Annotated in this window: 58 protein-coding genes and 1 tRNA gene (1 of these 59 running past the window's edge); 41 read left to right on the top strand and 18 right to left on the bottom strand. The window is 51.2% G+C overall.

Annotated features, from left to right (window positions below; genetic code table 11):
• Nucleotides 1-1,073 precede the first annotated feature (1,073 nt).
• The 8 genes from B3007_RS13345 (at nt 1,074) to B3007_RS13380 (ending at nt 10,870) form a co-directional block, all read left to right on the top strand.
• On the top strand, nt 1,074-2,297 hold the full coding sequence (locus tag B3007_RS13345; protein WP_245820098.1) for a hypothetical protein: 1,224 nt from the start codon (nt 1,074-1,076) through the stop codon (nt 2,295-2,297).
• Nucleotides 2,298-2,299: 2 nt separating this feature from the next.
• Nucleotides 2,300-4,042: a hypothetical protein gene (locus B3007_RS13350; protein ID WP_301378265.1), complete on the top strand. Its 1,743-nt coding sequence runs from the start codon at nt 2,300-2,302 to the stop codon at nt 4,040-4,042.
• Nucleotides 4,043-4,057: 15 nt separating this feature from the next.
• The gene (locus tag B3007_RS13355; protein WP_068439146.1) at nt 4,058-4,696 is read left to right on the top strand and encodes a DUF6160 family protein; all 639 of its coding nucleotides are present in this window, start codon (nt 4,058-4,060) and stop codon (nt 4,694-4,696) included.
• Nucleotides 4,697-4,698: 2 nt separating this feature from the next.
• Nucleotides 4,699-7,359, top strand: a complete 2,661-nt coding sequence (locus B3007_RS13360) for a DUF6160 family protein (RefSeq protein WP_301378267.1) — start codon at nt 4,699-4,701, stop codon at nt 7,357-7,359.
• A gap of 71 nt (nt 7,360-7,430) precedes the next feature.
• Nucleotides 7,431-8,981 (top strand): 2-isopropylmalate synthase, encoded by a 1,551-nt coding sequence (locus B3007_RS13365; protein WP_301378269.1) that lies wholly within the window; start codon nt 7,431-7,433, stop codon nt 8,979-8,981.
• A 6-nt stretch (nt 8,982-8,987) separates the two neighbouring features.
• Nucleotides 8,988-9,758, top strand: a complete 771-nt coding sequence (locus B3007_RS13370; protein WP_068443714.1) for a hypothetical protein — start codon at nt 8,988-8,990, stop codon at nt 9,756-9,758.
• Nucleotides 9,759-9,764: 6 nt separating this feature from the next.
• Nucleotides 9,765-10,211: a ribosomal protein S18-alanine N-acetyltransferase gene (rimI, locus tag B3007_RS13375; RefSeq protein WP_068435719.1), complete on the top strand. Its 447-nt coding sequence runs from the start codon at nt 9,765-9,767 to the stop codon at nt 10,209-10,211.
• Nucleotides 10,211-10,870, top strand: coding sequence for an energy-coupling factor ABC transporter permease (locus B3007_RS13380; RefSeq protein WP_301378272.1), 660 nt, complete (start codon nt 10,211-10,213; stop codon nt 10,868-10,870). The genes rimI and B3007_RS13380 overlap by 1 nt, the downstream gene beginning before the upstream one ends.
• A gap of 26 nt (nt 10,871-10,896) precedes the next feature.
• Here the strand turns inward: B3007_RS13380 and B3007_RS13385 are convergent, their stop codons facing one another.
• Both B3007_RS13385 and B3007_RS13390 read right to left on the bottom strand, forming a co-directional pair.
• A complete protein-coding gene (locus B3007_RS13385; RefSeq protein ID WP_297530786.1) occupies nt 10,897-11,409 on the bottom strand; it encodes a response regulator transcription factor in 513 nt (170 codons plus the stop codon).
• Entirely contained in the window at nt 11,406-12,611 is a 1,206-nt protein-coding gene (locus B3007_RS13390; RefSeq protein ID WP_301378275.1) for an ATP-binding protein, read from the bottom strand. The genes B3007_RS13385 and B3007_RS13390 overlap by 4 nt, the downstream gene beginning before the upstream one ends.
• Before the next feature lie 242 nt (nt 12,612-12,853).
• Here B3007_RS13390 and argS point away from each other — a divergent pair, with 242 nt between their 5' ends.
• Nucleotides 12,854-14,539: an arginine--tRNA ligase gene (argS, locus tag B3007_RS13395; protein WP_297530782.1), complete on the top strand. Its 1,686-nt coding sequence runs from the start codon at nt 12,854-12,856 to the stop codon at nt 14,537-14,539.
• Nucleotides 14,540-14,604: 65 nt separating this feature from the next.
• Complete coding sequence (locus tag B3007_RS13400; RefSeq protein ID WP_068435700.1) at nt 14,605-15,147, top strand: SPOR domain-containing protein; 543 nt, start codon at nt 14,605-14,607, stop codon at nt 15,145-15,147.
• Between the two features lie 430 nt (nt 15,148-15,577).
• Here B3007_RS13400 and B3007_RS13405 read toward each other — a convergent pair whose 3' ends face one another.
• The 7 genes from B3007_RS13405 to B3007_RS13435 form a co-directional block, all read right to left on the bottom strand.
• Nucleotides 15,578-16,477, bottom strand: a complete 900-nt coding sequence (locus B3007_RS13405) for a DUF4382 domain-containing protein (protein ID WP_301378277.1) — start codon at nt 16,475-16,477, stop codon at nt 15,578-15,580.
• Nucleotides 16,478-16,728: 251 nt separating this feature from the next.
• Nucleotides 16,729-16,804 (bottom strand) — tRNA-Phe (locus B3007_RS13410).
• 85 nt (nt 16,805-16,889) lie between these two features.
• A complete protein-coding gene (locus tag B3007_RS13415) occupies nt 16,890-17,159 on the bottom strand; it encodes an oxidative damage protection protein (protein WP_068443793.1) in 270 nt (89 codons plus the stop codon).
• 2 nt (nt 17,160-17,161) lie between these two features.
• Nucleotides 17,162-18,211 carry an A/G-specific adenine glycosylase gene (mutY, locus tag B3007_RS13420; protein WP_297530764.1) on the bottom strand — a complete coding sequence of 350 codons (1,050 nt, stop codon included), beginning with the start codon at nt 18,209-18,211 and terminating at the stop codon, nt 17,162-17,164.
• Between the two features lie 46 nt (nt 18,212-18,257).
• Nucleotides 18,258-20,669 (bottom strand): bifunctional diguanylate cyclase/phosphodiesterase, encoded by a 2,412-nt coding sequence (locus tag B3007_RS13425; protein WP_301378280.1) that lies wholly within the window; start codon nt 20,667-20,669, stop codon nt 18,258-18,260.
• Nucleotides 20,670-20,990: 321 nt separating this feature from the next.
• A complete protein-coding gene (locus tag B3007_RS13430) occupies nt 20,991-21,623 on the bottom strand; it encodes an MlaC/ttg2D family ABC transporter substrate-binding protein (RefSeq protein WP_301378282.1) in 633 nt (210 codons plus the stop codon).
• A 100-nt stretch (nt 21,624-21,723) separates the two neighbouring features.
• Nucleotides 21,724-22,131, bottom strand: coding sequence for an acetyl-CoA sensor PanZ family protein (locus tag B3007_RS13435; protein ID WP_301378283.1), 408 nt, complete (start codon nt 22,129-22,131; stop codon nt 21,724-21,726).
• 150 nt (nt 22,132-22,281) lie between these two features.
• Between B3007_RS13435 and hisB the strand changes: the two genes are divergently transcribed.
• The 5 genes from hisB (at nt 22,282) to B3007_RS13460 (ending at nt 26,861) form a co-directional block, all read left to right on the top strand.
• A complete protein-coding gene (gene hisB, locus B3007_RS13440) occupies nt 22,282-22,872 on the top strand; it encodes an imidazoleglycerol-phosphate dehydratase HisB (protein ID WP_068443808.1) in 591 nt (196 codons plus the stop codon).
• Nucleotides 22,873-22,902: 30 nt separating this feature from the next.
• Nucleotides 22,903-23,535: an imidazole glycerol phosphate synthase subunit HisH gene (gene hisH, locus B3007_RS13445; protein ID WP_301378343.1), complete on the top strand. Its 633-nt coding sequence runs from the start codon at nt 22,903-22,905 to the stop codon at nt 23,533-23,535.
• Between the two features lie 55 nt (nt 23,536-23,590).
• Nucleotides 23,591-24,331, top strand: coding sequence for a 1-(5-phosphoribosyl)-5-[(5-phosphoribosylamino)methylideneamino]imidazole-4-carboxamide isomerase (gene hisA, locus B3007_RS13450; protein ID WP_076516341.1), 741 nt, complete (start codon nt 23,591-23,593; stop codon nt 24,329-24,331).
• A gap of 2 nt (nt 24,332-24,333) precedes the next feature.
• Entirely contained in the window at nt 24,334-25,092 is a 759-nt protein-coding gene (gene hisF / locus B3007_RS13455; protein ID WP_068443815.1) for an imidazole glycerol phosphate synthase subunit HisF, read from the top strand.
• Between the two features lie 161 nt (nt 25,093-25,253).
• The gene (locus B3007_RS13460) at nt 25,254-26,861 is read left to right on the top strand and encodes a methyl-accepting chemotaxis protein (RefSeq protein ID WP_301378286.1); all 1,608 of its coding nucleotides are present in this window, start codon (nt 25,254-25,256) and stop codon (nt 26,859-26,861) included.
• Nucleotides 26,862-26,918: 57 nt separating this feature from the next.
• Here B3007_RS13460 and B3007_RS13465 read toward each other — a convergent pair whose 3' ends face one another.
• The 3 genes from B3007_RS13465 to ilvD all read right to left on the bottom strand — a co-directional run bounded on the left by B3007_RS13465 (nt 26,919) and on the right by ilvD (nt 30,558).
• Nucleotides 26,919-28,013, bottom strand: coding sequence for an OmpA family protein (locus B3007_RS13465; protein WP_301378287.1), 1,095 nt, complete (start codon nt 28,011-28,013; stop codon nt 26,919-26,921).
• Between the two features lie 167 nt (nt 28,014-28,180).
• Entirely contained in the window at nt 28,181-28,648 is a 468-nt protein-coding gene (locus tag B3007_RS13470; RefSeq protein WP_297530748.1) for a hypothetical protein, read from the bottom strand.
• A gap of 71 nt (nt 28,649-28,719) precedes the next feature.
• Nucleotides 28,720-30,558, bottom strand: coding sequence for a dihydroxy-acid dehydratase (gene ilvD / locus B3007_RS13475; RefSeq protein ID WP_301378289.1), 1,839 nt, complete (start codon nt 30,556-30,558; stop codon nt 28,720-28,722).
• 62 nt (nt 30,559-30,620) lie between these two features.
• Between ilvD and B3007_RS13480 the strand changes: the two genes are divergently transcribed.
• The 3 genes from B3007_RS13480 (at nt 30,621) to B3007_RS13490 (ending at nt 33,401) form a co-directional block, all read left to right on the top strand.
• On the top strand, nt 30,621-31,043 hold the full coding sequence (locus B3007_RS13480; protein WP_297530744.1) for a thiol-disulfide oxidoreductase DCC family protein: 423 nt from the start codon (nt 30,621-30,623) through the stop codon (nt 31,041-31,043).
• A gap of 64 nt (nt 31,044-31,107) precedes the next feature.
• Entirely contained in the window at nt 31,108-32,022 is a 915-nt protein-coding gene (locus B3007_RS13485; protein WP_301378291.1) for a glycerophosphodiester phosphodiesterase, read from the top strand.
• Nucleotides 32,019-33,401, top strand: coding sequence for a ribonuclease J (locus B3007_RS13490; protein ID WP_068443842.1), 1,383 nt, complete (start codon nt 32,019-32,021; stop codon nt 33,399-33,401). The genes B3007_RS13485 and B3007_RS13490 overlap by 4 nt, the downstream gene beginning before the upstream one ends.
• A gap of 3 nt (nt 33,402-33,404) precedes the next feature.
• Here the strand turns inward: B3007_RS13490 and arsH are convergent, their stop codons facing one another.
• Complete coding sequence (gene arsH, locus B3007_RS13495; RefSeq protein WP_068443846.1) at nt 33,405-34,148, bottom strand: arsenical resistance protein ArsH; 744 nt, start codon at nt 34,146-34,148, stop codon at nt 33,405-33,407.
• Between the two features lie 157 nt (nt 34,149-34,305).
• Between arsH and B3007_RS13500 the strand changes: the two genes are divergently transcribed.
• The 11 genes from B3007_RS13500 to B3007_RS13550 all read left to right on the top strand — a co-directional run bounded on the left by B3007_RS13500 (nt 34,306) and on the right by B3007_RS13550 (nt 43,978).
• A complete protein-coding gene (locus B3007_RS13500) occupies nt 34,306-36,423 on the top strand; it encodes a TRAP transporter large permease subunit (protein WP_273090322.1) in 2,118 nt (705 codons plus the stop codon).
• 124 nt (nt 36,424-36,547) lie between these two features.
• A complete protein-coding gene (locus B3007_RS13505) occupies nt 36,548-38,137 on the top strand; it encodes a peptide chain release factor 3 (RefSeq protein ID WP_301378295.1) in 1,590 nt (529 codons plus the stop codon).
• A gap of 129 nt (nt 38,138-38,266) precedes the next feature.
• Entirely contained in the window at nt 38,267-38,578 is a 312-nt protein-coding gene (locus tag B3007_RS13510; protein ID WP_076516360.1) for a hypothetical protein, read from the top strand.
• Between the two features lie 122 nt (nt 38,579-38,700).
• On the top strand, nt 38,701-39,132 hold the full coding sequence (rplM, locus tag B3007_RS13515; RefSeq protein ID WP_068438803.1) for a 50S ribosomal protein L13: 432 nt from the start codon (nt 38,701-38,703) through the stop codon (nt 39,130-39,132).
• 4 nt (nt 39,133-39,136) lie between these two features.
• Nucleotides 39,137-39,529, top strand: coding sequence for a 30S ribosomal protein S9 (rpsI, locus tag B3007_RS13520; RefSeq protein WP_068443028.1), 393 nt, complete (start codon nt 39,137-39,139; stop codon nt 39,527-39,529).
• A gap of 223 nt (nt 39,530-39,752) precedes the next feature.
• Complete coding sequence (gene petA / locus B3007_RS13525) at nt 39,753-40,349, top strand: ubiquinol-cytochrome c reductase iron-sulfur subunit (RefSeq protein ID WP_297530731.1); 597 nt, start codon at nt 39,753-39,755, stop codon at nt 40,347-40,349.
• Entirely contained in the window at nt 40,349-41,575 is a 1,227-nt protein-coding gene (locus tag B3007_RS13530; RefSeq protein WP_297530729.1) for a cytochrome b, read from the top strand. The genes petA and B3007_RS13530 overlap by 1 nt, the downstream gene beginning before the upstream one ends.
• A 13-nt stretch (nt 41,576-41,588) precedes the next feature.
• Complete coding sequence (locus tag B3007_RS13535; protein ID WP_301378298.1) at nt 41,589-42,344, top strand: cytochrome c1; 756 nt, start codon at nt 41,589-41,591, stop codon at nt 42,342-42,344.
• Between the two features lie 112 nt (nt 42,345-42,456).
• Nucleotides 42,457-43,083, top strand: coding sequence for a stringent starvation protein SspA (gene sspA / locus B3007_RS13540; protein ID WP_068443856.1), 627 nt, complete (start codon nt 42,457-42,459; stop codon nt 43,081-43,083).
• 1 nt (nt 43,084) lies between these two features.
• On the top strand, nt 43,085-43,513 hold the full coding sequence (locus tag B3007_RS13545) for a ClpXP protease specificity-enhancing factor (protein ID WP_068442448.1): 429 nt from the start codon (nt 43,085-43,087) through the stop codon (nt 43,511-43,513).
• Between the two features lie 114 nt (nt 43,514-43,627).
• Nucleotides 43,628-43,978 (top strand): DUF4112 domain-containing protein, encoded by a 351-nt coding sequence (locus B3007_RS13550; protein ID WP_076516366.1) that lies wholly within the window; start codon nt 43,628-43,630, stop codon nt 43,976-43,978.
• A 27-nt stretch (nt 43,979-44,005) separates the two neighbouring features.
• Here B3007_RS13550 and B3007_RS13555 read toward each other — a convergent pair whose 3' ends face one another.
• Nucleotides 44,006-44,443, bottom strand: a complete 438-nt coding sequence (locus B3007_RS13555) for a hypothetical protein (RefSeq protein ID WP_076516368.1) — start codon at nt 44,441-44,443, stop codon at nt 44,006-44,008.
• Nucleotides 44,444-44,677: 234 nt separating this feature from the next.
• Here B3007_RS13555 and B3007_RS13560 point away from each other — a divergent pair, with 234 nt between their 5' ends.
• From B3007_RS13560 to B3007_RS13580, 5 genes are read left to right on the top strand one after another with little or no spacing between them, the layout of a single operon-like run.
• On the top strand, nt 44,678-45,070 hold the full coding sequence (locus B3007_RS13560) for a hypothetical protein (protein WP_301378301.1): 393 nt from the start codon (nt 44,678-44,680) through the stop codon (nt 45,068-45,070).
• Nucleotides 45,067-45,684: a hypothetical protein gene (locus B3007_RS13565; RefSeq protein WP_301378302.1), complete on the top strand. Its 618-nt coding sequence runs from the start codon at nt 45,067-45,069 to the stop codon at nt 45,682-45,684. Before B3007_RS13560 ends, B3007_RS13565 begins: the two co-directional genes overlap by 4 nt.
• On the top strand, nt 45,681-46,043 hold the full coding sequence (locus B3007_RS13570) for a hypothetical protein (RefSeq protein WP_301378303.1): 363 nt from the start codon (nt 45,681-45,683) through the stop codon (nt 46,041-46,043). The genes B3007_RS13565 and B3007_RS13570 overlap by 4 nt, the downstream gene beginning before the upstream one ends.
• A gap of 43 nt (nt 46,044-46,086) precedes the next feature.
• A complete protein-coding gene (locus tag B3007_RS13575) occupies nt 46,087-46,425 on the top strand; it encodes a hypothetical protein (protein WP_301378304.1) in 339 nt (112 codons plus the stop codon).
• Complete coding sequence (locus B3007_RS13580) at nt 46,422-46,775, top strand: hypothetical protein (RefSeq protein ID WP_301378306.1); 354 nt, start codon at nt 46,422-46,424, stop codon at nt 46,773-46,775. Before B3007_RS13575 ends, B3007_RS13580 begins: the two co-directional genes overlap by 4 nt.
• A 10-nt stretch (nt 46,776-46,785) precedes the next feature.
• On the opposite strand, the gene B3007_RS13585 is transcribed toward B3007_RS13580, so the two are convergent.
• On the bottom strand, nt 46,786-47,259 hold the full coding sequence (locus tag B3007_RS13585) for a MaoC family dehydratase (protein WP_301378308.1): 474 nt from the start codon (nt 47,257-47,259) through the stop codon (nt 46,786-46,788).
• Between the two features lie 207 nt (nt 47,260-47,466).
• Between B3007_RS13585 and B3007_RS13590 the strand changes: the two genes are divergently transcribed.
• Both B3007_RS13590 and B3007_RS13595 read left to right on the top strand, forming a co-directional pair.
• Nucleotides 47,467-47,880 (top strand): T6SS immunity protein Tdi1 domain-containing protein, encoded by a 414-nt coding sequence (locus tag B3007_RS13590; protein ID WP_301378309.1) that lies wholly within the window; start codon nt 47,467-47,469, stop codon nt 47,878-47,880.
• Between the two features lie 264 nt (nt 47,881-48,144).
• Nucleotides 48,145-49,932, top strand: a complete 1,788-nt coding sequence (locus tag B3007_RS13595; RefSeq protein WP_301378310.1) for an NACHT domain-containing protein — start codon at nt 48,145-48,147, stop codon at nt 49,930-49,932.
• Nucleotides 49,933-49,978: 46 nt separating this feature from the next.
• Here B3007_RS13595 and gatB read toward each other — a convergent pair whose 3' ends face one another.
• From gatB to gatC, 3 genes are read right to left on the bottom strand one after another with little or no spacing between them, the layout of a single operon-like run.
• On the bottom strand, nt 49,979-51,427 hold the full coding sequence (gatB, locus tag B3007_RS13600; protein WP_301378346.1) for an Asp-tRNA(Asn)/Glu-tRNA(Gln) amidotransferase subunit GatB: 1,449 nt from the start codon (nt 51,425-51,427) through the stop codon (nt 49,979-49,981).
• Nucleotides 51,428-51,439: 12 nt separating this feature from the next.
• Complete coding sequence (gene gatA / locus B3007_RS13605; RefSeq protein WP_076516382.1) at nt 51,440-52,894, bottom strand: Asp-tRNA(Asn)/Glu-tRNA(Gln) amidotransferase subunit GatA; 1,455 nt, start codon at nt 52,892-52,894, stop codon at nt 51,440-51,442.
• Nucleotides 52,895-52,936: 42 nt separating this feature from the next.
• Nucleotides 52,937-53,224: an Asp-tRNA(Asn)/Glu-tRNA(Gln) amidotransferase subunit GatC gene (gene gatC / locus B3007_RS13610; RefSeq protein WP_068435619.1), complete on the bottom strand. Its 288-nt coding sequence runs from the start codon at nt 53,222-53,224 to the stop codon at nt 52,937-52,939.
• 131 nt (nt 53,225-53,355) lie between these two features.
• On the opposite strand from gatC, the gene B3007_RS13615 reads away from it, so the two are divergent.
• From B3007_RS13615 to rng, 5 genes are all read left to right on the top strand, one after another.
• Nucleotides 53,356-54,393 (top strand): rod shape-determining protein, encoded by a 1,038-nt coding sequence (locus B3007_RS13615; RefSeq protein WP_068435621.1) that lies wholly within the window; start codon nt 53,356-53,358, stop codon nt 54,391-54,393.
• 164 nt (nt 54,394-54,557) lie between these two features.
• Nucleotides 54,558-55,403, top strand: coding sequence for a rod shape-determining protein MreC (gene mreC, locus B3007_RS13620; RefSeq protein ID WP_076516385.1), 846 nt, complete (start codon nt 54,558-54,560; stop codon nt 55,401-55,403).
• Nucleotides 55,400-55,879 (top strand): rod shape-determining protein MreD, encoded by a 480-nt coding sequence (gene mreD, locus B3007_RS13625; RefSeq protein WP_287027305.1) that lies wholly within the window; start codon nt 55,400-55,402, stop codon nt 55,877-55,879. The genes mreC and mreD overlap by 4 nt, the downstream gene beginning before the upstream one ends.
• Nucleotides 55,876-56,451 (top strand): Maf family protein, encoded by a 576-nt coding sequence (locus B3007_RS13630; RefSeq protein ID WP_301378314.1) that lies wholly within the window; start codon nt 55,876-55,878, stop codon nt 56,449-56,451. Before mreD ends, B3007_RS13630 begins: the two co-directional genes overlap by 4 nt.
• A 2-nt stretch (nt 56,452-56,453) precedes the next feature.
• On the top strand, nt 56,454-57,671 hold the 5' portion of the coding sequence (rng, locus tag B3007_RS13635) for a ribonuclease G (protein ID WP_068435642.1). Its footprint extends 234 nt past the window's final position; 1,218 of the gene's 1,452 nt are visible here — the first part of the coding sequence; it begins with the start codon at nt 56,454-56,456; its stop codon lies off the right edge, out of view.

Raw genomic sequence — 57,671 nt, forward strand, 5'->3', positions numbered from 1 at the left:
GGGGGATCGTCTGGGATTTGGCAACCCCCTTCTTGCAGTGGGAGCCGATTAGGGCCGAGGTGACGTATCTTAGGTTTATTATGGTCTTTTTTGTTTTGCAAGCTCTTAAGCAAAATACTGTAAACTTCAGACCTCTACTTCAGCTCCGCCCTGAGAAAGTCCTCATCAAATATATTCTTCCTACATCTTAGGTGACATTGTTGCTTATAAAGCGCCAATTGCATAATCAAGCCATGAATCAACCACTTTAATCAGCATTTGAATGTCTTATCACTGTAAAGAGTACGCCCGTACCGCTATTACCCCTTGAAGCNNAGCTTAACGAACACGTCAAGGTCGATCGCGACCCCGGTCTATCCCAAAACCCCAGCAGGGTAACCTGCTGGGGTTTTTTCTTTTCTGGAACTTCAAAAAAGTATCAATGGCGTCGTGGTATCTACCTGCTACTTGGGTATTGGGTAGAATACGATAATCACTTTTACTACCTATCGGGCAGGCCGGTGATTGCATCCTGCATAACCGGCATTTCCGGTACGTCGGACCGCGCCATCTATGGCGGTCACGAGCGTCATGTGGGCAGCTTTGGACTCATTGAGGTGATCGTCAAGAACTAGGCGTCCCCGTCGGATGCGACTTCGATCTATTCAAAACCCCTGATTACTTACGCGGTCAGGGGGGGGCATTGCCCGAGAAAAACAATCCCGCAAGCTTCGCGTTGCGCCTCTATGAACCTGTCCGTGGATAAGCGTTCCAAACGCCTAACTTGGCTATATACTGAGTTTCAGAGGCTGGACCGCTTGCCTTAGCTATTGTGGTTCATAATGAGACAAATGGCGTCTATCTATGAGTTTATGCCGCTGATGCTCGAAATCGACGGCTCGTAAACGTCTTCTCACTGTAAAGAGTACGCTCGTACCGCTATTACCTCTTGAAGCAAAATCCCTAACGAATATCCTATAGGTAACAAGTATTCCAATAATAAAAACAAGCTGTCACCGAGTATCTATCTGTCCTGATATAGACTGGTTCTACAGTCGAAACGGTGTCTCTTGACCGACAAATGAGGTCGTGAAGTGAAAAACGTTCTCCGCCATCCGTTAACAATCGCAATGACAGCACTGTCTTTGCCAGTCTGCTCTTTAGAGGCTATCAGCGACCGGGAAATGGCTGATGTGTCTGGACAGGCATTTATCACTATCGATGCATCATCATACAGTGATGGCACTGGTGAATGGGCAGGGCAGTATGAGTTCACCAAGGTGAATCTAGGCTTAGATATTGAAACCCTGATGACCATTGATACGCTTAAGGTCGGTGAGTTTGAACGGACTGTAGGTGAAGACGGTACCGTGCCAATGACGGATGCTCAGGGGAATCCTGTGACTCAAAATGGGAACCTGGTGGCTCATGATGCTGATCTGATCATTGAGAACTTCGGCCTTGGCCGGGTAACCAACTATAAAGATGCAGTAAATGCCAGTATCGAAGAGTTTAAGATCCGTGATCCCTACATTGAACTTGCGTATAAAGTAGAGAACGGTGTTCGGAAGGTTGCGGGAGTACGTATCGGCTTCTCGGAAGCTCAGGGTTGGTTGTCAGGAGATCTTATCTCTTTAACAGGTAATTTGAATGGCCGTATTGAAGGGCCTGCCTCGGTGGTATATGACCAGAACTGTAATGGTCAGGGTACTGCGAGTTGGTTGCAGTGTATTGAACTAGGTTTGGCAGATGCTTTGGGTACGCAGTTGGTAAGTACAATCGACTTGGTTGATGGTGCTGTAGGTACCGCTGGTTATAGTTATGGCGCTGGTCGCGAGTTAAATGAAGATGGTGAGCTTCAAAACCCCGATAGCCCATATCTGGACGTCCCTTACCTTAAACGAGCTTCCTGGGCGGGTGTTCCGGGGGGTAGGAGCTTCACAGCTCCAGGTTCTGCGCTTGAATTTATTATTCCCGCGCTTACTGGGTCAGAAGACTGTACTGTTACGGGTACTCCCGCTTGTTTCCCTCTAACTAACTTTCAGAGTGTCTATGTCGGCGATGAAAGTGTTGACTTTGAGAATGGCGGCGGAGCTACAGGTGCGTTTGTATCTCTTCAGACTACTTCTGTTCCGTGGGAAGATTTTTCGGGTATCGAAGGCAGTGATCGCGTATTAACTCAGAGAGGAGCGTTTTTGAATATCGCTAAATTCGATTCTGGCTCTGGTGTGAAGTATCCACTCAACCTTGATTTGTTCAGTGCAACGAACGGTACGCCACGTCAGGCTACCTGTGTTGGTAGCCTGAAGGGGTGCTAATTATGAAAATCTTGCGATCTATGTTAATCACCTCGATGGTTGTCTCTGCTGCGGCATTTGCTGACTTGCAGGCTCTTGATGATAACCAGATGAGTGCGGCAACTGGTGAGGGGCTTGGGTTTGCCCTTGAAGATTTCGTTTTGGACACGGAAGGAGCTGAGCTTTCAGTAACAGGCATACAAAGCTCTGCGGGCGAAGAGATCGATATTAAGTGGACTAGCCTTTATGTTATGGGGGAAGGCAGTGAAGAGGGCTCCATTCGTACTCCAGGGCAGATTGGCAGTTACCTCCATCCGTACGTCATTCGCTCATTACGAGGCAGTGGTGGCCTCGATCCTAATGATCCTCTGTATAACGAAAAGTACGGTCAGATTAACAATGAACTGGCTCTACTTGAACTTGCAGCTGATGAGTACCAATCAGATGTCCAGAATAGCGCAACTTTTGCCACATTCTCGTACTATCAGGGGTGTGTTTGGGGGCAGCCTGGGTGTGACGACTTGGCAACGGTTGGCTCTAACGGAGTCGCAGTGCAAGCGATTACAAATGAAATTGATGCCCTGAATTCGTCCAGAGCGCAAATTGTAGATACCTATTCTCTGGCATTAGGCGCACTAGAAAATCAGATGAATAGTTACTACTTGAGTGAAATTGTTCCAAGGGAGGCCACTGTTGCACAGGAGCAAACGGAATACGACGCCGAGGTTGTTGAGCTCGGTCAGCGTCTGACTACGGCATTCGATGCTTATGAAGCTTTTATGGCTATTCGACCTCAAGCTGATTGTGAGTTTGGCGATAATTGTACCGGATTGAATGGTTCCGCATGTCCCGTAATCGGGGGAGGTGCTTGCCGGGATGCTCGGACCGCATACAACGATTCTTACGACTCCTACGAGGAACAGCAGTCGGTACGCCAGGATGCATATAACGATCTTATTGAAGCACGTAAAGATCTGGCCGCTGCCAACAATGATTCCGATAGTTTTGGGCCTGCAGGCTCTTATATTGAAGCGGTCAATAATGTAGAAGAATTCAAGGTGCTGTGTGGTTTGGATTCGAGCGATTTTGGCTCGTGCGACGGTGGCCTGATCACGCGCAAGGGAGAAACAAAAGATGGTATCGAAAGTGTTTCAATAGCTTTGGCAAGTGGTGTGGAGCGCAGGGATGGCCTGGATGTGGGTGCATCCTTCGAATTCGCAGTGAACTCAGTAAATCCTGATGGCTCAACCAGCCCACGTACCGACTACATCGATATCAACATGAAAGGGCTGTTTATCGATGGAACTGCGTTCCGTCTTTGGTCTGCTCCTGACGAGCAGGGTGACGATGAGCTGAATGCTGAGATTCGCTTGAATCTATTTATCAAAGAGTTGGATATCAGTGTTTGTGATCCTTCGGTTTGTGACAATGATCCTGTAGCCAAGGAGGCTTCTACTCTAAACTTGGACAACATGTTTGTCAGTCTTAACCTGGGTTACGGCGAGATTCAGCCAATGCGTCTGTCTGCTACGTCGGATGGTAACTTCGAATTTGAGCTGACCAAGCTCCGTCCTGGTGATGATGTCGACACCAGTAGCCAGGAAGACATGCAAGCTTTCTATGATGATTACTATGAAAACTCACCGAAGAGCTTTATATCAATCAGTGACGTGCGGATAGGCAACAGTCCGGACGCTAGCCTCGGTAGTATCACTGTAGATGGTTTGCGTGCTCAGTACCTTAAAGTTACCAGTCGCGACCTGTAATAGGTGGAGGTCAGAATGACAATTAATAAATTAGTACTTTCTCTATCCACATTGATGGTCGCAACTTCGTCAATGGCCGAGATGGAAGCAATTGATGATTTCGATTTGTCCGAAATCTCCGGTAAGGGTGGTGTTTATCTCTCTGGTGAGTTCGCGATCAACAAAGATGGTGGACCCCTTTGGGACGATCCTAATGAGGTCTCAGGCTTCACTCCAGGTACCCGTCCTATATTCGACGGCGCCGGTAACATCGTTGGCTCTGAAGAATGCGAAAACGGGATCTGTGGTTTGCGTCTCGCTATCAAATTGAATGAGAACAGTGAAGGTTGGTACGTTCTGGATGACGTTTCTGGTGGCATGTCCTTTGAAGGACTAACGCTTCAGACGGAAACTTTGACGACTGCAACAAACTATGACGTTTGGGTTGATGGTGGCTTCGAAGAAAAAGCGGTTGACGATGAGGTTCTAAAAATCGGGCTGCCAGGGACCATTACGTTCAACGATTTTAAGTTTAAGTTCGCTGTGGCTAACAATGGTGAATTTGGTGTACCTCTTCAGGATGGAACCGCATTTCGTCAAACCGAAATATTTGGCGTTCAGCTAGACGGCAATATCACTGTCGGTGGTAACTTACTCCTGTTTCCGGTGGATTGATTATGAAGAATACTACTTTGACGTTAAGTGCGCTCACACTCGCGGTTCAGGCTGTATCAGTATCGGCATTAGAAGCGCTTGATGATGAGACCATGGCGAATGTATCTGGTCAGTCTGGCGTGACGATTGAGCTTGACCCAGGGCAGCTGGATATTGGTGAAATCAGCTACAGCCAGGACGGTGTTGCGGCCAATATGCGTGACATCAATATCAACTCCAGTATTGGCTCTGCCTCGGTAACGACGATAGATATTGACTCTGACGGTACCCTTAATCTGTTCAATCAGCTTGGTGCTCGCGAGTTTACCGTTGGCGGCGTTGGCATGACCGGCACCACTGGTATTACTAATGATTTCTTCAGCCTTCGCGGTGCTACTCAGGCCTACAGTAATGGCGGGACCGCAGACGATTTTTCTGACGATACTGGTGTATTTCGTCTGAATATGGGCGATGACGGTAACGGAAATCTTGCGTTTGATGGTTCTCAAGTAGGCGTCTTCTTTGACGGTCTTCACTTTGGTGATGACGGTATGGAGTGGATTATTGATGACCTGGCGATGTCGGCCATTATTAATTATGGTCGCCTCATCGTTAATGAGGGCAGTGTTGAATTTGATTTTGGTACTTTTGAGAACCGAGGCCTACGCCTGACCTATGAGGCAGCTGCGATTGGTCTGTCTAATGATCCTAATATCGCCGTTGGTGATTACGGTGATCCTGATTCAGCAGGTTATTTGCTTGGTGACACGTTCGGTTCACTGAGTGTCGACCTTGAGGCGTACGGTACTTTCACCATTGAAGGAGGAGGTGCAGACATCGGTGAGGGGATTACCTTCATTCCTGCGCTTACGCTTATCAATGACGACGCTGATCGTCCTGCGTTTAAGTACACTGATGACGGTTACGTGATTCTCGCTCGTAACTTTCGTGGCGACTTCAGTACAGAGTCTGGTTTGACTCTCGACTTTGAAGAAGACGATGCTAATAATCCCTATCTGGCACTGCGCTACGAAGATCTGACCTTCTCATTCAGCTTAGATGACCTGGTACTTGGTGATGAAAACGGAGCAGCTTTGGGTAGCTTCCGCGGACAGGTGCTTTTCCAGGATGGCTTAGTTGATGGGATTGAGCGTAAAAACTATCTGCATTTATTCCCAGGCGGCGATATTGCAAGTGCTGATGGTTCAACTCAGCAGGGTGTGACGGCACAAGTGGGTTGGAATATCGTATCTGCAGATCCACTGGCTGACCCAAATGGTGGTGACTTCACGACGCCAGGCAACTTCGCTGGTAAAACTGCAGCTGAAAGTAATACCTATTTCGCCATGAATGATGATGGCAACTGGGTTTACTTCAACGGTTTCAACGGCTGGGGTGAAGGCGAAGTTTCACTTGATCTTACTTCTGGCCCAGATATGGCGTCGTTGCCTTCGGATTACTATGCCAACCCTTACAACTCTGCGACTGGTCAGTTCGACGAAAATGTAGGTTACGATCGTGAAAACAAGGTTGGTACTTACGATGGCCTGCGTATCGACTTCAAAGATTTACGCGGAGAGTACAGCTTCTCGGGCGTAACTGTTGGTACTAGTGAAGAAGAGGCAATGGACTCCCCTTACATGGGTGGTACTGAGCTGCTTCTGGCGATGGAAGTATTTCCATCATACAGTTTTACCCTCAATGGTAACCTGACGATTGCACCAGGCGGCCAGATTAATAGTGACGGTATCGGTGGCACACAAGGTCTGACACTTAACGGTGACCTGCGAATCACTGATGGCGATGCTGAGATTACAGTGGATGAATTCGGTCGTGGGGTTTGGTTAACAGGTGTAACCTATGACCTCCACATGCGTGGTGCTTCTATCGACGTAACCGAAGATGGTTTGACCTTTAACAAAGGGCTGACGTGGTCGACCATTCAGGTAGGCCAGTACAATAGCGCTACGGGTGAAATCGAGGGCGGTATTATCTTCGGCTCACGAGATGATGGTGATAATTTAGGTGCCTTCACGCTCGAGCGTCTAGAGGATGGCACTACGATTTCAGTAGCGTCGGGTGGTGCAGGTCAGGTTTGTATTGGCGGCTCACTCAACGCTGGAGGCACTGATTGTGCGGGCGCTGGTCGTTTCGAAGATCGCGGAGAGCAAGGGCTGACTATCAAAGTTAAGGCGAAGTTTGCAGAGGCTCCTACTGACGTGAACGATCCTAATTATTATCGCTACCTTGGCAAAGGTAATCGCTTCTCTTGGACACAGACAAATGGTACGACCCTGACTCTTGATAACTTCAGCACCCAGGATGGTCCTCAGGGCGGGAACGACTACGGTCTGAATATTGATCTTAAGCTTGATGTTGCAAGAACAGCAGTGCGTGCAAGTTTTATTGATGAGGACGGTGACGGTAATACGGACAATGACTTTGATGGTGATGGTCGTCCTGATTTGATCGATACAAATGGTCAGTATATTCAGGAGTCCGAGATCCCGGAACGTGGCCCTCTTGGCTTCGCAGTATTCGGTCGGGTTCACTTTAAACAGCTGAACATCGATGGTCTGAAGATTGCTGCGACTCCAGACAGTACGCCTCAGACACTGATCAGTCAGATTGTTGTTCAGAATGCGGATATTCAGGCTAACCTGACGGCCACTCCAATCCGCTAACCTTCCTTTGCTGCGATGTCCGATGATCAGGCGTATACTGTACGCCTGAATCATCGGCATCGGAGTCTCTTATGAGCCAGCAGAATCGCCTGGTTATTTTCGACACTACAATGCGTGACGGCGAGCAAAGCCCGGGCGCATCAATGACCAAAGAAGAAAAAGTCCGCATCGGTAAAGCGCTCGAAAAAATGCGCGTCGATGTTATGGAGGCAGGTTTCGCAGCTGCCAGCCCCGGAGACTTTGCGGCTATTGAGGCCGTTGCCTCTTCTGTGCGCGAGAGCACTGTATGCAGTCTTGCACGAGCGGTTGATCGTGATATTGAACAAGCGGCTGCAGCGTTGAAAAATGCAGAGCGTGCTCGTATTCATACCTTCATTGCGACTTCACCTATCCATATGCAGTACAAGCTGCGTATGGAGCCAAATGCCGTTATTGATCAAGCAGTGCGAGCGGTGAAGAAAGCGCGTGGACTGGTTGAAGACGTCGAATTTTCTTGTGAAGACGCGGGCCGCTCAGAAATCGATTTTCTATGCCGTATTATCGAAGCAGCTATTGATGCGGGTGCCAGCACGATTAACATCCCTGATACCGTTGGCTATGCGATTCCAGAAGAGTTCGGAAATACTATTCGAACACTGATTGAGCGTATCCCTAACGCGGATAAGGCGATTTTCTCTGTTCACTGCCACAACGACCTGGGTCTGGCGGTAGCCAACTCTCTCGCCGCAGTGACTAATGGTGCTCGTCAGGTTGAGTGTACGATTAATGGTCTGGGGGAACGCGCCGGTAATGCCTCTCTTGAAGAAGTGGTCATGGCAACCCGCACCCGCCAGGATCTGTTCAACATCGAGACCGGTATTGATACAACTCATATCGTGCCGACGTCGCGGCTCGTTTCGAGCATCACGGGTTTCCCTGTTCAGCCGAATAAAGCAATTGTGGGTGCCAATGCCTTTGCTCACGAATCCGGTATCCACCAGGATGGTGTTCTTAAGCACCGCGAGACCTATGAGATCATGAAGGCAGAAGACGTAGGCTGGGGTGCGAACCGCATGGTGATGGGCAAGCACTCGGGACGTGCCGCCTTCCGCAGTCGTTTGCAGGAGCTGGGAGTTACGTTTGAGACGGACGCAGCTTTGAATGACGCTTTTGCTCGCTTCAAGGATCTTGCTGATAAGAAGCATGAGATCTTCGATGAAGACCTGCAGGCACTGGTCACAGAAAGCCGCTCGGCCTCTCTGCCTGATGTCTATAGCTTGGTATCGCTTGAGAGTCACTCGGCTACCGGTGAAACGCCTGTGAGTGAAATCGTCATCAGCAAAGATGGCGCCGAGCATCGCAGCAAAGCGGAAGGTAGCGGCCCTGTGGATGCAGCTCTGCGTGCTATTGAAGATGTCGCTAAGTCCGGCGCTAACCTCTTGCTGTACTCGGTGAATGCGATTACGGAAGGCACTGACTCTCAGGGTGAGGTGACTGTGCGTCTTGAAAAGGCGGGCCGTATTGTCAACGGCAGCGGTGCGGATACCGACATTGTTGTCGCATCAGCAAAGGCGTACATCCATGCACTGAATCTTCTGGTCAGCACTAACGATCGTACGCACCCTCAGAACGACGGCGTTTAACGGCGTATGTTAGAGCAGCGTCGGGTCGATTATCTCAAGTCGATGGGCATCACAGTGTGGCTGCCCAGACGAGAGCTGCCTCATGCCCCAGCGTCTCGCTGGATGGCTGAGGACTCGCCGTCGGAGCGTCATGAGCATATTCACATCGAGTCGACGCACGATCATGCGCGCCCGGTTGCTGCAGCGGATCTGTTGCGGGCCGGCCAACCTATGCCAGCGCATCCTCAGGTGGCAGCAGAAATCGCCAACGACGCAGTTTCAGAGCCAGCAAAGCCTGCAGACACTAAGCCTCTGACGCCTGTTAGTTCAGAGCCAACTGAGCAGACAGGTGTTGCGGCGGCTCTTCCCTCTGTACCTTCTGGCGAACCGCCGAGGTTTGCTCTGGAGTTTATGCAACTGAGCGGGTCAGGAATCTGGGTTGTTGATGCGAATATTCCACTTGAGCAGGTAACTCCTTTCGCCGGAAGGGTGCTGGCCGCGTTTGGAATGAAGCCGTCTGTAGTACCTCAGCCAGTATCTTTCCGCTGGCCCTTTATAGAGTCTCGTCATCAGGATCAGAGCGAAGCTGTTGCGGTTCAGGCTTTGAAGGCTCAATGGCAGTATTTCAGCAGTCAGGGCGCCGGGTACGTCATTACCGTCGGTGAAAACGCTCAGAGCTGGATGAACAGAATAGACGTTAAAGAGCACTTTCATATTCCTGATCTGGAAGCACTGATGTCTTCAGCATCGGCCAAGCGTGCTCTGTGGCTGTCATTGTATGCTCTGGCAGAACGGTAGGGGTCTATGACTGATATCCGGGTAGGCGGGATAGAAGACCTTGAGACGGTGATGGAAATTGAGCAAGCCGCTCATCAGTATCCATGGTCAGAAAAAATCATGACGCGCTACCTGCGCAAGCCAGATTCCGTTTGGGTATTGGAGGTCGACGGTGAGCATTCCGCACATGCGGTAATCTCTGCTGTGGCTGATGAGGCAGAGTTGTTGATGATCAGCGTCAGGCCTGAAATGCAGGGGCGAGGGTACGGTAAAGCACTGCTTGCACGTGTAAGTCAGTGGCTGCAGGAGAAAGGTATTATTTCTTTCTTTCTCGAAGTCCGTGAGTCAAATGAGAGTGCCATCGGCCTATATGAGTCGCTTGGTTTCAATGAGGTCGGCAGGAGGCCTGGATATTATCCTCACCCCGACGGCAGGGAAGATGCTTTGATTTATTCATTGGAGCTCTGTGATTAATGGTCTCTGAACTCAGTAGCCATACTGCGTTAATTCTTTCCTGGCTGATATCGGCCCCCCTCCTTTTTTATACGATCAAAACCATCAACTGGGCTGCATTTTCGCATCATTCCGGCGTACAGCATTTCTTTCTCGGGAGCCTGTTGGTCGTGTCCGGATTCTGGTTTATGCGGGCGGGAGTTCGTCCGGGGCTGGATTTTCATATTATTGCAGCCACGGCGCTGACGCTACTGATGGGGTGGCGCCTGGCGTTATTAAATATGGCTGTTGTACTGGTTGTGATGGTGTTTCTTGGTGTTATCGAGCCGGAGGCCTGGGCGTTATCTTTCCTGCTGGGTGCGGCAATTCCGGTATTCGCCGCCTATCAGTTTTTTCTCAATGTTTATCGGCGGATGCCACACAACCCGTTTATTTATATTCTCGTGGCAGGCTTTCTCAATGCTGGATTTACACAGGTTGTCTACGCCTGCTCCGTGTCCGGTTGGTACTGGTTTGAAGGTATTTACACTCTGGAGCAGATCTGGCGGGATTATCTCAGGATGCTCCCCTTGATGATGTTCCCTGAGGGGATAACGAACGGGATGTTTATCGCCGGGATGGTCAGCTTCCATCCTCGTTGGTTAAGTACCTTCGACGAAGACTCGTATTTCAATTACTGAACAGTACTTTAAAAACTCAATGAGTATCAGCGCGGAGCATATTTCTGGAGTTTTCGTTGCAGGGTCCGGCGATGCATATTCAAGGCTCTGGCGGTCGCTGAAATATTACCGTCGTTTTCATTCAGAACTCGTTGAATGTGCTCCCACTCCATCCTGTCGACACTCATCACCTCTGCTTGCTGATCACCTACAGGCCTGCCTTCGAAAGTAGAAATAAGGTCCTGTAATGTTGCAGGTTTATGCAGGTAGTTATCGGCGCCACGTTTTACGGCTTCGACTGCGGTAGGAATACTTGCGTAGCCTGTCAGAACGATAATTGACGCATCAGGCCAGCGCTGTTTCATTGGAGAAATAAGATCAAGACCAGAGCTGTGCTCAAGCCGTAAATCAAGAATGATTCGCTGTGGAGCATGAGATACGTCCTTAAGCTCGTCCGGGCTACGGATGAAGGTCGCTTCAGCGCCACTTCGTTCAAGGCTGCGGCACAGTACCCGCCCGAAATGTTCGTCATCATCAACGATCAGATAACGTAATGTCATACGCTGACCCTCCGCGTCACGATGGGGAGTTTCAAGTGACTCAGGCTGCCGCCCGAGTTCAGAGCTTTAAGATGAATACTGCCACCAAACTGCTCAATGCTGGCATTACTCAGGTAAAGGCCGATTCCCATCCCGTGTTCTTTCTGACTGGCAAATACAGCCTCTTCGCTGATATGACTGGCCGCTTCTGGGTCTGGCTGAATAATATCGAGTTCCCAGAAATCAGAGGTCACACGCGAACGCAACTGCACGGGTCTCTGCCCAGCTTCGGCGGCGTTATCGAGCAGGTTTAATAATGCCTGATCAAGAAGCGGAGACGCCGGAATGAGAGCGGTTGCCTTGCAATCCAGCTCATCCCATAAGGCATGGGGTTTACTCAACCGCCAGCGGTGGAGTTGGCGTAATAGCCATTCCTCGGCATCGTGTTCTGAATGAGCGTTGCTTTGTCGGCCCGCCATTGCCAGTTGCTGGAGTGAATGTCGGCAGCGCTCCACCTGCTGGCGCATTACCGAAATATCCTCATCGCTAACTTCGTGCTCGGTGGCCTCATCGAGCAGCATATCCAGAGTCATAAGAGGCGTGCCCATTTCATGAGCGGTGCCTGCTGCGAGCGTAGCGATACCAATGAGTTGCTCGTTCTTTAGTTGTCGCTCCCGTAGAGCCTGAATCTCAATAACATGCCGCTGTCGATCTCGCACCAGTGCGGGCAGAAACGCGGCGATAATGAGTGTACTGAGAACAAAGGTCAGCCACATGCCCCCAAGGTGCCAGTCAAACAAGGAGCCTTTACCATCCATGCCCATCGCCAGCGGTGTATACCACTGCGTCAGTACGCTGTAATCCAGAATCAGTGTGCCGGCCACTATGAGTGCGCGATAGCGGTTAAGGCTGTAGGCCGAGACAACCATCAACACCAGAAAGTACGAGATCACAGGGTTTGTCGCCCCTCCACTAAAAAACAGCAGTGCCGTCATCAGCTGGGTTTCGGCGACGATATTCAATAGCAGGGCGTCTTGCCCCATTCGCTTTGAAGCCTGCCAGAAAGGTAGGGCGATCAGTGGGATATAACCTGCGAGCACCCACCAGATGATGGGGGGCAGATTAAAACCCACGAATGCGAGCCAGAACAGCAGTACGAGCCAGATCAGAGCGACCGAAAACCTGAGCAGGCCGAGGCGCGTGAGCGTATTACCAAAATTCAATCCGATGACCCCTGACTTCCGGACAAAGTGGCATTTTCATTGAATTTACAGCATACCACTTACAGCAGGAGTATTCTGGAAAGAGGTCATGACCTGAGTCATGCCTGGTCGCGAAACACCCCGTGCCTTTACTTCTGGCAACGGCGCCATTATCGACGCAGTTGCGTGCTTCAACCTTTGCGCTAATTTTGCGATAATCCGCCCCCTTCTGAATAACACACTTCTCCGGGCCGGATCTCTATATGAAACCTCAGATTGCCGAGTTACTTAGTGCCGCTGTCAGCGTTCTGAAAGAGCAGAATGTACTTCCAGCAGACCTTGAACCGCGAATTCAGGTCGATAACACCCGCGATAAAGCACACGGTGATCTGGCAACCAACCTGGCGATGATGCTGGCAAAGCCTGCTGGTAAGAATCCACGTGAGCTTGCTCAGCTGGTGGTCGATGCGCTGCCAGAAAGCAGCCTCGTCGAGAAAACTGAAATCGCTGGCCCAGGTTTTATCAATTTCTATCTGAGTGATGAATCAACGTCGTCACTGGTTAAGGCCGTTCTGGATCAGAAGAACAACTATGGTCGCTCTGATGTTGGCCAGGGCAAAAAGGTGCAGGTCGAATTTGTGTCGGCCAACCCGACCGGGCCACTGCATATCGGTCATGGTCGTGGAGCCGCAGTGGGCGACTGCCTGTGCCGCCTGCTTGAAGCAACCGGCTGGGATGTGACGCGCGAGTTTTATTACAACGATGCAGGTCAGCAGATTAACAACCTGGCCCTTTCAGTACAGGCGCGCTGCAAAGGTCTGACACCGGATGACCCAAGTTGGCCGGAAGACGGCTATCGCGGAGAGTACATTATCGATCTCGCCGAAAGCTTTATGCGTGGTGATACCGTATCGTCTGAAGATCAGAGCTTCACTGGCACTAAAGACGCTGAAGACCTTGAGGGTATCCGCCACTTTGCCGTTGCCTACCTGCGGAACGAGCAGGATCTTGATCTGAAAGCTTTCGGTGTCGACTTTGATGTCTACTTCCTTGAATCCTCGCTCTACACCGAGGGCAAAGTTGAAGAAGCCGTTCAGACCCTGATTAAAAATGGTTACACCTACGAAGATGGCGGGGCTCTCTGGCTGCGCACCACCGACTTTGGTGACGACAAAGACCGTGTAATGCGTAAAACAGACGGTGGTTACACCTACTTCGTACCGGATGTGGCCTACCACCTGAACAAATGGCAGCGTGGTTTTACTCGCGTCATTAACGAGCAGGGTGCCGATCACCACTCAACCATTACCCGTGTGCGTGCAGGTCTACAGGCGCTGAACGCTGGTATTCCAGAAGGCTGGCCGGGTTATGTACTGCACCAGATGGTGACAGTGATGCGTGGCGGTGAAGAAGTTAAGATCTCCAAGCGCGCGGGCAGCTACGTCACTCTGCGTGACCTGATCGACGAAGTCGGTCGCGATGCCACCCGTTACTTCCTTGCAGCTCGTAAGGCCGATGGTCAGCTGACGTTTGATATCGACCTGGCTCGCTCCCAGTCGTCAGATAACCCTGTGTACTACGTTCAGTACGCGCATGCGCGGGTATGCTCGATTTTCCGCAAACTGGCTGAAGCAGGTCAGAGCTGGGATGCTGAAACGGGCCTAGCGGCGTTGGGCGCACTGACGCTTGAGACAGAAAAAGAAATGATGGTTAAGGTCGGTCGCTTCCCTGAAGTCGTACGTCGCGCTGCCGATGCGAGCGAACCTCACCAGATTGCTAACTTCCTGAGAGAACTGGCTGGTGATTTCCACACCTGGTACAACTCAGAGAAAACTCTGGTAGATGATGCCGACCTGCGTAACGCGCGTCTGGCTCTGGCTGAGTCTGTGCGTCAGGTTCTGCATAACGGCCTGTATCTTTTGGGCGTCAGCGCACCGGAAGAAATGTAATCGGTCACAGTAATACCGGAAGAGTATGGTAGTGTGATCGCGAAAGTATTTCCCTGGGTAAGTTGATGTCTGATAACAGCTCTAAAGTACCGGCCTGGGTGTGGGTAACCACACCCGCTATCGCTATCGGTTTTGTCGGTTTTATTTTTTATCTCTCGACGATTCCGGCGGGCGACGAACTCGAAGCCGTTCGTGGTGATGCACGTAAAGTACTTGAAGAAAGCGCGGCAAAAGCCCGCGAAGATGCGGCGAAAATCGAGAGTAAGGTGAAACCTTCTTATGATTTTTACCGCCTGCTGGAAAAGCAGACCGTTGAAGTACCTGACGTCGAAGAGTACAAATCGACCCCAAAAGACGCTGCCGCCAAGTATGAGTACCGTCTTCAGGCCGGCTCGTTCCGCTCAGACCGTGATGCGGACCGTATGCGTGCAGAGCTGATTCTCGAAGGCTTACCTGCATACCTTGAAAGCAGTGCGGTCAATGGCTCAACCTGGCACCGTGTATTTGTCGGACCTTATACCGACCGCTCCAAACTCAATAAAGCGCAGGACATTCTCGTCAGCCGCAATGTCAGCCCTCTGGTGCTGAAACAGAAAGTCAGCGACTGAGATCAATTACAGGCTGGCTTTAGCTTGCCGGGCTTCCCGGGCTGTGTAACATTGAATTCATAGTCCTCAGAGGAGTCGTCCATGTCACTATTCCCAACGCGGGGCATGCGCCGGCCTTATTGTCGGACGAAGAGATCTCTGCAGTGCGCGATTTTTTGACGATGTAACTTAATGTAAGGCCTGTAAACAACAAAAAGCCACAGACTGTTTCTGGAAGAATTAGTGCTCATGGTTCTTACTATAAACAGTCGTTCATGGTTTCAGGGTTGCGGGCAATGGAAGAAACAGAACTCAGCCAACCGGCGTTTTTACATGTTCATATTATCGGTGCGTTCGCGTCAGCCAGCATACTCATGTTGGTGATGTTAGTGGGCTGAGGGGGAAGGGGGTGTAGCGGCACCTCCTTGTGCCATAGCTTGCGTCGAAACGCTTATTCAGGGTTAGCATCTACCGTTACTGTACCGTCGGTTTCGATAGTAACCACCGCACTTACGAAGCTGAAACCTTCGCCCTGACCAAATTCTTCGTCATCCACTTCCGGATCATCCAACTCAGCCTGACATGTCACAGCCACCGTATAATCGCCTGGTGTCAGGTAAGACGCCGTGTACGAAAGTTCAGCATCGACTGACGCTGTTGCCACTGGCTCGTCGTCGGTTCCCAGGTCGTCTGGTTCTGTAACCTCACCTTCATAGACATACACCGCTTTCGTGTCTTCGCTGTTGCAAAGTTCAGAAGACAAGGTGCCGGTAATCGAGCCGTAATCGGCCAGATCAATCAAACGGATCGTCGGGCGTAGCTTGTATTCGCCATTGCCTGTCACTGTAATCGCCTTACGCAGGTCGAAGTCCAGCATGAAAGAGACTGACTCATCGGCCGTCACAGTGAAACCACTGACGAGTTTCAGACCCGTCTGCTCACCGCTTGGAATCTCAAGCTCAAACGAGCCATCGGCAAATGAAATATAAGTATCGTTATTTCCTTCGGTGTCTACCATCAGGCGGATCTGTGAATACTCACCTGCTTCAACTTCAAAGTCAGTAAACAGTTCCACACTGTTGCCGGCCTGATAATCCAACAGGTTAATCTGCTTTGGCTCATCGAACGTCAGTTCTTCCTGTGTTTCATCATCTTTAATCAGAACAACACCAGAGAACTGTACGTATACGCCAAGTGCTGAATTTACCGGCGCATCAGTCACACTCATGGATACTTTACCGGTCTCGCCGTCATCATTACTGCTGCTATCACCACCGCAGCCAGTCAGAATTAAAGCCGACGTCGCGACTGCCAGAAGTGACGGTTTCAGTGAACCAGAAGAAATAAACATACAAACTCCAAAGTCAATGAGGTTATTAATCTGTACGCGTATGTATCTAAAGGTTCCTTTATTTTTTGTTACGTAACTTTTCGTTGAAGTGGTGTGGCTCGATCTATCATCAAGCAATACACGGCCGCAGGCCGCCCGGAGGGGCAAAGCCAGGGATGGCTTTGATGAATCGAACGAGTTCGATGGAGTGTTTCACTTTCTTGTAAGCAATAAAAAAGCCCGTACATTTCTGTACGAGCTTTTCGAATAAGTGGTGCCCAGAGGCGGAATCGAACCACCGACACGCGGATTTTCAATCCGCTGCTCTACCGACTGAGCTATCTGGGCATCTCATCAGGACTGTCCGTCCGTTGAGTGGCGCGTATTAAACCGCGCTCGCCGCATACTGTCAACAGCTATTCAGCGATTTTTCTTAATTTTCAGGAACATAGCCTTCTGCCTGATCAAAATCACCGCCGCTGAGAAACTTCTCGCGCTGTTCTGTCAGGTACTTGCGGGCTTCGGGGTCCATTACGCTCAGGTGCTTCTCGTTAATCAGGCGTTTCTGGTGTTCTGTCCATTCTTCCCACGCTTTCGCAGAGACGGTCTGCATAATTTTTTCACCGGCCGGTCCGGGGAAAGGCGGAGTGGTCAGAGCGGGGAGTTCTTCACCGTATTTGCGACAGTGTACCGTGTTGGCCATGCTTACTCCTGAGTGATCAATGTAAGTAGTTTCTTCACCGGTGCAGCCAGACCAATGGCGCTTGGTGAGGAGGTATTGTACCAGTGGACGTTGTTTTCATGCACCGTGGCTGCTGGCCGTTTTATTTTTACGTGCACAGGGGTGATGTCCAGGTGGTAGTGAGAAAAGGTGTGCCTGAAGGTATTCAGAACCTGAGTCTCAGCCTCTGTATGGCCTGTCTCGCTGAGAAGAACCTGCTCCGTTTCAGCGGTGTCTCCGACTTCGGGAAAGCTCCAGAGCCCGCCCCATATTCCGCTCTGAGGCCGCTGCTTCAGTAAAAGCTCACCCTGTTCGTTTTCAAAAATCACCATCACGGTACTTTTTACTGGTTTTTCTTTCTTTGGCTTGCTGTTCGGGTACTGCGTTGGATTACCTTCAGCGTACCCCTGGCAGTCAGGCTGCAGCGGGCAAATACCACAGGCGGGTTTAGAGCGTGTGCAAAGAGTCGCACCCAGGTCCATCATTGCCTGCGTATACTGCTGGTGGCTGTGTTCTGGGGTCAGTCGGCCAGCAATCTCCCAGAGCTGTTTTTCAACCGCAGTGGTGCCCGGCCAGCCCGGGATCGCATAGAAGCGGGTCAGTACGCGTTTGACGTTGCCATCGAGGATAGGTGCGCGGATGCCCATACTAATAGAAGCGATAGCCCCTGCGGTTGAGCGGCCTATGCCGGGTAAGTCGCTTAACTCTTCAACCGATCTGGGAAACTCACCATCGTATTCGCTAACAACTGTCTGAGCGCATTTGTGCAGGTTTCTTCCGCGTGCGTAGTAGCCGAGGCCAGTCCAGTGGTGGAGCACGTCATCCTGAGTGGCGTTGGCGAGCGCTTCGACAGTTGGGAAGCTGTCCATAAAGCGCTCATAGTAAGGAATAACGGTGGCGACCTGAGTCTGCTGTAGCATGATCTCAGACACCCATACACGGTACGGCGTGATGTTCTGTTGCCAGGGAAGATGCTTGCGACCGTGAACCTCATACCAGGCGAGCACGGTCTCACTGAATGCTGAGTCTTTCATGGTGTCCGGTTTCTGTTAAAACGGCGGGCAGTATGAAGGATCTGACTCAGATTTCGTAGCTGTTGCTGCGTCGCTCAGCAGAGATCACAAGGTATTGATGCAGCTGCCCGAGAGATAGCGGACGGCTGAACAGGTAGCCCTGACCCTCATCACAGTTATTCAGGCGCAGATACTGGAGTTGTTCATCCGTCTCTACGCCTTCGGCGACCACGTTCAGGTCGAGCTTGTGGGCCATCGCGATCACCGCTGCGGTGATCGCCATGTCGTTCTTATCATCCGGAATATCCATGACAAACGAACGGTCCACTTTTAGCACATCAATCGGGAAACGCTTGATGTAGGAGAGTGACGAGTACCCGGTACCGAAGTCATCAATGGCGATAGACACACCTGTCGATTTGATCTCCTGCATGATGCGGATGGCCGCTTCAACATCATCCATCAGCGTACTTTCGGTGATTTCCAGTTCCAGACAGCGCGGTGGAATCTCGGTGATCTCAAGCACATTGCGGATACGACCGGCGAGATCCGGGTCGGTGAACTGTTTGGCTGACAGGTTGACCGCAACTTTGGCATTCGTAGGCATGATGTTCTTGCGGATCAGGCTACTGATCTGGCGGCACGCCTGCTCAAGAACCCAGTTACCAATATCAATGATCTGGCCGGTTTCTTCAGCGACCGGAATAAAGTTATCCGGCGTAATAATGCCCTTGTCTGGGTGTTGCCAGCGGATCAGCGTTTCGACGCCTGTGGTGCGGTAGTCGAACAGGCTGATCTTTGGTTGATAGAACAGGGTGAACTGATTCCGTTCTATCGCTTCGTTGATCTCTTTCTCGATGGCGAGGTGCTCGAGAATAGAGTGATTCATCTCTTCCGAGAAAAACTGGAAGTTGTTGCGGCCCTGCTCTTTGGCAGAGTACATGGCCAGGTCAGCATTTTTCATCAACACGTTGGTGTCGGTGGAGTCATCGGGCGTCATGGTGATGCCGATACTGACTGAGGTAAGGATATCCTGGCCTTTGACGCGAATGGGTTTCGACATTGCGCGCAGAATCTTTTCTGCAACGGCGCGTACATCCTGCACAGAACTGATGTCTGTCAGCAGAATTGTGAATTCATCACCACCGATCCTCGATACCGTATCGTTTTCCCGCACTGTGTTACTCAGGCGGTTCGATACTTCTTTGAGAAGAACGTCGCCAGCATCGTGCCCGAGCGTATCGTTGACGCGCTTGAACTGGTCCATATCCAGAAACATCAGGGCCATGGACTTGCCGGAACGGAGCGCTCCCTTCACTGAGGTCACCAGGCGATTCTTAAACAGACGCCGGTTTGCTAACCCTGTCAGTGGGTCGAAGAAGGCGAGGGTTTCCATCTGCACCTGAGCCGCTTTCAGTTCAGAAATATCTGAAATTGCACCTAAGTAGCCAAGTAGCTGGCCGTCGCGGTCGTAGAGCGCACTCGCCATCAGGTGGATCCAGGTGTAAGCCATGTCCGGGCGGGTCAGGCGGATCTCCAGAGCAATACTCTCCTGATCCAGAATCAGCCGGTTCCAGGCTTCCTGAACATTCACAAGATCTTTCGGGTTGATCATCTCGAACCAGTCCTGAAGATCAGGGTGGTCGTTGGTCATACCGTGAATATCACGCCAGCGCTGATTCACGTACTGCAGGTTCTGGTTGGGATCGACCTGGAAAATACCGACAGGAGACAGGGCGGTTAGCTTTCTGAAGCGTTCTTCAGATGCTTTTAGCGACTGGTTTTCATCATCAATGGTGGTCAGCAGGCGGTTAAACAGATCGACCAGATCACCGAGTTCGTCGTTATTCGTCTTGGTTGCACGAATCGAATAGACCTTCTTGTTCAGGATTTCGGTCAGGGTATCGCTCAGCTCCCGCATTGGCCTGGAGATCACATCTTTGAGCTTATTGGCGAGGAATAGCGCAAGTGCGAACGCTGTCAGCATAATGATGAGTGAGAACACCAGAAACTGGAAAAAACGTTCGAGCAAATGATCCCGGCTGCTTTCGATATACAGCGTGCCTATTGGCTCTTCGGCGCGGGTGACCGGAAAAAAGCGCGAGAAGTTATAGGTCTTAAGAGTATCGACGCGTGGCAGGTAATTCGGGCAATCGATGCGCTCGTGGGCCTTGGAGTGATAACTGGCCGCCAGTGTCTGGTCCTGACGATAAATACAGCCACGCACGATCGCACTGTCTGACTGCAGTGTGTTCAGGTTGCTTTCAAGCAGTGCCTTATCATTAAACGTCAGAGCCGCAGTGATACGGTCTGATATGACGTCACCGAGCACCTGTAACTTATTCTCCGTGTCCCGCTTGGCCAGATAATACTCGAGCGAAATATAGGCAAAGTTAGCCAGTAGGAGTGTCAGGCCGGTGGTGATTAATGAAATAAGAACAAGGCGCCGGCGTAAGGACTGGGTCTTGAAAAGCGTCATGGCACTACTCTCCCGACGAGAGTGTTGTTTGGCAGCCAAGGAAGCGCTCCTTCCTGAAGTGTCATTTTGATGTACATACAGCTGCCAATCATACTGTGCCGGTTATCCGAATAAACGCGCTCTACAGAGTGCGTCGTCAGTTATCTGAATTCAAGACGGCCAATACGGCCTTTTTATGGTCACTTTTTATTATGTGGCGCATTTTGAGGCGCCTTAGTGGAGTTCCCAATCACATCAGTTTAGTACTAATTCGCGGGCTTTACCGGTGGCGGGTCACAAAAAAAGCCGCTGGTCAGCGGCTTTTTCGACAGAATCTGAGGCTTAAGAGCCTGCCTGAAGCTCTTCAGGGTCGTATGGTTTGACGGGTTCGCTTTCCAGCTCTGTAATAAGTTCGCCGATACTGATGTTCTGTAAGCGATCAGAGAGCTGCGTGCGATAGGTTTTCACCATGCTCAGGCCTGAAATTACGGCGTCGTATACCAGCCAGTCGCCAGACTCTTTGTTTTCATACAAACGGAAATCTACTGGGACTTTGTTGCCATTGGTCTGGGTGAACTGGCCCTTCACGATAGCGCGGCCACCGTCCGGGCTGTAGCGGGTATCTGAGAACTCCAGAGTCTCGCCGCTGAATGCCTTGAAAGCACCGCCATAAGTACGTAGCTGACGATCACGGAAAATCGTGATGAAACGCTGCTGTTCCTCAGGCGTAGCACGGCGCCAGTATTTACCCAGTGCACCCATCGCGATCTTTTCTTGGTCGATGGCAGGCAGAATGTATTCTTGTACCAGACGCTCAACCATCTGGGCGTCGCGCTCTTCAGGTTCGGTTTTCTTCAGTTCAGCAATCACGCCATTGGTGGCTTGCTCAACCACTTTCAGTGGCTTGTCGTCACTGGCGAAAGTCTGCGTTACCGCAAACATCATCAGCGTAAACAGGGAGAGTATTTTTAACACGGTTACGTCCTTATCATTTTTGGTCAGTATCTAACGATACGTCGCAGCTGCCTAGACGGATGTTCACAATTATTTGTTACATCTGTGCAACAGTGGCTGCTCAAACAGTCCTTTTGTAGACCAACAGGTTACCCTGACGTTCAAAGTTTCTGCGTACGATGGCTTCTGATAGTGAGTCTTCACTATCGACAAACTCCAGGGTCAGTCGCTCCTCATCCGCCCATTTGCACAGAAAATGCAGCATCTGGTGCATAACACCACGGCGCTGAGTAATACGACGAACGCCAGCATTTGCCAGTCTTACGTGGTCGCCATTCCGTTCTGCCAGTAACGCGCCAATGATGCGGTCGTTAAATCTACCAGCAATAACCCAGCGATTCTGATTAATCCACTCGCGCAGGTGCGTATCAACGGCAAGCCCGTGGGGCTCGGTTTCGCTGCGGATTTTCTCAAAGTCTGCGAAGTCGTCTTCAGTTGGCTCAGTCAGGTGCTCCAGTTTTACCGGCACATCAGGCTCCTGTTCGTTGGCTTGTTCACGGTGTGGTGCATCAGTCAGGCAGGATTTCGTACTTTCAGAAGCTTCCGGCCTACTTTCTGGTGCGCTTTGCTTTATAATGCTTTCTTTTCTGTTTTGCGAGAGTCCGGAGACAATCTCACTATGGCACGCACGGCGTCAGTAGAGCGTAACACGCTCGAAACCCAGATTACCGTTAAGATCAACCTTGATGGCACGGGTCAGGCCAAATTCGACACCGGTGTTCCCTTTCTGGAGCACATGATGGATCAGATCGCGCGCCATGGCCTGATTGATCTGGATATCACCTGCAAAGGCGATACTCATATCGATGATCACCATACGGTTGAGGATATCGGCATCACCTTAGGGCAGGCGTTCGCACAGGCGATCGGCGATAAAAAAGGCATCGTCCGCTATGGTCATTCGTATGTACCGCTGGACGAGGCACTGTCACGTGTTGTGATCGACTTCTCTGGCCGTCCGGGTCTGGATATGAAGGTCGACTTTACCCGTGCTGCGATCGGCCGTCTGGATACTCAGTTATTCTGGGAGTTCTTTCAGGGCTTCGTGAATCACGCCAAAGTCACGCTCCACATTGATAACCTCAAAGGCTTCAATGCGCACCACCAGGCAGAGACGATCTTCAAAGCGTTCGGTCGGGCATTGCGTATGGCGGTTGAGCAGGACCCTCGTATGGCCGGCGTGACACCATCGACCAAGGGCAGTCTGTAAGAGGTCGGAACAGTGACAGTTAACAGTAAGATTTGTGCCGTTATTGATTACGGCATGGGCAATCTGCACTCCGCTCACGGTGCTCTTCAGAGTGTGGCTCCAGATACTCAGGTACTGGTTACCGGTGACCCAGAGGTGATCCTCAGAGCTGACCATGTGGTATTGCCCGGTGTCGGTGCTATCCGTGACTGTATGGCTGAGATTTATGCTCAGGGTATTGATGCTGTTGTGCGTGAAGTTGCGGCGTCGAAGCCTTTGCTCGGTATCTGTGTTGGTCTGCAGGCCATGATGGAGCGCAGCGAAGAAAACGGCGGTGTTGACGGTCTTGGGCTGTTCCGCGGTCAGGTTAAGTACTTTGGCGATGACCTGAGAGAAAACGGTGAGCGCCTGAAAGTACCCCACATGGGCTGGAACACAGTAAGTCAGGGAAAACACCCGCTCTGGAATGGCATTGCCGACGATACCCGTTTCTACTTTGTTCACTCATACCATGTAAAAGCAGAGAATGAGGAACAGGTGAAAGGCCGCGGCCACTATGGTGTCGATTTTGCCGCTGCCATGGGGCAGGACAATGTTTTCGCCGTCCAGTTTCACCCCGAAAAAAGCCACAATGCGGGTCTCGCATTACTCAAGAACTTCCTGAACTGGGATGGTCAGGCCTGATCTGGCCGCCCGGTTAATGATTCAAATTTAAGGTTACTCTTTTAAGGTTATTCTCATGCTCGTTATTCCTGCTATTGATCTCAAAGATGGCCAGTGCGTTCGCCTCCGTCAGGGCCGTATGGATGATTCCACCGTGTTTGGTGATGATCCTGTGTCTATGGCAAAGCGCTGGGTCGATGCGGGCTGCCGTCGTCTGCACCTCGTTGACCTGAATGGTGCGTTTGCCGGTGAGCCAGTGAATGGCGAAGCCGTGACCTCAATTGCTAAAGCCTTCCCGGACCTGCCGATTCAGATTGGTGGCGGTATCCGTTCACTGGAAACCATTGAGCACTACATCAAAGCGGGCGTGAACTACGTCATTATTGGTACGAAAGCCGTTAAAGAACCTGCGTTTGTAAAAGAAGCCTGTGACGCTTTCCCGGGCCACGTGATTGTCGGTCTGGATGCACAGGACGGTTTCGTTGCAACTGACGGTTGGGCTGAAGTCTCTGAAGTAAAAGCCGTTGATCTGGCGAAGCAGTTCCGCAACGATGGCGTATCAGCAATTGTGTACACCGATATCGCTCGTGACGGCATGATGCAGGGCGTGAACGTTGAAGCGACCGTTCAGCTGGCAGAAGAGGGTGGTATTCCTGTGATTGCATCAGGTGGTGTCACCAACATCGAAGATATCCGTCAGCTGTCGAAGGTGGCTTCCCGCGGTATTCTGGGTGCGATCACTGGCCGTGCAATTTATGAAGGTACGCTGGATGTTGCTGAAGCTCAGACTCTTTCAGACGAACTCACAGGTAAATAATCATGGCTCTGGCGAAGCGCATTATTCCGTGTCTGGATGTTGATAAAGGTCGCGTTGTAAAAGGCGTCAACTTCGTTGGTATCCGCGATGCGGGTGATCCGGTCGAAATTGCTAAGCGCTATAACGATCAGGGCGCGGATGAAATTACCTTTCTCGATATTACCGCCAGCCACGAAGAGCGTGAAACCACAGTTCATATGGTAGAAGCGATCGCCGAGCAGGTGTTTATTCCCCTGACTGTTGGCGGTGGTATTCGTGAAATTGCCGACATCCGTAACATGCTGAATGCTGGTGCCGACAAAGTATCGATTAACTCGGCTGCGGTTTATAACCCGGATTTTGTGCGCGCAGCGGCGGACAAGTTCGGCTCGCAGTGTATTGTGGTTGCGATTGATGCGAAGCAGGTAGATGACCACTGGGAAATTTTCACCCATGGTGGCCGTAAGCCGACCGGCATTAATGCGGTGGAGTGGGCTGTGAAAATGGCCGACTTCGGCGCCGGTGAAATCCTGCTGACCAGCATGGATCGTGATGGTGTTAAAACCGGCTTTGACCTGGGTGTCACCAAAGCCATCTCGGATGCGGTCAATATCCCGGTGATTGCGTCAGGCGGTGTGGGTAACCTTGATCACCTGGTCGATGGTGTAAAACTTGGTGGCGCTGACGCCGTTCTTGCGGCGAGTATTTTCCACTTCGGTGAATATACGGTCCAGCAGGCAAAAGAGCACATGGCTGCCGCTGGCATCGAAATGCGCCTCTAATTAATTCTGTCTTTATTTGTCACTCTTCGGTGGCCTGACTGGCCATCGAATTTCTGTCGATCTCCACAAAAGCGTCTACTCTGAAGGCAGAGCTGTTCTTCTTTATCTGAGAAACAGCAGACTTTCTAACTGAACTCTGCCCGCAGGCTGAGAGTGGCGCAATGACTCAATTTCAATCCGTGAAGTGGAAGATACTCACACCTATGATCCTGGTTTTCCTGCTGATCATGGTATTTATCAACCTGTATTCCTCACATCAACAGAAAGCGCGTCTTCTGGAGACTACCGAGCAGCATCTGAATCAGGTGCTCGACAATTATCTTGATGGCATCAATATGCTGATGCTGACCGGCAGCATGGCAAGCCGGGATACTCTGCGAGATAAGTTTGCTCAGCAGGACGGCATCGAAGAAGTGCGCGTATTGCGTGCCGACGCCGTAAACAAGCTATTCGGTCCGGGGTTTCCGAGCGAGAAACCTCAGGACGAATACGATCGCCGTGCACTGAACGGCGAAGCTGTATCGTTTGTTGAAACCGTAAATGGTGAACGTAAGCTCACGGTTATTGAGCCTTACATCGCTGTTGAGAACCGTCATGGCACTAATTGCCTTGGTTGTCATCAGGTTGCCGAGGGGACCGTTCTTGGTGCGGGGCGGATTACATACTCTCTCGCGGAGGAAGACAGCCAGGTGCTGGGAGATCTCATCAATAGCAGCCTGATGAACGCCGTTCTTATGATTGCCGGACTTTCCGGTATTTATTTTGTGATTTATCGCATCGTGATTCAGCCACTGCGTCGCCTGGAAAGAACGATGGGGCAGATAGGTACGAACTCTGACCTGACCCTGCGTGTAAACCTCGGCACCAATGATGAATTCAGCCGGGTCGAAGAAGCGACTAACCGCATGCTGAATAGCTTTCAGCCGGCGATCAGTGATTTATCTCATACCATGTCTGAGCTGTCTGGGGTGTCGGGAGAACTGGCATTAATCACCCGTGAAACGCGGGATGGAATGGGTGAGCAGCAACGTGAGAGTAAAGACCTGCTGGTGGCGGTAGAAGAGCTATCAGACGCTGCCGGGCGAGTGAACGAAAGTGCGGTAAACGCCGAAACAGCGGCCGTATCGGCGAAAGAGAATGCCGAGGGCGGTAGCGAAGTCGTTGTTCAGGTGACAGGCACGATTCAGGAGCTCGCGGCAGAAGTTGAGAACGCCGTGACGGTTGTACGGCAACTTGCTGAAGATACGCAGGGGATTGGTCACGTTGCGAAATCGATCAATGAAATCGCTGAACAGACGAACCTGCTTGCTCTTAATGCGGCGATTGAGGCTGCGAGAGCAGGTGAGCAGGGGCGTGGTTTTGCCGTGGTCGCTGACGAAGTCCGTAGTCTGGCAATCCGGACTCAGGATTCAACCAAAGAGATTAACGACATCATTGAGCGTCTGGTCAGTGTTTCTGAGAAAGCCGTTCAGGTGATGGATGCCAGTAAAGACCGTGCGCAGCAGGGTGTTCAGGATACAGAGCGTGCCCGCGAAGCACTTCAACAGATTGCAACAGGTGTTGAGAATATTCGCTCAATGAACAGCAGAATTTCTGCAGCGGCGGATAATCAGAACAATGTGGTCTCAAGAATTAACGAGAACATCCGTGTAATCAGTCAGGCTTCTGAGCAAACCCTGAGTGCCTCAGGGAGAACCTTTGAGCACAGTAACGACCTTGGTCAGATAGTGCAGCGGTTACGGGAAATTGTCGAGCGCTTCAGGGTGTGAAGCATGTTTGCTGATAATAAAAATGGCCGCAATCGCGGCCATTTTAATTTTCGAGTGTTATTTCTTAACAGCGAGTTCTACACGGCGGTTCTGTGCACGACCTTCAGCAGTATCGTTGGTCGCAACAGGGTCCGCTTCGCCATAGCCTTTTGCGCTCAGTTTCTCTGCACTGACGCCTTTCTCTACCAGGTACGAACGGACTGATTGTGCGCGGTCTTCGCTGATTTTCTGGTTCAGTGCATCGCTACCACGACTGTCGGTATAAGCCTGAATTTCGATCATCAGATCAGGATAGCGCTTCAGTTCTTTAGCAACATCATCAAGAATAGCTTCACTGTTTTCAGTCAGTTGTGCAGAGCCTGTTTCGAAGAAAACACCCTGAAGCTTGCCGTCGAAGCTCGGGCAACCGTCACTGTCGACCATAGTACCTTTGGGTGTATCTGAGCACTTATCTTTGCGATCAGGAACGCCGTCTTTATCGGTATCCAGCTTCGCAGCAATACGGGCTTTTTCAGCGGCCAGTTCGGCGGCACGGCGAGCGTCTTCCTCGGCTTTCGCGCGTTCTGCTGCTGCAGCTGCGTGTGCAGCTTCAACGTCGTTGGTCATATTATTTGCAGCTTCGTCGCGTGATGATGTCACGCTGTTGCCGCCGAAGCGCATGCCGGCTTCCAGCACATAGTTATTGTGCTCAATGTCTTCATTTACCATATCGTCGTAACGATATTCGGCACGGGCGAAGAAGGTATCTGTCGCCGCCAGTTGCAGACCTGCGCCAACACTCACCAGAGCGTTCTCTTGAGCAAAATCGTTCAGCTCTGCCTTGCCATAGCCAAGACCAGCGCTCACGTATGGCTGAATCATATCGTCACCGAAAAAATGCAGACCACTGACGCGAGCCTGCTGAACATCAGCACGGCCGTCAACCTGATCTGGAGAAGGCTGTACGATACTGAGCTCAACCGCGGTGTCGTTGTTCAGCATATAACCGGCTGAGAGTTCCAGGTCGTAGCTGTGCTTGATGTAATCATCGAAGTATTCGTTGGTGACCTCGTGGTCGGTGTGGGCACCACCAAAAGTCACGTAATAAGGGTTTTCGGCCAGTGCAGTAACGCTGATCGAAGAAATGATTGTAGCGAGTAAAGTGCGTTTCACGGGTAGTCCATCCATATTATAAATTGATATAGCCTGTATAGGGTGGCCGTGCTTAAATGGACTGGGCGTTGGTGAAACAGTTCAAAAAAAAATAAAAAATTCATAAAAACCCGAAGATGGATTTCGGGCTTTCAGGTGTTATAAAATCTGAGAAAAGTTCCTGTTGATTACAGGTCTTGAAGGATTTCAGCCTTCTTCTGAGAGTATTCCTTCTCTGTAATCAGCTCGTCATCTCTGAGGTTCTGAAGGATCTCCAGGCGTTCTTTTATCGACTTCTTCTCTGCTTTTCTGGCCTTAGCTTGATTGGCGGCTACAGGCTTCTCTTGTTGCAGGCAGTCGTACAACTCTGCTTCCAGGCTGACTTTGTTTACCGTCTTGATGCCGCCAGCCAGAGTCGGCTTACGGAAGCGGGATTCGCTACTGTCGAGGATAAGAATACTGTCGGCCCTGACTTCAAGGGCTTCTTTTCTAAGCTTTTCGGTGCACTTTTCTTCCGTACTGCTACTGCAGGATTCTTCTTTTACTAATAAGCACTGCTGCGCTTTTTGGGCGTCTATGATTCGAACTTCAGCCGCCTGAACTACGCTGGCGGCGGATAAAAAAAGTAAGGAAAACAGAAGTGGCGATGTCTTCATGGGATTCATTTCTCGTCATGTAAATAAATTCGGACCAATAAAAAGGCCGGTAAAAACCGGCCTTTCTAACATCAGTCGTCGAGCATAGCTTTGTCGCGGACGGCACCCTTATCGGCGCTAGTGGCGAACTTGGCGTAGGCTTTCAATGCCGTGGTCACTTTACGTGGGCGTTCCTCGGCAGGTTTCCAACCTTTCTTATCCTGCTCGTGGCGACGGTGAGACAGCTCTTCAGCCGTCAGGTCGACATTGATCGAACGGTTCGGGATGTCGATGTTGATGATGTCGCCGTCTTTCAACAGGCCAATGGCACCGCCCGATGCGGCTTCTGGTGAACAGTGGCCAATCGACAGACCAGAGGTGCCGCCAGAGAAGCGACCGTCGGTTAGCAGGGCACATTCTTTACCCAGGCCTTTCGACTTGAGGTAAGAGGTTGGGTACAGCATTTCCTGCATGCCCGGGCCGCCTTTCGGGCCTTCGTAGCGGATGATGACAATATCACCGGCAACGATTTCGTCGTTCAGAATGCCGGTGACGGCGTCGTCCTGGCTTTCGAAGATGCGTGCACGACCCTGGAATACATGGATCGATTCATCCACACCAGCTGTTTTAACCACACAGCCATCAAGGGCGATGTTGCCGTACAGTACCGCCAGGCCGCCTTCCAGTGAGTAGGCGTTATCGATGCTGCGGATACAGCCGTTCTCACGGTCGCCGTCCAGCGTTGGCCAGCGAGTGCTCTGGCTGAATGCGGTCTGAGTCGGGATGCCCGCAGGGCCAGCTTTGTAGAACTGCACGACCTCTTCGCTTGGGCTGCGCATGATGTCCCACTTATCCAGCGCTTCTTTCATGGTGGCGCTGTGCACGGTTGGCAGGTCATTGTGCAGCAGGCCAGCACGATCGATTTCACCCAGAATACCCATGATGCCACCGGCGCGGTGAACGTCTTCCATGTGGTACAGTGGCGAGTTCGGCGCCACTTTACACAGCTGAGGAACAACACGTGACAGACGGTCGATGTCTTTCAGGTCGAAGTCGACTTCGGCTTCCTGAGCAGCGGCCAGCAGGTGGAGGATAGTATTGGTTGAGCCGCCCATGACGATATCGAGGGTCATGGCGTTTTCAAACGCTTTGAAATTGGCGATAGAGCGGGGCAGTACAGACTCATCGTCCTGCTCGTAGTAACGCTTGGCGTTTTCAACAATCTTGCGGCCGGCTTCGAGGAACAGTTGCTCACGGTCAGCATGAGTAGCCAGTACCGAGCCGTTCCCCGGCAGCGCCAGACCAAGAGCTTCAGTCAGACAGTTCATGGAGTTGGCGGTGAACATACCAGAACACGAACCACAGGTCGGACAGGCGCTGCGCTCATATTCGGCGACTTTCTCGTCAGAGGCAGAATCGTCAGCGGCGATGACCATGGCATCAACCAGATCCAGCTTGTGCTCAGACAGCTTGGTCTTACCGGCTTCCATCGGGCCGCCAGAAACAAAGATCACTGGGATGTTCAGGCGCAGAGCGGCCAGCAGCATTCCCGGAGTGATTTTGTCGCAGTTAGAGATACAGACAATCGCATCAGCACAGTGCGCGTTAACCATGTACTCAACAGAGTCGGCGATGATTTCACGGCTCGGCAGGCTGTAGAGCATGCCGTCGTGACCCATGGCGATGCCGTCATCTACGGCAATCGTGTTGAATTCTTTCGCTACGCCACCGGCTTTCTCGATCTCGCGGGCAACCAGTTGGCCAAGATCTTTCAGGTGAACGTGACCCGGAACGAACTGAGTGAATGAGTTCGCAACAGCGATGATAGGCTTCTGGAAATCATCGTCTTTCATACCCGTTGCACGCCACAGGGCGCGGGCTCCGGCCATATTGCGACCAGCGGTAGACGTCTTGGAACGATACTGAGGCATGATCTCTCGTCTCTTTATACGTAAAATAGTGGTGTATTGTATCAATCAGCGAGGTTGCGTGCATGTCTGAACTTACCCTTTATTACGATGGCTACTGCCCTTTGTGTGTACGCGAAATGGACCACCTGAGAAAGGCAGATCAGGCCGGTCGCCTGACGCTGGTGGATATTCAGCAGGAAGGGTTTACTGAGCGTTATCCGCACATTGATCCGCAGGCGGCGAGCACCATCCTTCACGCTGATACTGCTAATGGTGAACTCCTGCTGGGTTTGGATGTCACTTATCGTGCCTGGTCGCTTGTTGGACGAGGCTTCTGGATTGCCCCGCTAAGATGGCCTGTCGTTCGCTGGTTTGCAGACAAGGCTTACCTGTGGTTTGCGCGCAATCGATATAAGGTGTCTGGTTGGCTGACAGGTCAACAGCGATGCGACACCTGTGGTCCACAAGGATGTTCAATTGACGGTAAGAAACAAGGTGATAACTAAGCACGCACCAATACTCACTCGGGCTAAGACCCTATCTATAACTGTATTACTCGGATGCCTGTCTTTGATACTGGCGGGTTGTTCTTCGTCGCCAGTGAAGCCTCTGGACTCTGAGGTCGCCAGTCTTAAATCACGGCTCTATCTCGCTCACGGCGCCAGTGCAGGAGATGCGCCTCTGAATTCCTTACAGGCGATTGAAGCAACTCTTCAGCGGAGTGATTACGACGGTATCGAAATCGATATCGTTTTGGCAGGCGATAGTGTTCCGCTACTGGCCCATGATCCCTGGATCAGTGAAAAAAACTGTCGACGGTACGATGGCCAGACATTTGAACCTGTGTATATCCGGGATGTGTACTCGAGTGAATTAGATGAGCTGTTCGAGTGTCACTTCCCGGCAGCAAAGAGCGGTGCTTCAGAAAAGGCGTCTGAGTTCCATCCGCTGGTAACGCTGGCTGAAGCGCTTGCTGTTGCAGCTAATCATCCTGAAAAAACGATCTATCTCGATCTGAAAATTCAGGACGGAGTCACACTGGATGTTGAAGAGTACGGCGCTGAAATATTTCTGGCGTTGACTGAACAGGAAATAGCAAACCCTGTATTTATCGAAGTTCCTGAGAAACATCAGATGGGAAAAATAAAGCATTCTCTTGAAGATTTTAATGCTCGGATTGCACTCTCTTATCCTGCTTTCTACGCTGGAGAGGACTGGGATTATATCGGAGCGATGGCAGCCATTCGTACTTTTTTCTTCGCTGAAAATCCTGTCGATGCTGCGCAGGAATCAAATGCAGATGTATTGGTTAGCCCAACGATAGTTATGTCGCATTCTTCTGTAGAGAAACTACACCAGAGCCAGGTTCTGTTTGGAACCTTTCTGGTCGATGATGCTGAATCTCTGAAGTCAGCCTGTAATCACGGAGCAGATATTATTATTACGGATATTCCTGTTGGGCAGCGTTGCGAGCCTGATTTATGATGCCTTCCAGTTCGGATCTGGTCTTTCTGCCGTTAGGCGGTACCGGCGAAATCGGTATGAACATGAATCTCTATGGTCACGACGGCAAGTGGCTGATGGTCGATTGTGGCGTCACCTTTCCCAAACCCGGACGCGTCAGTGCGGATGGTACACGCCATCATAGTGGCGAACCTGATACTCAAATGCCTGACCCTGAGTTTATTGAGGCGCGCAAAGATGATCTCGCGGGGCTGATTATTACTCATGCTCACGAGGACCATGTCGGCGCTGTGCCGTATCTCTGGCATAAGTTACGCTGCCCGATTTACTGCACCCGGTTTACCGCAGAAGTACTGAAGAAAAAGCTCGCTGAGCACGGCATTCTGCATCAGGTGAAACTTATTATTCCTGAAACTGGCGAGCGCTTACATATCGGCCCGTTTGACGTGCAGTGGTTGCCGTTAACCCATTCGATTCCTGATCCGAACTGTTTAATGATCCGCACGCCCTTGGGCAATATTTTTCATACCGGTGACTGGAAACTGGACCCAGACCCGGTCGTAGGGCATGGCTATAAAGAAGAGACCTTCCGTAAGCTGGCCGATGAAGGCGTGCTGGCGATGGTGTGCGACTCGACCAATGCCACGACAAAGGGGCACTCAGTATCAGAGGGTGATCTCTATGATGGGTTACGCCATTACATCGAGAGTGCGAAGGGTCGCGTGGTTGTCACCTGTTTCGGCAGTAATATAGCGCGCTTGCTGACGTTATCTCATATTGCCGAAGATACGGGGCGCTACATGGGCCTGTATGGTCGTTCCCTGATTAATATGCACCAGTGTGCCAAACGGGCGGGTGTCTGGCCTTACAGTGCAGGTGCCGTGGATACGGGTCATCTGGGCTATTTACCTCGCAACGAAGTGCTTGCCGTCGCGACCGGCAGTCAGGGGGAACCCCGCACCGCGTTGCGCAGGCTTGCCGCCGGAACACATCCGGATTTTGAATTGGAGGCAGGCGATCGGGTGATCTTCAGTGCCAGAGCGATCCCTGGTAATGAAGAGGCCATTCAGGGCGTGATTGATCAACTCACGGCGCTCGGCGTTGAGGTTGTTACGGTTGATAATGCAGAGCACGATATCCATGCCTCAGGCCATCCGGCGCAGGACGAGCTGAAGATGTTGTACAACTGGGTGCAGCCTGAGATTGCGATTCCCGTTCATGGTGAAACTGAGCATATGAAAGCCCACGCTGGGCTGGCAAAGGGCTGCGGAATACCGCGTACCATGACGGGGCGGAACGGTGACCTGTTTATGTTGCGGCCGGTGCCGGGAATGCAACGTCAGAAGGTCAGGACGGGCCGCCTCGGATACGAAAAAGGCGGCCTGGTAAAAGTAGAATAAATTTCAGAGTGAGCGGGTGTCGATCCGCTTTCTGAATTCTTCTGCACTTTCTTTTCGCTCCGAGTAGCGGTCGGTAAAGTAGTCTTTTTTATCCCTGAGCAGCAGGGTAAATTTCATCAGCTCTTCCATAACGTCGACGATGCGGTCGTAATAAGACGACGGCTTCATACGGTCGTTGTCATCAAATTCCAGCCAGGCTTTTGGAACCGAAGATTGGTTGGGGATTGTCACCATACGCATCCAGCGCCCCAGAATTCGCATCTGGTTAACGGCGTTGAATGATTGCGAGCCGCCACAGACCTGCATGATGGCCAGAGTTTTCCCCTGAGTTGGTCTAACACCCTGAAGTGCGAGGGGTATCCAGTCTATTTGTGCTTTCATTATGCCGGTCATTGCCCCATGACGTTCCGGGCTGCACCAGACCATTCCCTCGCTCCAGTTAGCCAGCTCGCGCAGCTCTTTTACTTTGGGGTGATCCGCATCGGCGTCATCGGGCAGCGGCAGACCTGATGGGTTAAAGGTCCGGGTTTCGGCTCCGAGCCACTCGAGAATCCGGGCGGCTTCCTCCGTTGCCAGGCGGCTGAAAGAGCGCTCTCGCAGAGACCCATAGAGCAGCAGAATCCGGGGCTTATGATCACTCTCTTTTTCGTTAAACAAGATGCTTTCGTCGATCGGGTTCAGGCAGTCGTCGTCGATATTCGGCATGTGATCGGACGTTGGGAGGGGGGTATCGCTGTTGTCGGTCATAGTTGGCTCGGGATGAATTGATTGGCTCAGGCGTATGCTAACCGGGTTAGTGGGCGTTACACAAAGTGCATGGTTTCTGTGTATGATCCACTGCGCAGCAATTTAAAAGTGCTCAGGTAACGATAAAAATAACACCAAGCTGATAAAGGGCGGGCGCATGGATCTTAATGCTCACGACGGTTCTGAAAATACTACCCATGAGAAGAGCGAGGGCCTCTATCGTTGGTTATCAACATTTCCGGCATTTTTGATACTGCTTGCAGTCGTACTGCTGAATACCAGTCATGCAATTCATGCTCAGTTACTGCTGTTAGGGGAAGCTCAGTGGGAAGGCTACTATCAGTTACGGGTTGATCCTCAAGCACCTGCCTGTAACCCCGATCAGGATATCGAACAAGCCTTGCAGCGAATGATCCGGGAGCAGGAAGAAGCGGATGACGAGTTTGATCTGCTGGCCTCAGATCCCGTTCCACCAGATGTCTTACGTCAGTCGCTTGAAGCGGCAAAAGCAGATTGTGAGTTTAAGTTCGACCGTTATCACGGCATTGTTGAGCGCATTACTCCCACGGTGGAAGCCTACCGGTCGTTAGAGAAGTGGGTCGCTGATCTGGGCGAATTCCGCATGGTCGCTTCCGGGATCATGCTTGCAGTGTTAGTTCTGATCTGCGGCGGAACTGCACTGCTGCGTAAGCATCATATTTCGCTGCGCCCGGCGGCGAGTGTGCTGGATTATCGGGTATCGGCACTGGCCCAGCTTGGTGCGTTCGCCATTCTTTTCTTCTCCATGGTCAGCTTTAAAAGCGTTGCTTTGTCAGCGGGCATCAATGTCAGCTCTGAGCACCTGACGCTGCTTTGGGTCTGGATTCTCGGGTTCGGCTCCGCCATGGCGATCTGCCTGTATCAGGTTATCAAGGTTCCGGAAGATGCTGTGCCGGGCGGGAATATGGGCAACGCACTTCTGTCGACTCCGCTGTATGCCATTTTTACGCTTATATCTGGCAGCTACTTTCTGTTAAACGGGCACGCTTCGGGCATCGGTATTTACATTAATCAGATGATGGAACTGGCGTCCCTGATGCTGAATGTCGCTCTGTATGTACTGATCGGTATGTTGCTGAAACGTACCGACCTGGCGCAGAAGGTATTCGATGTTTTTCGTCCGTTTAACTTCCGCCCTGAAATGCTGGCGGTGATTGCGGTTGCCGTGTCGGCGGTGCCTACAGCCTACACGGGCGGTTCCGGTATTTTCGTGATTGCCGTCGGCAGCCTTGTGTACCTTGAGGTGCGCAGAGCCGGTGCACGTCGACAGCTGGCGCTCGCTGCGACAGCAATGTCAGGCTCTCTCGGTGTGGTTTTGCGTCCGTGTCTGCTGGTGGTCATTGTCGCCGCACTGAATAATGAAGTGACGACGGACGAGTTATTCGGCTGGGGGGTAAAAGTCTTCCTGTTAACAACCGCGCTTTTTGCTTTTTACGCATTTATCACCAGTAAGAAAGACGACTATCAGAACCTTCAGAAAACAGACGGTAGCGTCTGGCCAGCATTCTTTAATGCACTCAAGCCGCTGATTCCTTATGTGCTTCTTATTGCGGCCACGCTGGTCGTTTACGCTCTGGTGCTGGCCGCGTATCTGGATGAGTTTTCGGCGCCGACTATCCTTCCCGTTTTGCTTGCCGTGATTCTTATTTATGAGCGCATTGCGGATAAAAAAGCGCGGGCCTCTGGCGAGGTCGATGACAATACGACAGAGAAGCCCTCGTTATTTGCCAACCTTCAGTCATCCACGTCAGAGGCGACTGTGCATATCGGTGCCTTGCTGATGTTGATGGGCACGACCATGACGATCGGTGGTGTGATTGAGCGCGCTGAGTTGATGACTCTGCTGCCTGCAGAGTTCAGTTCGGTATGGATGGCGATGCTGGCTCTGGTCACTATTCTGGTGTTGATCGGCATGATCATGGACCCATACGGCGCCGTACTTCTGGTCAGCGTCACCATTGCCGGTATTGCCTATAAAGCGGGTATCGATCCGATTCATTTCTGGATGGTCACTCTGGTAGCCTTCGAGCTGGGGTATCTGAGTCCGCCGGTTGCACTGAATCACTTGCTGACAAGGCAAGTCGTTGGTGAAGAAGAAATCCGACTGTCCAAGCTGGAGACTCAGGGAGAGAGCTTCTGGTATCGCCACGAGAAAATTCTGCTGCCACTGGTCACCATGGCCACGGCGCTGGTGATCGTCGCCTTCGGTCCTCTGCTTTGGCAGGACTATTTCTGACAAGAATTTCTGACACGAGCAGAGAGCATTCTTTCTGCTAAAACAGGGTGATTCGATCACCCTTTGAACAGAAGGCCGCTTTCAGGGAGAATAGCGGCCTTTCAATCTCCAGTTCAGAGAAGTCATGTCTGATACACCATTTCAGCAGGAAGTCGGCAAGCGTCGGACTTTCGGCATTATCTCCCACCCGGATGCGGGTAAAACCACGATTACCGAAAAGCTGCTGCTGTTCGGGAATGCGATTCAGCTCGCCGGTACCGTAAAGGGCAAGAAGACCGGCCGTATGGCCACGTCTGACTGGATGCAGATGGAGCAGGAGCGTGGTATCTCGATCACGACCTCGGTGATGCAGTTCCCGTATCGTGAGCGCATGGTCAACCTGCTGGATACCCCGGGGCACGAGGACTTCTCAGAAGATACTTACCGCACACTGACCGCTGTTGACTCTGTACTGATGGTGATCGACGGCGCGAAAGGTGTAGAAGACCGGACCATCAAGCTGATGGACGTGTGTCGTCTGCGTGACACGCCGATCTTTACCTTCATCAATAAGATGGACCGCGAAGTCCGCGATCATATCGAAGTACTGGATGAGATCGAGACAGTACTGAACATTAAGTGTGCGCCAGTGACCTGGCCGATCGGTATGGGCAAGGCGTTCAAAGGTATCTATGACCTGATGACGGACACTATCCATGTGTTCAAGCAGGGGCAGGCGAGCGTTGTTCCAGACGATATTCAGATCAAGGGTCTTGATTCTCCGGAAGCGCTTGAGTTGCTCGGCGAAGAGCTGGTGGAAGAAGTCAAAGAAGAGATTGAACTGGTACAGGCAGCAAGCCACGAGTTTGATCTGCAGGAATACCTGGATGGCAAGCTGACGCCCGTCTTCTTCGGGACAGCACTGGCGAACTTCGGTGTGCGCGAAATGCTCAACTACTTTGTTGAGTGGGCGCCATCACCGTTACCTCGTGGTACTGATCTTGGCGAAGTGGCGCCGGACAGTGACAAGTTCACAGGCTTTGTCTTTAAAATTCAGGCCAACATGGACCCGAAACACAGGGACCGTATTGCCTTCATGCGCATCTGCTCGGGTACCTACAGCAAGGGCATGAAGATGAAGCATGTCCGTATCGGCAAGGATGTAAAGATTGCCGACGCTGTGACCTTCCTCGCGGGTGACCGCTCGGCGGTCGAAGAGGCCATCTCCGGTGACATTATTGGTTTGCATAACCATGGCACTATCCAGATTGGTGACACCTTTACCATGGGTGAAGATCGTCAGTTCACCGGTATTCCGCATTTTGCTCCGGAACTGTTCAAGCGGGTACGCTTAAAAGACCCTCTGAAAATGAAGCAATTGCAGAAAGGTCTGCAGCAGCTTTCCGAAGAAGGGGCGACCCAGCTGTTTATGCCGCTCAATAACAACGACCTGATTCTTGGCGCTGTGGGTGTGCTGCAGTTTGACGTCGTGCAGCAGCGTCTGCGGGACGAATACAAAGTTGAGTGTATCTACGAGCCGGTGAACGTAAACACCGCTCGTTGGGTCTACTGCGACGACGAGCGAAAGCTCGAAGAGTTTAAGCGTAAGGGCGGAGAGAACCTGGCGATTGATGGCGGTGGTTACCTCACCTACATTGCGCCGACTCGCGTCAACCTGTCGTTGACTGAAGAGCGATGGCCGGAAATTCAGTTCCGCTCAACGCGTGAGCACTGATCTGTCAGTGTTGGGCCTGATCATCGTAATCGCGCGCCATTGATATTCGTCTGACTTTCCTTGCGGACAGGTCATTCTGAACTAAGCTTTCCTGCATGGATATCATCGCTGTGCGGGGGCTTAGCGACAATGGCGATTTACTTTTTATCAGGCGTACTTATCACATTGGTTCTTTGTGGTGGCATACGCTGGTGGATTCAGACTCTCCTGACTCAGGAGAAACTGATGCTGGACGATGCAAAAGGTTACTTTCTGATTACCTGTATTGTGGTTGGCTTTCTGGTCAGCGCCGGATTTTTCTGGGCAGGGCAGGTAATGGGATATGACCAGGCAGAAGAGACATCTCAGGCAATGGGGCTGGCGATTCTGTTAGACGTCATGGTGGCACTTCTGAGTCTGATCTGGGGCTTGGTTTCTCTCAAGGAGCCAGAGCAGTATTGAGGTTTTACCTTGTAATGCAGGGACTTAAAAACTAATTGAATTAGTCCTTGCACTACCCCAATCCCTCCTATAGAATGCCGCCCTCTTTTCGAATCAACAATGCCCTTGAAGGCGAGAATTTGATGAAAACTTACAGCGCAAAACCAGAAGCCGTAAAACGTGAGTGGTTTGTTGTTGATGCAGCTGATAAAACGCTGGGTCGCCTGGCCACTGAGGTTGCTCTCCGCCTGAGAGGAAAGCACAAGCCAGAATACACTCCACACGTTGACACCGGTGATTACATCGTTGTTATCAACGCAGACAAAGTAAAAGTAACCGGCAAGAAAGCTGGCGATAAGATGTATCATCGCCACACAGGTTACCCGGGTGGTCTGAAATCGATCTCTTTTGAGAAGCTGATCGATTACAAACCAGAACAGGTAATCGAACTTGCGGTGAAAGGCATGCTTCCTAAGAATCCTCTTGGTCGTGCTATGTTCAAGAAAATGAAAGTTTACGCAGGTACTGAGCACCCACATACTGCTCAGCAACCGCAAGAACTGAAACTGGGATAAGATGATGGCAGTAACACAATACTATGGTACCGGTCGTCGTAAGACCTCCACCGCGCGCGTCTTTCTGCGTCCTGGTACTGGCAGCATCGTAGTAAACAAGCGTCCTCTGGACGAGTACTTCGGTCGTGAAACGGCTCGTATGGTTGTTCGTCAGCCACTCGAACTGACTGAAAGCCTCGAAAAGTTCGACGTGATCATCAACGTACAAGGCGGTGGCGGTAATGGCCAGGCCGGTGCAATCCGTCACGGTATCACCCGTGCACTGATGCAGTACGATGAAACTCTGCGTCCTTCACTGCGTGCAGCGGGTTACGTTACTCGTGACGCTCGTGAAGTTGAACGTAAGAAAGTGGGTCTGCGTAAAGCACGTAAGAAGCCACAGTTCTCCAAGCGTTAATCCAACGCTGCAGAGCAGAAAGAAGCGCTTATTGGCACAGATCAATAAGCGCTTTTTTTATGCCCAAAACCCCATGCCTTGTGGGTATTTCTGGTTGTTTCCTGACCCTGTTTTCTCTATTATGTGCGCCGCCCTGTATGCTACGCTTGATCTGTATAAATTATGTACAACTAGCGCAGGTCGTGTAGCTGCATAAGAATTTAAATGATGGGAGAAGATGGTAATGAGTCAAGACGGCGTTAATAAGGCCCGGCGTACTCTGCTGGTCGGCGCTACTGCCGGTGTCGGTGCTGTCGGTGCTGGCTTCCTTGCGGTGCCCTTCGTTAAGTCCTGGATGCCAAGCGAAAAAGCAAAGGCAGCAGGTGCTCCGGCGAAGATCGATGTCAGCAAAGTTGAGCCAGGTGCAATGGTCACCGCTGAATGGCGCGGTAAGCCGGTGTATGTCGCCCGCCGTACCGAAGACATGCTGAACACTCTGGAAGGCCTCGCTGACCGGTTGAAAGATCCTGAGAACGCTAATAAAGCGCAGCAGCCTGAATACGCTGACAACCTTTACCGTTCCCGCAAGCCTGAGCTGATCGTTCTGCTGGGTGTATGTACTCACCTGGGGTGTGCGCCTAAGTATGTACCTGAAGTTGAGCCTCAGCCGTTTGATCCAAACTGGCAGGGTGGTTGGTTCTGCCCATGTCACGGTTCACGCTTCGACCTGTCTGGCCGTGTATACGGTGGTTCTCCGGCGTCTGACAACCTGGTTGTCCCTGCCTACATGTTCGAGAGCGACAACGTAGTCGTGGTCGGTGTTGATGAGGAGAACGCGTAATGAGCCAGAACACCAATAAAATCATGGCCTGGATCGACGACCGTCTGCCGGTTACCCAGACCTATGAAAAGCATATGTCTAAGTACTATGCTCCGAAGAACTTCAACTTCTGGTACTTCTTCGGCGTACTTTCTATGCTCATGCTCGTTAACCAGATTCTGACGGGTATCTGGCTGACCATGCAGTTCACGCCAAGTGCTGAAGCTGCTTTCGCTTCTGTTGAATACATCATGCGTGACGTAGAGTGGGGCTGGCTGATCCGCTACATGCACTCCACCGGCGCGACCTTCTTCTTTGTTGCTGTCTACCTCCACATGATGCGTGCGATTCTGTACGGGTCATACCAGAAGCCACGTGAGCTGATCTGGATCTTCGGTATGCTGATCTATCTGGCACTGATGGCTGAAGCTTTCATGGGTTACGTACTGCCATGGGGTCAGATGTCATACTGGGGTGCTCAGGTAATTATTTCCCTGTTCTCTGTCATGCCATACGGCGACCTGCTGACTGAGTGGATCCGTGGTGACTTCCTGATTTCAGGCGCTACCCTGAACCGCTTCTTCGCTCTGCACGTTGTTGCTGTACCTCTGGTTATTGTTGCTCTCGTTGTTATGCACCTGCTGGCGCTGCACGAAGTAGGCTCTAACAACCCAGATGGCGTTGATATCAAGAAGCACAAAGACGAAAACGGCAAGCCACTCGATGGCATCCCGTTCCACCCTTACTACACCGTTCACGATCTGGTGGGTATTGTGGTCTTCCTGATGGTGTTCTGTACTGTGCTGTTCTTCTTCCCGGAAGGTAACGGCTTCATGCTGGAATACGCTAACTTCGAGCCTGCTAACGGCCTGAAGACTCCTGAGCATATTGCCCCTGTATGGTACTTCGGTGCGTTCTACGCCATTCTGCGTGCGGTTCCGGATAAGTTGCTGGGTGTAATCGCTATGGGTGCTGCTATTGCTGTACTGTTCGTACTGCCTTGGCTGGATCGTAGCCCGGTACGCAGCTGGCGCTACAAAGGTATCGTTAGCCGTATCTACATCGTGATCTTTGGCTTCAACTTCGCACTGCTGACCTGGTTGGGTACACAGCCTGCAACTGAGCTTCTGACTCTGATCGCTCAGATCGCATCTGTTATCTACTTTGGTTACTTCGTCTTCCTGCCACTGGCACCGAAGTTCGAGAAAACCAAGCCTGTCCCTGAGCGCGTAACTGGAGGCCACTAAGATGAAACTGGGCATGAAAAAGATATTTGCACTGGTTGCTGCCTTCGTCCCTGCGCTCGCACTGGCTGCTGGCAGCAGCGTTCCACTGGATGAGCACCTGACTGACCTGCATGACACCGCGTCACTGCAGCGTGGTGCTCAGACTTTTGCTAACTACTGCATGGGCTGTCACTCTATGGAGCACGCCCGTTACAACCGCGTAGCGAAAGATCTGGATATTCCAGAAGAACTGATGATGGAAAACCTTGTATTCGCCGACAAGAAGTTCGGTGACAAGATGACCATCGCAATGGATCAGGTAGATTCTAAGCGTTGGTTCGGTGCTACGCCTCCGGATCTGACACTGGTTGCACGTGTACGCCGTCCTGACTGGCTGTACACCTACCTGCGCAGCTTCTACGAAGACGACAGCCGTCCATGGGGCGTTAACAACGTTGTCTTCAAAGATGTAGGTATGCCACACGTTCTGGCAGAGCTGCAGGGTAATCAGGTACTGGGTACTGCACTGGTTGAAGAGGGTTTCGACACTCTGACTGGTCAGCCTATCATGGTCGAAAAAGAGCATGTCCTGTACATCGAAGAAGAAGGCACGCTGTCTGCTGATGAGTACGACAAGCTGGTCTACGACCTCGTGAACTTCATGGTTTACATGGCTGAGCCAATCGCTGTTGAGCGTGAGCGTCTCGGTTGGTGGGTTCTGCTGTTCCTGGCCATCTTCTTTGTACCGGTATACTTCCTGAACAAAGAGTTCTGGCGCGATATTAAGTAATTTCGCTTAATTGAGCCTGAGTCAGAGCCCGACCGCCTTAAACAGCGGTCGGGCTGTATTCGTTTCAGGCCGTGCCCAATTAACTATTCGCAGTTATAAAAGAGAGGAAACTATGGGAGTTGTAGCCAAGCGCTCTTCCATGACGTTCTTATCCGATGCGGCTGATCACTACAGCCACCGTGTACGCATCGTACTCGCCGAGAAAGGCGTTACGGTTGATATTCACGATATCGACCCGGATAACAAGCCAGAAGATCTGGCCACACTGAACCCGTACAACAGCCTGCCAACCCTGGTAGACCGCGAGCTGGTTCTGTATGAGCCAAACGTAATGATGGAATACCTCGATGAGCGTTTTCCTCACCCGCCACTGCTGCCAGTATATCCGGTAGCGCGTGCGCAGAGCCGTCTGTGGATGCACCGCATCGAACGCGACTGGTGTGGTCTGATCGAAACTATCCTGACCGGCAAACCAAAGGATGCAGACAAGGCGCGTAAAGCACTGACTGACAGCCTGGTTGCGACGACTCCTATCTTCACTGAGATGCCGTTCTTCATGAGCGAAGAGTTCTCAATTGTAGATTGCTGTGTCGCTCCTATCCTGTGGCGTCTGCCGCAGCTTGGTATCGAGCTGCCTGAAAAGCAGTGCAAGCCATTGATTCAGTACATGGAGCGTTTGTTCGAGCGCGAAAGCTTCCAGGCATCACTGTCTGAAGCTGAACGCGAGATGCGCGACTGATATGAAAGATAAGATGACACCCAGCCGTCCGTATCTGATGCGGGCGCTGAATGAATGGATCCTCGACAACGACTGCACACCGTATGTGCTGGTCGATGCCGGGCTCCCCAATGTTCAGGTTCCTGACGATTACGTAAACAACGGACAGATCGTGCTGAACATCAGCCCATCTGCAGTACGCAGTCTGCTGATCAATCAGGATGGGCTGTCATTTAATGCACGCTTCGGTGGTGTTCCGATGGATATCTATGTGCCCCTGATTGCGATCCTGGCGATATACGCCAAGGAAAACGGTCAGGGCATGGTGTTCGGGTCTGAGGCCGGCGCGCCTGATCCGGATGATCCACCGCCTCCTCCAGGTAAGCCGGAGAAAACGAGCAAGTCTGATTCATCAGGTTCTGGTCGTCCGTCACTCAAGGTTGTTAAATAACAGCGTTAAGTGAGTGCACACAAACCGCCTACGGGCGGTTTTTTAATGCCTGCTTAAAACTAAACCGGGTTTTACACTGTCGTAATTTTACTGAATTAAAGAACGAGGCATAACGTGGCAACACCGGAAGATCTTGAACGCCTTAAGCAGGTAGAGCGGTTTGCGCGCATGATGGATGCGCAGTTCAGGATTCCGTTTACACGCTTTTCGATTGGTCTCGATGGAATTATTGGTTTGCTACCCGGGATAGGTGATGGTGCGTCTTTCCTTATGGCGCTCTATCCTGTCGTTCTTGCGCACAGATCAGGGGCTGGCTTCTGGCTGAAATTCCGTATGGTGATGAACATAGCTGTCGATACCGTGATTGGTGCAATACCACTGATCGGTGACCTATTCGATATTGGCTTTAAAGCCAACCTTCGAAACGCAAAACTGCTGCGTAAGTTTCTGGAAGAACGACAGTAGTATTCACTGAGCGAAGTTATAGCTCTGCTACACCAGAGCGATAACAACCCCATAGAACAAGATAAGAAAACCACCGATTTCCGCCGCGATCAGTGTCCACATATAGACAGGAATCGACTTATGAACAAAGGTCGGCTTCTCTCCGTCTGACAGATGCAACTGATTGCGTGTGTCTTGTTTTATTCCGTGGATAAAGTAACTGATTACCGCAGTGGCAAAATACCCCACCAGAAGTATGACCGCTAATACCTCTAGCCAATCGGCTAACTCACTGATCAGAACAAACTGATAGATCAGCACGCAGGCAAACGCATACATTAAAGACGCTCGGTGACACACATCGATATAAATGTGAGCACGCCCCTTTGGTGAAGCAACGATCTGCTGATACTTAATCACGCCTGTGATCAGACCAAAAAGAAAGAACAAACCGGCAGACAGAATAGAAATAACAGCCGCAGACATAACAGAACCCTTTTACTGAAGATCATCAGTGTAATCAGACAAAGCCCGTGTGTGTAGGAGTGATGTTACTGCGTTGTGGGAGCGAATCAGCCGAAGGCTATTCGCGATAGCAATAGAACAGGTTAGCAGCGCAGGCATCAAGCCAGACTTGAGCCTGACATTCAGGCTTACATTGAGACTGCTATGGCCCTCATGCATAATTGCCAGAATAAGCACTTAACCAGGGAAGACATTGTGCCTGAACTACTTTTCCTCAAAGAGCCTGTCAAAGCATCAGATGTACTGCATGGACTGAGCTCCGATGATACTCAACAACTGTGTACGGCAAACCAGGTTATGCCGGGCACATCGTTGCCACGTTCTACCGTTTTCAGCCTTGAGTCCGACAGTCTGTCGGTCAGTGTCCGTAATCAACTGAACCGGGTAGCACCTGCTGAACGTCAGTGTATTGCGGGTGTCGCGGAAGCGTGCGGTGATGAAACTGCCGTTCTGGCCGCGTTTCTCGATCGTTATTTCGGCGATGAGAACATGGCTAAGCTGAATGCAGCGATTGGTGCGGGTGCAACCGGGGCTTTTGAGCGCCTGAATAACTTTGAAAAAGCCGTCGTTACCTACCAGAATCATTGAATAATCTGCGCAGCCTGGTGGAGTCTGGCAAATACGGACGCGGGCACGGTCAGCAAGTTATCGAGGCTAAGCGCTCTGTGCGTATCGCCTATGCTGAACTGGCTCAGCGCTATGCCATTGAATTACAGAGCTTCTCACCTGAAGCTCACCGTGCCAAAAATCGCGGAACGGCCTTCAGTAATGCAGAGCGCGGTATCACGCTGGCAAAGCGTAAACCGAGAGCGACTAAGCCGGACATCCGGTTAAACGTAGAAGGGCAGTTACAGGCCAGTCAGATTGCGAAGATGGGTAAACTGATCAATGGGCTCGGTACAGCGACGATTGTCGCCGATGGCGTCTTCCGGACGACGGAAGTCATGGGAATTGCCGAAGACGGTGGTGACTGGATGCGTGCTGGTGCGCGAGAGGTGACTGGGTTTGGGCTGGGTACAGCTTCTGGGTTATATGCAGGTGGTTTGGCCTACTCTGGTTTGATTGCTCTTGCTGGCCCCGTAGGATGGGGAGTGCTGGGAGCTATCTTTGCTGTCAGTTTAGCTGCTGGTTACCTCGCATCGACAATTGGTAGTGCTGCCGGAGAGAAGCTATCTGACCGTGTATGGGAGCTATCGCAGTGACTCTTTTTGATTACGTATTGGTCGCCTGGATATGCTTGATGATCTTGACCTGCGTGTTCTGGATTTTGTTTAGCAGGAAGAATTTAAATGCGCTTGAAGAGCGCGCAAAGAAAGCTGGCTTGTATGAGCAAGAGCCAGTAGATGTTATGGGGACCCGAGTCTTAATTATCTCCAATGTATTGGTATTGCCTACATATATTGCGAGGCGCTTTGAAGGCACACCGCTGGAGGGGATCTCAAAGATGAGGGCATATGCGAGTGTTGCTGACAGGCGCTCCGCTTTATTGCTGGTACTCGCTATGCACACTCTGGCTCTCTTAACGCTGGCAATATACTTTTTACCTGTAAGGTATCAATGAGCTTTCGTTTTTCTATACCGGGTATTTTTACTCCAGTATTCCTGTGCCTCTGAAGCTCTATACCTCCTTGAATCTCGGCAGTGCGACGATTGTCGCCGATGGTGTCTTCCGGACGACGGAAGTCATGGGAATTGCCGAAGACGGTGGCGACTGGATGCGTGCAGGTGCGCGAGAGGTGACTGGGTTCGGCGCAGGCACTGCAGCCGGGCTGTTTGCAGGTAAAGCGGCGTATTTTGGCTTGATATCCATAGCCGGTCCGGTTGGCTGGGGTGTTCTGGGGGCAATATTCATGGTCAGCTTAGGGGTTGGTTATCTGGCTAGTAAAGTTGGTAGTGACTTTGGTGAAGCGGTTTCTGATGCTGCGTGGGATATGTCAAAGTGACGATTTTTGAAGTTCTGGCTATTGTGTGGTGCGGTTTTTTGCTCGCTACCGCAGTAACTTGGTTGTCCTTTAGTAGAATCAACTTCAGAAACATGTCTCGACGAGTTGTTGGTGATAGGCCTGAAGAGGCCGTGGATATTTTAGGCTTAAGAGTTTTAGCCGTCGCTACCGTTATCGCTGTACCTGAGTGGTGGGCCAAACGATTAGAAAATGGACCTTATGTTAATATGATTAAGTATCGATCTGTTGCAAATACTAGTGACCGTCGAATGGCTTTGCTTCTGATCGTGTCTTCTTATGGCTTTGCCTTTACAGCCTTTGTTGGCTATTTCTTTATTCCCAGCCGTTGATAAGTCGAGTCTAAATTTCCTCAAACCTCGGTAGCACCGGCATTTCCACCTCTTTCGCGTCCTTAGGAACTAACACCACGGATTCTCCGTCGGTCACCAGCTCATCGTTCTGGTTTGTCACTGTGCAGGCGAGGGTAGCGACTGGTTTTTGTTCGTGAAGCGCTATCACCTCCACGTTCACAGTTAACGTATCTCCCGGTCGCACAGGTGCTCTGAAGTTGAGCGTTTGCGACAGGTAAATGGTGCCGGGCCCCGGAAACTGAGTACCCAGCATTCGGGAGATAAGAACGCCCGAGTACATACCATGAGCAATGACACCGCCGAAACGGGAGTGCTCTGCGTAATCGTGATCCAGGTGAACAGGGTTATTATCGCCGCTGGAGGCAGCAAACAGGCGCACGTCGCCTTCTGTGACTGTATGGGTTAATTGGTCGCTGTCCCCGATACTCAGTGATGAAAAGGCATGATTGATCGTCGATGACATAACACTGCTCCGCGATAAGGTCAGGAGTCAGATTAACGCGATTAGATGAAAAGGCGATGACGTAAGGCACGGGATCGTCGTCTTTGTTGATGCTCTGATAAAGAAATGAATCGGTAGCCTGTAGGAAAGGATCATATCCCCGACTTGCCATAGACCCGTGTAGAATGGCGATACATCTTGCGAATCTATTACCCAGCGGTGAACTCTATGAAATACAAAGTCGGTTATGACACCCAAACCTCAGACGGCATCAAAGCTCTGTGGGAGTTACCAGCCGATGCGACCGTCCTCGACATCACCCCGATGGGCGATGTGTTCTTAGAATTACCGGATGGCGAATTCGTGATGGTCTCGGTCACCGATGGTGAAGTGATGACTGTCACCGAAGAGATCAAAGAGTATGGCCTTCCGCCCGTTGATGTAGCTCTAGGAGACGACTGGTATCACCTGGATGCCCAGGCCGCACTGTCAGAAGCGGGTATGACTTTGGCTGCTAATGAATGCCTCGGGTTTACCAAACCGCTGTTCCAGGGCGGAGATTACTCCGCAGAGAATATCGCGGTGATGGATATTCTGGAATATCACAAGCGAGTTCGACAGTATGTGGGTGGTATTTCCTAGTTGGCCAAGTTTAATGTTTATTGTAGGCTCAGTTTTAGTATTGCGATAGAGCACTGTCTATAAGCGAATGATTTCGCAGGAGCATGCTGGCGAGTGGTGTAACTTCTTTTTTTTAACTACTATAGAGTCTGATCTGTAATAGAATACTGACAGTTAGATAGAGCTGATTTGTACAATATTAAAAATTTGATTTAAATCATAACTGAAGAAAATAGGTGCCAAGCATTATGGGTGTCTTTGTGTGTTTATTGATAAAGGGATTTTATGTCTGGTGAACTACTTGGTGTAGCGCGAGTTTTGAAAGCTCCAATTGATGATCTTTACAGCTCTTCCAAAGGAGGGGTGAAAAAGAGATTGAGGCGATGGCGAGCGGATAGGAATATTAATGAGCTATACAAAAAAATTTATTCCTTTCGAAAGGTCAAAACGATTTGGCAAGTTGACCGACCCGTTGACTTAAATAGTTTCTATTACCCGTCAGGCTTGGTGATTTCTGGTGAGAAATATCCGGTTTCTAAGATAGATGAATTGCCGGATTACACGGGTGTGGTTATACAGGGCACTGTTGGTCAGGGAAAATCTATATTCCTTAGATATCTTTGCTCTCAAGAATTAAAGCGAGGAACTAGAATACCTGTATTTATAGAACTTCGTAAGATTGGCAAGTATGGAAGTATAAAAGAGCTTATATTCTCTTCGTTGTCTGACCTTGGATTCTCCGTAGATGATGATGTTTTTGACTATTTCTGCTCAAGCGGTCGGATGGTGTTCCTTCTAGATGGATTTGACGAGGTCCCCGCCGATTCAGCTATGGCGGTAATATCATACATCGAGAGTATAATGTCTAGGTACCCGGCAGTTAAGTTTGTGATTACCTCTCGGCCAAGCTGCTCTATTCAGCGATCGAGCTTCTTTTCCGTATATGATTTATCTTCGCTGGAACCTAGTGATCACCCTCGGATATTGAAAAAATTAATTGATGATTCAGAGCAAAGATCAAGTCTTATAAAAGCATTGAAGGATAGTCACACAGATATTCAAGAGCTATTGACTACCCCGCTGATGATGACTTTGATGGTTCTTTTGTATCGTTCCTTTCAGGAGATACCAAATGACTTTACAGATTTCTATTCTAAACTATTTTCGACGCTACTTATTAAGCATGATGGCGCTAAACCGGGATTTATAAGAGAACGCAGGTGTTCGTCAGGAGAGCGGGAACTTCAACAGGCATTTGAGCGTTTTTGTTTTGAATGTAGTAAAGAAAATAAAGTATCAATGTCATCCAATGATGCAGGTGATATTTCGGATGTCGCTACTGAAGATTTTGATTTCTCACCGTCGGACTTCCTCTATGATATATCGAAGGTCGCCTGTGTTTTAATTGAGGATGGTTTTGATTATCAGTTTATCCATAAAAGTGTTCGTGAGTATTATTCGGCTTCGTTTGTCTCTAGGCAGAATGAAGGGTTTAGTATCAAGTTCTATGAGAAAATGCTTACTACTTCAGGAGGATGGGAGCAGGAATTGTCCTTCTTGGCAATATTGGATAAATATAGGTTCAATAAGTATTTTTTTAAAAAATTAATTGAAACTAATTTGAATTATTGGGGCTTAGATAATTTTAATTCGATTGAGGAGTGTGAAGGTCATGGCTTCTTTGAAAAAGCGGATATAAATTTTTACTTTGGAGAAGACTTTTCACTTAAGATGATCACGGAAGCAGAGTTTTTTTATACACTTCCATTAAGATTGTATAGCCCATTTTCAGCCTTGTTGGACGCTGCTGGTGAATCGTTCTGGAAATTGTTGAGTGAAATTCGAAACGTTGAAGACTGTGAATTACGCAAGGTTCTAATAGAGGTTGATGATAGAGATACCCCTGGGAAATTGTATAAGTTAAATATTTACAGTATTGCTGACTATTTGGATATTGAAAAAGAAACTTTTGACCGACATTACGATATTCTACGAAAGTTACGGGAACGATATGACTCGGTTCTACAAAGCATAACAGAGCAAGACCGAAAAGTTGATCTTTTAGATTTCTAAGTCGTTAGAGGTGGGGGCGCATGGCGCTCCCACCTTTGACAAGTGCTTACAACTCCTCAAGCTTCTTCTTCAGCACTTCCATCACCACCTGCGGGTTCACCCCTTTCGCGGCTTTACGCGTCAGACCAATAAACGGCCCCATGGCTTTACCGCGTTTTTCTTCTGGGGTGGCCAGATAGCCTTCCACCAGTTTCGGGTTGTCGACCAGTACCTGAGCAACGATTTCTTCAATCGCACCAGTGTCCGATACCTGCTTCAGACCAAGTGAATCAACGAGGCCATCGACATCGTCGCCTTTACCTTCAACCAGAGCATTAAAGACTTCTTTTGCACCACCGTTGTTAAGGGTGTTGTCTTTAATCAGCTGCAGGATACGGCCCAGTTGCTCTGCCGTGATGTTGAGTTCGTTGATGCCGACTTCGAGGCGGTTCAGTGCAGCAGACACATCACCCTGTACCCAGTTGGCAGTCAGTTTGTAGTCGCCAGCGATTTTCGCTGCGGTTTCAAAGAAGTCTGCGAGGTCACGGTTAGCGGCCAGTACGGCGGCGTCTGTGGCTGACAGGCCGTGGTCGTTTTCGAAACGTGCTTTCTTAGCATCTGGCAATTCTGGCAGCGTTTCTTTTACGGCGTCGACGTAATCCTGATCAATGATGACAGGCAGCAGGTCCGGGCACGGGAAGTAGCGGTAGTCGTTCTCTACTTCTTTAGAGCGCATGGCGCGGGTTTCATTTTTGTCTGCATCGTACAGGCGGGTTTCCTGCAGGATGACGCCACCGTCTTCGAGGATGTCCATTTGACGTTCGATTTCGGCGTTGATTGCGCGTTCTACGTTACGGAAGCTGTTTACGTTTTTAATTTCGGTACGGGTACCGAATTCTTCCTGACCTTTCGGGCGCAGAGAGACGTTACAGTCACAACGCATTGAGCCTTGCGACAGGTCGCCGTCGCACACACCTAAGTAGGTTACGATGCTGTGCATCTTCTTAAAGTAGGCCGCGGCTTCTTTAGCTGTACGCAGTTCTGGCTCAGAAACGATTTCGATCAGTGGCGTACCGGCACGGTTCAGGTCGATGCCTGACATACCGCTGAAGCCTTCGTGCACAGATTTACCGGCGTCTTCTTCGAGGTGAGCGCGGGTTACATTAATGCGACGGGTTTCGCCGTCGTCCAGTTCGATATCAATGTGTCCCATGCCGACGATCGGGTGGTGCAGCTGAGTCGTCTGGTAGCCCTTAGGTGAATCCGGGTAAAAATAGTTTTTACGGTCGAAGACACTTTTCAGGCCGATTTCGGCATCAATCGCGAGGCCGAACTTCACAGCCATGCGCAGTGCTTCTTCGTTAAATACCGGCAGTACGCCCGGCAGACCCAGGTCGACAGCGCAGGCCTGGGTGTTGGCTTCGGCACCGTATGCGGTCGAAGCGCCGGAAAAAATCTTAGACTTGGTGGCCAGCTGAGCATGAATCTCAAGGCCAATTACGACTTCCCATTCCATCATAAACCTCTCTTATTCAATGCCCTGTGGAGCTTTCAGGTGCCAATCAGTCGCTTGCTGGAATTTATGACCAGCATTCAGGATGCGAGCTTCGTCGAAGTAGTTACCAATCAATTGCAGGCCCACTGGCAGGTTGTTTACCTGGCCGCATGGCACAGACATCCCCGGCAGACCGGCCAGGTTGGTTGCGATGGTGAAGATATCTTCGAGGTACATGGCGACTGGGTCGTCGGTTTTCTCACCAAACTTAAATGCTGGCGTCGGTGAGGTCGGGCTCATGATGACGTCGACGTCTTTAAAGGCTTCGACAAAATCATTTTTAATCAGGCGGCGAACCTGTTGCGCTTTTTTGTAGTAGGCATCGTAGAAGCCTGCAGACAGTGCGTAGGCACCGACCATAATGCGGCGCTTAACCTCATTACCGAAGCCTTCACCACGTGAGCGGCAGTAGAGGTCTTCGATGTCTTTCGGATCTTCGCAGCGATAACCGAAACGAACACCATCCATACGAGACAGGTTGGCTGAACACTCGGCCGGTGCAACTACGTAGTAAGTCGGCACAGAGAGGTGGGTGTTCGGCAGTGAAATCTCTTTCACTTTGGCGCCCATTTTTTCGTATTCGGCGATGGCGTTGCGTACCTGCTGCTGCATTTCGGCGCTGATGTCGTCGCGGAAATATTCAGTTGGCAGGCCGATGGTCATGCCTTCAATGCTGTCGTTGAGCGTGCTGGTGTAATCCGGCACGTCGCGCTCAACGCAGGTGGAGTCTTTTTTATCGAAGCTGGCCATCACGTTCATCATCATGGCGGAGTCTTCGACGGTGCGGGTCATGGTGCCGGCCTGATCAAGGCTGGATGCGAAGGCGATCATGCCCCAGCGAGACACGCGTCCGTAGGTTGGCTTCAGACCGGTAATACCACAAAGGGCAGCAGGCTGACGGATTGAACCACCGGTATCGGTTGCTGTTGCACCCGGTACTAAACGAGCTGCAACGGCTGCGGCCGAACCACCGGATGAACCGCCGGGTACGCGGTCGGTGTCCCATGGGTTTTTCACCGGGCCGAAGTAAGAGGTTTCGTTGGATGACCCCATGGCGAATTCGTCCATGTTGGTTTTACCCAGTGAAACGGCGCCAGCGTTATTGAAGTTCTCGACCACGGTTGCGTCGTAGGGGGCTTCAAAGTTGCTCAGCATTTTTGAACCGCAGGTGGTCAATACGCCCTTGGTGCAGAAAATATCTTTGTGCGCCATCGGCACGCCTGTCCATGGTGTCGCGTTACCCGCGGCACGGCGTTCATCGGCGGCTTTCGCTTGCGCGAGTGCTTGTTCTTCGGTGACGGTGATAAAGCTGTTGAGGCCTTTATCGAGGTCTTTAACCCGCGCCAGCAGGTCGGTCGTGATTTCGGTGCTGGAGTATTCTCCGGCGGCGAGATCGCGTGAAATCTCAGCAATAGTTTTGTTGTGCATTCTCAATGTCCTGGAGGCAACTGCCCGCTTATTGGCTGGGCCTTATTCAACTACTCGAGGCACAAGGTAGTGACCTTGCTCGGTGGCTGGTGCAATTTTCTGGAAGTTCTCGCGCTGATTTTCTTCGGTCACTACGTCGGCGCGCAGGCGCTGAACCGCATCAAGCGGGTGAGCCATCGGGTCGATGCCGTCGGTATCGGCAGCAGAAAGCTGATCTACCAGGTCGAGAATATTGGTCAGATTGGTCTGATATTCGGCTATCTGACCGTCGTCGATCTGCAGGCGGGCAAGGCTGGCAATTTTGCGAACCTGATCCTGATCCAGAGCCATGGGTTTACTCCAATGAATACGAACGAATATATAAGTGGGCGAGACTACCACAAATGTCCCTTGCCCTAAATCCCCGCCATTGCTAGAGTTACGGCAATTTTTTGCCATATTTGTTTACGGGAACCCGGTGGATGTTTAAGAAGCTCCGTGGCCTGTTCTCCAGTGATCTGTCTATCGACCTGGGAACCGCCAACACCCTGATTTACATGAGAGATAAGGGAATTGTCCTGAATGAACCGTCAGTGGTTGCCATCCGGACTCAACCTAATGGTAAATCAGTACAGGCCGTCGGTGCCGATGCGAAGCGCATGCTGGGCCGTACGCCCGGGAATATTCAGGCGATTCGTCCACTGAAAGACGGCGTTATTGCCGACTTTGAAGTCACTGAAAAAATGCTCGAACTGTTTATCAAACAGGTACACGAGCGCAGCCTGATGCCGCCAAGCCCACGTGTTGTGGTGTGTGTGCCGTTCCAGGCTACCAAAGTCGAGCGCCGTGCGATTCGTGATTCCGTGATTAATGCCGGTGCGAGCAAGGCGTATCTGATTTACGAACCGATGGCCGCAGCGATTGGTGCTGGCCTGCCGGTTGATGAAGCACGCGGTTCGATGGTTGTTGATATCGGTGGTGGTACTACTGAGATTGCGATCATTTCTCTGAGTGGTGTGGTTTACGCCGAATCTGTGAAGGTCGGTGGTGACCGCTTCGATGAAGCGATTGTGGCTTACGTGCGTAAGCACTACGGCAGTCTGATCGGTGAAGCGACTGCTGAGCGCATCAAGCAGGAAATCGGAACGGCTTACCCAGGTGGTGAAGTCCGTGAAATCGATGTTCGCGGTCGCAACCTGGCAGAAGGTATTCCACGTAGCTTTACGTTGAATTCAAACGAAATTCTCGAAGCTCTGCAGGAGTCCCTGGCGCAGATCGTTCAGGCGGTTAAAGGTGCGCTTGAGCAATCACCACCTGAGCTGTCTTCAGACGTTGCTGAGCGTGGCATGGTGCTGACTGGTGGTGGCGCTCTGTTGCGTGATCTCGATAAACTTCTGAGCGAAGAAACGGGCCTGCCAGTGATTGTTGCTGATGATCCTCTGACCTGTGTTGCACGCGGTGGTGGTAAGTTCCTCGAGAACGCGACCGAGCAGCAGCTGGCCATGGCGGCGCTTGAGTGATCCGGTTTCCGGGCCTGTTAAGAATGCATTCGCAGCGTTCTTTGCTCATATATCTGTAGAAAGGGGCCGTCAGGCCCCTTTTTCTTTTCCGTATCCGGGCCAGACGGTATAGTTGGGCATGATATTTCAACGAGTGAGGCAGCGTCATTAAAGCTCAGTTTCAGGTGCCCCCATTCCAAGGACAGCGAGTCGGCCTGATCGCAGTGTTTTGCCTTGTGCTCATGTGGGTGGATAACCAATATTCCTGGCTTGATTCCGTGCGTTATGGTGTCGGCTACCTGATTGCGCCGGCCCGCCAGACGGCGGTCATTCCTCTTTCGGTAGCCGAATGGATGAGTGAGAACGCGACGCTGCGCCGCGAGCTTCTGAAAGAGAACAAAGTTCTCTCGGCACGTAACCTTGTGCTTGAGCGCAAAGCACAGCGCATGGCCTCGCTTGAGGCAGAGAATATGTCTCTGCGTGAACTCCTTTCGGCGTCAGACCAGATTGATGACAAGGTTCTGGTGACTTCGGTTACCGCCGTTGATCCTGACCCGTACACTCAGCAGATTCTGATTGATAAAGGCGGCAGCGATGGCGTGTTTGTCGGCCAGCCAGTGCTGGATGCTTATGGTCTGCTGGGGCAGGTCATTGATGTGCTGCCGTTTTCTTCTCGTGTGTTAATGATTGCTGATTCAAACCATGCGGTACCTGTGCAGGTAAACCGCAATGGTGTGCGTGCGATTGCGACTGGTACTGGTGCTCTGAACGAGCTGGAGTTGATATACGTGCCTAACACCGCGGACATTAAGGTCGGCGATATGTTGGTCAGCTCGGGTCTTGGCGGGCGTTACCCTAAAGGGTATCCGGTCGCGACCGTCAGCAGCATTCGCAATACGCCGGGCGAATCTTTCGCGACTGTGACGGCAGAACCGACGGCGAAGCTGGATCGCAGCCGTCATCTGCTCTTAGTGTTTACCGACGAAGCTGGGCGAGTTCCCCCTGAGCAGTTGTGGAGGGATGAAGAATGAAATTGCATAGCATTGTGTACGTTATGATCATGCTGTTTGTGGCTTTCGTACTTGAGCACCTGCCTCTGCCTGCAATGGTCGACTGGTTCCAGCCGGCCTGGGTGATGCTGGTTGTGACTGCAGCCGTGCTGGCGGCGCCTTCTGTATTCGGTGTGTGGCTGGCGATCCCACTCGGTCTGATGCTGGATGTCGAGAAAGGTACGCTACTCGGGCTCCATGTGTTGCTGGTGGCGATGCACGTGTATTTGCTGCAGTTGCTGTATCGCCGCATGTATCTGTTTAACGTGCTCCAGCAGGCCGCTGTGCTCTTTTTAATGGTACTGGCAGAGCAGATTATTCATTACTGGTCACTGGCGGTGATGCGCGAAGATGCGACTCCGATCATGCTGCTCGCTCCGGCTCTGACCACGGCCGTACTCTGGCCCTGGGTTTACGTGATTGGTTATCGCTCGCTGCAACGCATGGAGTCTTCATGATTCTCGCGTCTTCATCGCCAAGGCGTCGGGAGTTGCTGACGCAGATCGGTGTACGTTTTCGTATTCAGGCGGCGGATATCGATGAAACTCCTTTTGCTGATGAGCCTGCCGTGGCCTATGTCGAACGCATGGCATTGGAGAAAGCCAGAAAAGTCGCAGAAGGGCATTCGCAGGAAGTGATTCTTGGATCAGACACCAGTGTGATCTTCTCCGGGGAAATTCTCGGAAAACCTGTCAATAATCGTGAAGCTGAAGAAACGTTGCAGCGGCTTTCCGGTCAGACTCATCAGGTGCTCAGTGCCGTCGCTGTGGTTAAGGGCGACAGAGAGAAAGTGATTAGTGTGGCGACTGAAGTCACCTTCCGGTCATTAAGTGATGAAGAAATAGCGCGTTATGTCGCGACCGGAGAACCTGCCGATAAGGCAGGAAGTTATGGAATTCAGGGGATGGGCGCCATTCTGGTGGCAGGCATTTCTGGTAGTTATAGCAACGTGGTCGGCCTGCCGCTGACCGAGACCGCCGCCCTGTTAAATGAATTTGATGTGCCTGTCTGGCATACAGAAGAATTATGAATGTGAACGCAGAGATTTTAATGAACGTCACACCGACAGAGACACGCGTCGGTGTAGTGGAAAACGGTGTACTGCAGGAAATCTTTATCGAGCGTGAAAATCATCGTGGCCTGGTAGGTAATATCTACAAGGGCAAGGTGGTGCGGGTACTGCCGGGTATGCAGGCCGCGTTTGTCGATATCGGTCTTGAAAGGGCGGCGTTTATTCATGCCGCTGAAATCGGTGATGGCGACGCCAATACGCCGATTAACCAGCTGGTGCACGAAGGTCAGTCGCTGGTCGTTCAGGTGACAAAAGATCCGATCGGTACCAAAGGTGCCCGCTTGACTACTCAACTCTCGATTCCTTCGCGCTATCTGGTGTTTATGCCGGGTTCGGTGCATGTCGGTATTTCGCAGAAAATCGAAGAAAATGGTGAGCGTGATCGACTCAAGCAGCTGGTGAAAGACAGTATGGAAGTCGAGGGCCTCACCGGGGAGGCCGGATTTATTCTGCGTACCGCGGCCGAAGGTGTGGGCGAAGAAGAAATCGGTGCAGATACCAGCTACCTGCGTCGCTTGTGGCGAAAACTGCAGGAGCGTATCGCGGACAACAAGCCACCCAGCCTTGTATACGACGAACTGCCTCTGTCGCTGCGGACGATTCGTGACCTGTCCCGTCCAGAAACCAGCAAGCTGTTGATTGACTCCCGCGAGACGTTCCAGAAAATCGAACAGTTCTGTCAGCAGTATGTGCCAGAGGTTGCTGAGAAAATCGAATACTATCCGGGGCCGCGTCCGATCTTTGACCTCTACAGTGTGGAAGATGAAATTCAGCGTGCCCTTGAACGCAAAGTGCCCCTGAAATCAGGCGGCTATCTGGTGATTGATCAGACGGAAGCCATGACCACCATTGATGTGAACACGGGTGGTTTTGTCGGTCGCCGTAATCTCGAAGAAACGATTTTTAAAACCAATCTTGAAGCGGCAACCGCCATCGGTCGTCAGGTTCGTTTGCGTAACCTGGGCGGCATTATCATTCTCGATTTTATCGATATGACCGACACTGAACATCAGCGTCAGGTGCTGCGTATGCTCGAGAAGGTGCTGGAGAAAGATCACACCAAAACCAAGATCAGCGGTGTGTCTGAATTAGGGCTGGTGGAGATGACGCGTAAGCGTACCCGTGAGTCTCTTGAGCACATGCTGATGGAAACCTGCCAGGCCTGTGATGGTCGTGGT

Origin of the sequence: Thalassolituus sp. UBA675, assembly GCF_002297765.1 — a bacterium.
GTDB lineage: Bacteria > Pseudomonadota > Gammaproteobacteria > Pseudomonadales > Oceanobacteraceae > Thalassolituus.

Coding starts and splice junctions, on each gene's coding strand:
- B3007_RS13350 (WP_301378265.1), top strand. CDS start 2,300: ATGAAAATCTTGCGATCTATGTTAATCACCTCGATGGTTGTCTCTGCT.
- B3007_RS13355 (WP_068439146.1), top strand. CDS start 4,058: ATGACAATTAATAAATTAGTACTTTCTCTATCCACATTGATGGTCGCA.
- B3007_RS13360 (WP_301378267.1), top strand. CDS start 4,699: ATGAAGAATACTACTTTGACGTTAAGTGCGCTCACACTCGCGGTTCAG.
- B3007_RS13365 (WP_301378269.1), top strand. CDS start 7,431: ATGAGCCAGCAGAATCGCCTGGTTATTTTCGACACTACAATGCGTGAC.
- B3007_RS13370 (WP_068443714.1), top strand. CDS start 8,988: ATGTTAGAGCAGCGTCGGGTCGATTATCTCAAGTCGATGGGCATCACA.
- rimI (WP_068435719.1), top strand. CDS start 9,765: ATGACTGATATCCGGGTAGGCGGGATAGAAGACCTTGAGACGGTGATG.
- B3007_RS13380 (WP_301378272.1), top strand. CDS start 10,211: ATGGTCTCTGAACTCAGTAGCCATACTGCGTTAATTCTTTCCTGGCTG.
- B3007_RS13385 (WP_297530786.1), bottom strand. CDS start 11,409: ATGACATTACGTTATCTGATCGTTGATGATGACGAACATTTCGGGCGG.
- argS (WP_297530782.1), top strand. CDS start 12,854: ATGAAACCTCAGATTGCCGAGTTACTTAGTGCCGCTGTCAGCGTTCTG.
- B3007_RS13400 (WP_068435700.1), top strand. CDS start 14,605: ATGTCTGATAACAGCTCTAAAGTACCGGCCTGGGTGTGGGTAACCACA.
- B3007_RS13405 (WP_301378277.1), bottom strand. CDS start 16,477: ATGTTTATTTCTTCTGGTTCACTGAAACCGTCACTTCTGGCAGTCGCG.
- B3007_RS13415 (WP_068443793.1), bottom strand. CDS start 17,159: ATGGCCAACACGGTACACTGTCGCAAATACGGTGAAGAACTCCCCGCT.
- mutY (WP_297530764.1), bottom strand. CDS start 18,211: ATGAAAGACTCAGCATTCAGTGAGACCGTGCTCGCCTGGTATGAGGTT.
- B3007_RS13425 (WP_301378280.1), bottom strand. CDS start 20,669: ATGACGCTTTTCAAGACCCAGTCCTTACGCCGGCGCCTTGTTCTTATT.
- hisB (WP_068443808.1), top strand. CDS start 22,282: ATGGCACGCACGGCGTCAGTAGAGCGTAACACGCTCGAAACCCAGATT.
- hisA (WP_076516341.1), top strand. CDS start 23,591: ATGCTCGTTATTCCTGCTATTGATCTCAAAGATGGCCAGTGCGTTCGC.
- hisF (WP_068443815.1), top strand. CDS start 24,334: ATGGCTCTGGCGAAGCGCATTATTCCGTGTCTGGATGTTGATAAAGGT.
- B3007_RS13460 (WP_301378286.1), top strand. CDS start 25,254: ATGACTCAATTTCAATCCGTGAAGTGGAAGATACTCACACCTATGATC.
- B3007_RS13470 (WP_297530748.1), bottom strand. CDS start 28,648: ATGAAGACATCGCCACTTCTGTTTTCCTTACTTTTTTTATCCGCCGCC.
- ilvD (WP_301378289.1), bottom strand. CDS start 30,558: ATGCCTCAGTATCGTTCCAAGACGTCTACCGCTGGTCGCAATATGGCC.
- B3007_RS13480 (WP_297530744.1), top strand. CDS start 30,621: ATGTCTGAACTTACCCTTTATTACGATGGCTACTGCCCTTTGTGTGTA.
- B3007_RS13490 (WP_068443842.1), top strand. CDS start 32,019: ATGATGCCTTCCAGTTCGGATCTGGTCTTTCTGCCGTTAGGCGGTACC.
- arsH (WP_068443846.1), bottom strand. CDS start 34,148: ATGACCGACAACAGCGATACCCCCCTCCCAACGTCCGATCACATGCCG.
- B3007_RS13500 (WP_273090322.1), top strand. CDS start 34,306: ATGGATCTTAATGCTCACGACGGTTCTGAAAATACTACCCATGAGAAG.
- B3007_RS13505 (WP_301378295.1), top strand. CDS start 36,548: ATGTCTGATACACCATTTCAGCAGGAAGTCGGCAAGCGTCGGACTTTC.
- B3007_RS13510 (WP_076516360.1), top strand. CDS start 38,267: ATGGCGATTTACTTTTTATCAGGCGTACTTATCACATTGGTTCTTTGT.
- rplM (WP_068438803.1), top strand. CDS start 38,701: ATGAAAACTTACAGCGCAAAACCAGAAGCCGTAAAACGTGAGTGGTTT.
- rpsI (WP_068443028.1), top strand. CDS start 39,137: ATGGCAGTAACACAATACTATGGTACCGGTCGTCGTAAGACCTCCACC.
- petA (WP_297530731.1), top strand. CDS start 39,753: ATGAGTCAAGACGGCGTTAATAAGGCCCGGCGTACTCTGCTGGTCGGC.
- B3007_RS13530 (WP_297530729.1), top strand. CDS start 40,349: ATGAGCCAGAACACCAATAAAATCATGGCCTGGATCGACGACCGTCTG.
- B3007_RS13535 (WP_301378298.1), top strand. CDS start 41,589: ATGAAAAAGATATTTGCACTGGTTGCTGCCTTCGTCCCTGCGCTCGCA.
- sspA (WP_068443856.1), top strand. CDS start 42,457: ATGGGAGTTGTAGCCAAGCGCTCTTCCATGACGTTCTTATCCGATGCG.
- B3007_RS13545 (WP_068442448.1), top strand. CDS start 43,085: ATGAAAGATAAGATGACACCCAGCCGTCCGTATCTGATGCGGGCGCTG.
- B3007_RS13555 (WP_076516368.1), bottom strand. CDS start 44,443: ATGTCTGCGGCTGTTATTTCTATTCTGTCTGCCGGTTTGTTCTTTCTT.
- B3007_RS13585 (WP_301378308.1), bottom strand. CDS start 47,259: ATGTCATCGACGATCAATCATGCCTTTTCATCACTGAGTATCGGGGAC.
- B3007_RS13590 (WP_301378309.1), top strand. CDS start 47,467: ATGAAATACAAAGTCGGTTATGACACCCAAACCTCAGACGGCATCAAA.
- B3007_RS13595 (WP_301378310.1), top strand. CDS start 48,145: ATGTCTGGTGAACTACTTGGTGTAGCGCGAGTTTTGAAAGCTCCAATT.
- gatB (WP_301378346.1), bottom strand. CDS start 51,427: ATGGAATGGGAAGTCGTAATTGGCCTTGAGATTCATGCTCAGCTGGCC.
- gatA (WP_076516382.1), bottom strand. CDS start 52,894: ATGCACAACAAAACTATTGCTGAGATTTCACGCGATCTCGCCGCCGGA.
- gatC (WP_068435619.1), bottom strand. CDS start 53,224: ATGGCTCTGGATCAGGATCAGGTTCGCAAAATTGCCAGCCTTGCCCGC.
- B3007_RS13615 (WP_068435621.1), top strand. CDS start 53,356: ATGTTTAAGAAGCTCCGTGGCCTGTTCTCCAGTGATCTGTCTATCGAC.
- mreD (WP_287027305.1), top strand. CDS start 55,400: ATGAAATTGCATAGCATTGTGTACGTTATGATCATGCTGTTTGTGGCT.
- B3007_RS13630 (WP_301378314.1), top strand. CDS start 55,876: ATGATTCTCGCGTCTTCATCGCCAAGGCGTCGGGAGTTGCTGACGCAG.